At 70.4% G+C, this 48050-nt stretch carries 49 protein-coding genes; 20 read left to right on the forward strand and 29 right to left on the reverse strand.

Annotated features, from left to right (window positions below):
* Positions 1 to 399: 399 nt before the first annotated feature.
* From GPZ80_RS29810 to GPZ80_RS29830, 5 genes are read left to right on the forward strand one after another with little or no spacing between them, the layout of a single operon-like run.
* Positions 400 to 2520: a sensor histidine kinase gene (locus tag GPZ80_RS29810; RefSeq protein ID WP_187224449.1), complete on the forward strand. Its 2121-nt coding sequence runs from the start codon at positions 400 to 402 to the stop codon at positions 2518 to 2520.
* Positions 2517 to 2939, forward strand: a complete 423-nt coding sequence (locus GPZ80_RS29815; protein ID WP_187224450.1) for a roadblock/LC7 domain-containing protein — start codon at positions 2517 to 2519, stop codon at positions 2937 to 2939. The genes GPZ80_RS29810 and GPZ80_RS29815 overlap by 4 nt, the downstream gene beginning before the upstream one ends.
* Complete coding sequence (locus GPZ80_RS29820) at positions 2936 to 3280, forward strand: DUF742 domain-containing protein (RefSeq protein WP_187224451.1); 345 nt, start codon at positions 2936 to 2938, stop codon at positions 3278 to 3280. The genes GPZ80_RS29815 and GPZ80_RS29820 overlap by 4 nt, the downstream gene beginning before the upstream one ends.
* The gene (locus GPZ80_RS29825; protein WP_222720070.1) at positions 3270 to 3836 is read left to right on the forward strand and encodes a GTP-binding protein; all 567 of its coding nucleotides are present in this window, start codon (positions 3270 to 3272) and stop codon (positions 3834 to 3836) included. The genes GPZ80_RS29820 and GPZ80_RS29825 overlap by 11 nt, the downstream gene beginning before the upstream one ends.
* Before the next feature lie 27 nt (positions 3837 to 3863).
* Positions 3864 to 4652 carry an alpha/beta fold hydrolase gene (locus GPZ80_RS29830; protein ID WP_187224453.1) on the forward strand — a complete coding sequence of 263 codons (789 nt, stop codon included), beginning with the start codon at positions 3864 to 3866 and terminating at the stop codon, positions 4650 to 4652.
* Here the strand turns inward: GPZ80_RS29830 and der are convergent, their stop codons facing one another.
* The 3 genes from der to cmk are packed head-to-tail and all read right to left on the reverse strand — an operon-like array spanning position 4653 to position 7389.
* The gene (gene der, locus GPZ80_RS29835) at positions 4653 to 6056 is read right to left on the reverse strand and encodes a ribosome biogenesis GTPase Der (RefSeq protein WP_187224454.1); all 1404 of its coding nucleotides are present in this window, start codon (positions 6054 to 6056) and stop codon (positions 4653 to 4655) included.
* Positions 6053 to 6697 carry a lysophospholipid acyltransferase family protein gene (locus tag GPZ80_RS29840; protein ID WP_187224455.1) on the reverse strand — a complete coding sequence of 215 codons (645 nt, stop codon included), beginning with the start codon at positions 6695 to 6697 and terminating at the stop codon, positions 6053 to 6055. The genes der and GPZ80_RS29840 overlap by 4 nt, the downstream gene beginning before the upstream one ends.
* Positions 6694 to 7389: a (d)CMP kinase gene (gene cmk, locus GPZ80_RS29845; RefSeq protein ID WP_187224456.1), complete on the reverse strand. Its 696-nt coding sequence runs from the start codon at positions 7387 to 7389 to the stop codon at positions 6694 to 6696. Before cmk ends, GPZ80_RS29840 begins: the two co-directional genes overlap by 4 nt.
* Before the next feature lie 140 nt (positions 7390 to 7529).
* Between cmk and GPZ80_RS29850 the strand changes: the two genes are divergently transcribed.
* Positions 7530 to 7955, forward strand: a complete 426-nt coding sequence (locus GPZ80_RS29850; protein WP_187224457.1) for a nitroreductase family deazaflavin-dependent oxidoreductase — start codon at positions 7530 to 7532, stop codon at positions 7953 to 7955.
* A complete protein-coding gene (locus GPZ80_RS29855) occupies positions 7952 to 9034 on the forward strand; it encodes a winged helix DNA-binding domain-containing protein (RefSeq protein ID WP_187224458.1) in 1083 nt (360 codons plus the stop codon). The genes GPZ80_RS29850 and GPZ80_RS29855 overlap by 4 nt, the downstream gene beginning before the upstream one ends.
* A gap of 264 nt (positions 9035 to 9298) precedes the next feature.
* Here the strand turns inward: GPZ80_RS29855 and GPZ80_RS29860 are convergent, their stop codons facing one another.
* From GPZ80_RS29860 to GPZ80_RS29870, 3 genes are all read right to left on the reverse strand, one after another.
* Complete coding sequence (locus GPZ80_RS29860) at positions 9299 to 9718, reverse strand: CBS domain-containing protein (protein ID WP_091377200.1); 420 nt, start codon at positions 9716 to 9718, stop codon at positions 9299 to 9301.
* A gap of 70 nt (positions 9719 to 9788) precedes the next feature.
* A complete protein-coding gene (locus GPZ80_RS29865) occupies positions 9789 to 10946 on the reverse strand; it encodes a kynureninase (RefSeq protein WP_187224459.1) in 1158 nt (385 codons plus the stop codon).
* Positions 10943 to 11776, reverse strand: coding sequence for a tryptophan 2,3-dioxygenase (locus tag GPZ80_RS29870; protein ID WP_187224491.1), 834 nt, complete (start codon positions 11774 to 11776; stop codon positions 10943 to 10945). The genes GPZ80_RS29865 and GPZ80_RS29870 overlap by 4 nt, the downstream gene beginning before the upstream one ends.
* Before the next feature lie 56 nt (positions 11777 to 11832).
* Here GPZ80_RS29870 and GPZ80_RS29875 point away from each other — a divergent pair, with 56 nt between their 5' ends.
* Positions 11833 to 12564, forward strand: a complete 732-nt coding sequence (locus tag GPZ80_RS29875; protein ID WP_187224460.1) for a helix-turn-helix domain-containing protein — start codon at positions 11833 to 11835, stop codon at positions 12562 to 12564.
* Positions 12565 to 12604: 40 nt separating this feature from the next.
* Here the strand turns inward: GPZ80_RS29875 and GPZ80_RS29880 are convergent, their stop codons facing one another.
* Positions 12605 to 13399, reverse strand: a complete 795-nt coding sequence (locus GPZ80_RS29880; protein WP_187224461.1) for a PaaX family transcriptional regulator — start codon at positions 13397 to 13399, stop codon at positions 12605 to 12607.
* Positions 13400 to 13483: 84 nt separating this feature from the next.
* Between GPZ80_RS29880 and GPZ80_RS29885 the strand changes: the two genes are divergently transcribed.
* The 9 genes from GPZ80_RS29885 (at position 13484) to GPZ80_RS29925 (ending at position 22500) form a co-directional block, all read left to right on the forward strand.
* Complete coding sequence (locus tag GPZ80_RS29885) at positions 13484 to 14323, forward strand: LLM class flavin-dependent oxidoreductase (protein WP_187224462.1); 840 nt, start codon at positions 13484 to 13486, stop codon at positions 14321 to 14323.
* A complete protein-coding gene (locus GPZ80_RS29890; RefSeq protein ID WP_187224463.1) occupies positions 14320 to 16374 on the forward strand; it encodes an oxidoreductase in 2055 nt (684 codons plus the stop codon). The genes GPZ80_RS29885 and GPZ80_RS29890 overlap by 4 nt, the downstream gene beginning before the upstream one ends.
* A complete protein-coding gene (locus GPZ80_RS29895) occupies positions 16371 to 17129 on the forward strand; it encodes a creatininase family protein (RefSeq protein WP_187224464.1) in 759 nt (252 codons plus the stop codon). Before GPZ80_RS29890 ends, GPZ80_RS29895 begins: the two co-directional genes overlap by 4 nt.
* 30 nt (positions 17130 to 17159) lie before the next feature.
* Positions 17160 to 18686, forward strand: a complete 1527-nt coding sequence (locus tag GPZ80_RS29900) for a benzoate-CoA ligase family protein (protein ID WP_187224492.1) — start codon at positions 17160 to 17162, stop codon at positions 18684 to 18686.
* Positions 18683 to 19363: an SDR family NAD(P)-dependent oxidoreductase gene (locus tag GPZ80_RS29905; RefSeq protein WP_187224465.1), complete on the forward strand. Its 681-nt coding sequence runs from the start codon at positions 18683 to 18685 to the stop codon at positions 19361 to 19363. Before GPZ80_RS29900 ends, GPZ80_RS29905 begins: the two co-directional genes overlap by 4 nt.
* Positions 19360 to 20187, forward strand: a complete 828-nt coding sequence (locus tag GPZ80_RS29910; protein ID WP_187224466.1) for an enoyl-CoA hydratase family protein — start codon at positions 19360 to 19362, stop codon at positions 20185 to 20187. Before GPZ80_RS29905 ends, GPZ80_RS29910 begins: the two co-directional genes overlap by 4 nt.
* Positions 20184 to 20591, forward strand: a complete 408-nt coding sequence (locus GPZ80_RS29915; RefSeq protein WP_187224467.1) for a RidA family protein — start codon at positions 20184 to 20186, stop codon at positions 20589 to 20591. The genes GPZ80_RS29910 and GPZ80_RS29915 overlap by 4 nt, the downstream gene beginning before the upstream one ends.
* Before the next feature lie 205 nt (positions 20592 to 20796).
* Positions 20797 to 21909, forward strand: coding sequence for an acyl-CoA dehydrogenase family protein (locus tag GPZ80_RS29920; RefSeq protein ID WP_246477622.1), 1113 nt, complete (start codon positions 20797 to 20799; stop codon positions 21907 to 21909).
* 12 nt (positions 21910 to 21921) lie between these two features.
* Positions 21922 to 22500: a DUF4240 domain-containing protein gene (locus GPZ80_RS29925; protein WP_187224469.1), complete on the forward strand. Its 579-nt coding sequence runs from the start codon at positions 21922 to 21924 to the stop codon at positions 22498 to 22500.
* Here the strand turns inward: GPZ80_RS29925 and GPZ80_RS29930 are convergent.
* A complete protein-coding gene (locus GPZ80_RS29930) occupies positions 22493 to 23854 on the reverse strand; it encodes a TrpB-like pyridoxal phosphate-dependent enzyme (protein WP_187224470.1) in 1362 nt (453 codons plus the stop codon). The two genes, GPZ80_RS29925 and GPZ80_RS29930, sit on opposite strands and share 8 nt — an antisense overlap.
* Positions 23855 to 23942: 88 nt before the next feature.
* Here GPZ80_RS29930 and GPZ80_RS29935 point away from each other — a divergent pair, with 88 nt between their 5' ends.
* Together GPZ80_RS29935 and GPZ80_RS29940 are read left to right on the forward strand one after the other, a co-directional pair.
* The gene (locus tag GPZ80_RS29935; RefSeq protein ID WP_091377163.1) at positions 23943 to 24425 is read left to right on the forward strand and encodes a cation:proton antiporter regulatory subunit; all 483 of its coding nucleotides are present in this window, start codon (positions 23943 to 23945) and stop codon (positions 24423 to 24425) included.
* Entirely contained in the window at positions 24425 to 25594 is a 1170-nt protein-coding gene (locus GPZ80_RS29940; RefSeq protein WP_187224471.1) for a cation:proton antiporter, read from the forward strand. The genes GPZ80_RS29935 and GPZ80_RS29940 overlap by 1 nt, the downstream gene beginning before the upstream one ends.
* Here the strand turns inward: GPZ80_RS29940 and GPZ80_RS29945 are convergent.
* The 10 genes from GPZ80_RS29945 to ald all read right to left on the reverse strand — a co-directional run bounded on the left by GPZ80_RS29945 (position 25591) and on the right by ald (position 33577).
* Positions 25591 to 26046: a VOC family protein gene (locus GPZ80_RS29945; RefSeq protein ID WP_187224472.1), complete on the reverse strand. Its 456-nt coding sequence runs from the start codon at positions 26044 to 26046 to the stop codon at positions 25591 to 25593. The genes GPZ80_RS29940 and GPZ80_RS29945 overlap by 4 nt on opposite strands.
* A gap of 30 nt (positions 26047 to 26076) precedes the next feature.
* Positions 26077 to 27255 (reverse strand): DUF1015 family protein, encoded by a 1179-nt coding sequence (locus tag GPZ80_RS29950; RefSeq protein WP_187224473.1) that lies wholly within the window; start codon positions 27253 to 27255, stop codon positions 26077 to 26079.
* A 41-nt stretch (positions 27256 to 27296) separates the two neighbouring features.
* On the reverse strand, positions 27297 to 28034 hold the full coding sequence (locus GPZ80_RS29955) for a pseudouridine synthase (protein ID WP_187224474.1): 738 nt from the start codon (positions 28032 to 28034) through the stop codon (positions 27297 to 27299).
* On the reverse strand, positions 28024 to 28944 hold the full coding sequence (gene scpB / locus GPZ80_RS33895; RefSeq protein WP_187224475.1) for an SMC-Scp complex subunit ScpB: 921 nt from the start codon (positions 28942 to 28944) through the stop codon (positions 28024 to 28026). Before scpB ends, GPZ80_RS29955 begins: the two co-directional genes overlap by 11 nt.
* The gene (locus tag GPZ80_RS29965) at positions 28941 to 29774 is read right to left on the reverse strand and encodes a segregation and condensation protein A (protein ID WP_187224476.1); all 834 of its coding nucleotides are present in this window, start codon (positions 29772 to 29774) and stop codon (positions 28941 to 28943) included. The genes scpB and GPZ80_RS29965 overlap by 4 nt, the downstream gene beginning before the upstream one ends.
* Entirely contained in the window at positions 29771 to 30130 is a 360-nt protein-coding gene (locus GPZ80_RS29970) for a hypothetical protein (RefSeq protein WP_187224477.1), read from the reverse strand. The genes GPZ80_RS29965 and GPZ80_RS29970 overlap by 4 nt, the downstream gene beginning before the upstream one ends.
* On the reverse strand, positions 30127 to 31065 hold the full coding sequence (locus GPZ80_RS29975; protein WP_187224478.1) for a ParA family protein: 939 nt from the start codon (positions 31063 to 31065) through the stop codon (positions 30127 to 30129). The genes GPZ80_RS29970 and GPZ80_RS29975 overlap by 4 nt, the downstream gene beginning before the upstream one ends.
* Before the next feature lie 101 nt (positions 31066 to 31166).
* Positions 31167 to 31481: an ArsR/SmtB family transcription factor gene (locus GPZ80_RS29980; protein ID WP_187224479.1), complete on the reverse strand. Its 315-nt coding sequence runs from the start codon at positions 31479 to 31481 to the stop codon at positions 31167 to 31169.
* Positions 31482 to 31538: 57 nt separating this feature from the next.
* Positions 31539 to 32459 carry a site-specific tyrosine recombinase XerD gene (gene xerD / locus GPZ80_RS29985; RefSeq protein WP_187224493.1) on the reverse strand — a complete coding sequence of 307 codons (921 nt, stop codon included), beginning with the start codon at positions 32457 to 32459 and terminating at the stop codon, positions 31539 to 31541.
* A complete protein-coding gene (ald, locus tag GPZ80_RS29990) occupies positions 32456 to 33577 on the reverse strand; it encodes an alanine dehydrogenase (RefSeq protein WP_187224480.1) in 1122 nt (373 codons plus the stop codon). Before ald ends, xerD begins: the two co-directional genes overlap by 4 nt.
* A 93-nt stretch (positions 33578 to 33670) precedes the next feature.
* Here ald and GPZ80_RS29995 point away from each other — a divergent pair, with 93 nt between their 5' ends.
* Complete coding sequence (locus tag GPZ80_RS29995; protein ID WP_312880653.1) at positions 33671 to 34159, forward strand: DUF1707 domain-containing protein; 489 nt, start codon at positions 33671 to 33673, stop codon at positions 34157 to 34159.
* 15 nt (positions 34160 to 34174) lie between these two features.
* Here GPZ80_RS29995 and GPZ80_RS30000 read toward each other — a convergent pair whose 3' ends face one another.
* The 11 genes from GPZ80_RS30000 to GPZ80_RS32270 all read right to left on the reverse strand — a co-directional run bounded on the left by GPZ80_RS30000 (position 34175) and on the right by GPZ80_RS32270 (position 45734).
* Complete coding sequence (locus GPZ80_RS30000) at positions 34175 to 34795, reverse strand: NUDIX domain-containing protein (RefSeq protein WP_312880654.1); 621 nt, start codon at positions 34793 to 34795, stop codon at positions 34175 to 34177.
* Positions 34792 to 36501: a CTP synthase gene (gene pyrG, locus GPZ80_RS30005; protein ID WP_187224482.1), complete on the reverse strand. Its 1710-nt coding sequence runs from the start codon at positions 36499 to 36501 to the stop codon at positions 34792 to 34794. The genes GPZ80_RS30000 and pyrG overlap by 4 nt, the downstream gene beginning before the upstream one ends.
* A 263-nt stretch (positions 36502 to 36764) precedes the next feature.
* Positions 36765 to 37427 carry a hypothetical protein gene (locus GPZ80_RS30010; RefSeq protein WP_187224483.1) on the reverse strand — a complete coding sequence of 221 codons (663 nt, stop codon included), beginning with the start codon at positions 37425 to 37427 and terminating at the stop codon, positions 36765 to 36767.
* A 165-nt stretch (positions 37428 to 37592) separates the two neighbouring features.
* Positions 37593 to 38534, reverse strand: a complete 942-nt coding sequence (locus GPZ80_RS30015; RefSeq protein ID WP_187224484.1) for a copper transporter — start codon at positions 38532 to 38534, stop codon at positions 37593 to 37595.
* Entirely contained in the window at positions 38531 to 39715 is a 1185-nt protein-coding gene (steA, locus tag GPZ80_RS30020) for a putative cytokinetic ring protein SteA (RefSeq protein WP_187224485.1), read from the reverse strand. Before steA ends, GPZ80_RS30015 begins: the two co-directional genes overlap by 4 nt.
* A gap of 140 nt (positions 39716 to 39855) precedes the next feature.
* On the reverse strand, positions 39856 to 41628 hold the full coding sequence (gene recN, locus GPZ80_RS30025; protein ID WP_246477623.1) for a DNA repair protein RecN: 1773 nt from the start codon (positions 41626 to 41628) through the stop codon (positions 39856 to 39858).
* A 55-nt stretch (positions 41629 to 41683) separates the two neighbouring features.
* A complete protein-coding gene (locus GPZ80_RS30030) occupies positions 41684 to 42571 on the reverse strand; it encodes an NAD kinase (RefSeq protein ID WP_187224487.1) in 888 nt (295 codons plus the stop codon).
* Entirely contained in the window at positions 42568 to 43377 is an 810-nt protein-coding gene (locus GPZ80_RS30035) for a TlyA family RNA methyltransferase (RefSeq protein WP_187224488.1), read from the reverse strand. The genes GPZ80_RS30030 and GPZ80_RS30035 overlap by 4 nt, the downstream gene beginning before the upstream one ends.
* 4 nt (positions 43378 to 43381) lie before the next feature.
* Positions 43382 to 43540 (reverse strand): hypothetical protein, encoded by a 159-nt coding sequence (locus tag GPZ80_RS30040; protein WP_222720081.1) that lies wholly within the window; start codon positions 43538 to 43540, stop codon positions 43382 to 43384.
* A 122-nt stretch (positions 43541 to 43662) separates the two neighbouring features.
* On the reverse strand, positions 43663 to 44661 hold the full coding sequence (locus GPZ80_RS30045) for an HAD-IIA family hydrolase (protein WP_187224489.1): 999 nt from the start codon (positions 44659 to 44661) through the stop codon (positions 43663 to 43665).
* A 5-nt stretch (positions 44662 to 44666) separates the two neighbouring features.
* The gene (locus tag GPZ80_RS32270; protein ID WP_187224490.1) at positions 44667 to 45734 is read right to left on the reverse strand and encodes a tetratricopeptide repeat protein; all 1068 of its coding nucleotides are present in this window, start codon (positions 45732 to 45734) and stop codon (positions 44667 to 44669) included.
* Positions 45735 to 48050 lie beyond the last annotated feature (2316 nt).

The raw sequence follows: 48050 nt of genomic DNA on the forward strand, positions 1-48050 counted from the left end.
CAACGCATCCAGCCCAGGATGAAAAGGGCTCAGTGGATCTTGGGTCGGGCCACGGCCACCTCCGGCGCGATGAATGGGAATGGATGTAGTCGCTCTCACATTGCCCAATACGCACCGGAAACGGTATTGCGCGGCAATTCAGGGGGAATCGCACCTTGGCGGGTAGGGCGCCGTGAGATTTCGTCAACAGCAGTTAACGACCCAGCGTCGGAGCCACACGACAGGACGGGAACTCGCTGGTAGAGCACAGTTCCACGACTATTTGTTGCGTTCCGGTGAACCCCGGAACCGGCCGTGTGAACAGTTCGAGTTGGCCGCATTCAAACGTCGGTAAAAGCAATGGTCAGCCATAGACTGACGTCGCCGACTAATAGTCGTTCAGCGCATACCTGGGGACTCATGACCGAGCGTAGACGTGGTTCTGTTCGCGGCAGGCTGACCCAGATGTTGGCCGTGTCGCTGACCATCGTGCTCAGCCTGATCGGCTACGCGATGACCGTCGAGGTGCGCAACTACCGGGCGGTCACCGCGGCGGTCGAGTCGGTGTCGCTTGCGTTGGGGGCGCAAGGGGTTGTTCACCAGTTGCAGCGGGAGCGAGGGCTGACTCTCGGGTTGCTGGGGGGCGACAGCCGGTTCGCCGATGGGCTCGCTCGGCAGCGCCGCCAGACCGACAGTGCGGTGGCGGCCCTGCGCGGGGAGCTTGAGCGTGGGGTGCCGCAGGGCGGGGAGGACCTTTCCGCCGCCATGCGTGGACTCGACAAGTTGGTGACCGTTCGGGCAGGCACTGACGCACGGACCGGGAAACGGGCGGAGACCTTTGACTTCTACACCTCGGCGATCGCCGGGCTCAACGAGGTGCTGCTGACCTCTGAGGATATCGCCGATCCGGGGCTGCGCCGCGGTTTGGCCGCGTTGCGCACCTTGGGGAACGTCAAGGAGTCGGTGGGGCGCGAGCGCGGTTTCCTGAGCGGCGTGTTCGCCGTGGGCTGGTTCACCGACGACGAGTACGTCCGGTTCACCGAGATCCGCGCGACAAAACTGGCCGCCGCCGCCGAGTTCGAGCGGTTGGCGACCGATGCGCAGAAGGACGCCTTCGCCGCCGCACAGCGGACTCAGGCGGGGCAACAGGCGGCGCGGCTGGAGCAGGTTGCCTTGCTGGGGGCGGCGGGGCCGCTGCCCGAGAATGTCGACCCGATGGTGTGGTTCGAGTCGATCACGACGGTCATCGATGATCTGCGTGACGTGCAGACCTCCGTCGGTGACGACATCACCACTCAGGCCAAAGTGTTGCACCGCGACGCCGAGACCGAGGTCATCATCGCCATCCTGGTGACTTTCCTGGCCGTGGTGGTGTTGGTGTGGCTGGTGATGAGGGGCATTCGCTCGATCACCCTGCCCCTCGCGAAGCTGGCGAAGGACGCCGACACCGTCGCCTCCACTGGCCTTCCCGCCGCCATCGCCGCAGTGCAGGCCGGGCACACCGGCGCCCACGACGAACCGGTCCTGGTCGACGCCGAGGCCTGCAACGAGATCGTCGCGCTGGCGCAGTCGATCGACCGGGTCCGCACGTCGGCGATGACGTTGGCCGGTGAGCAGGCGCTGCTGCGGCACAATGCCCGTCAGTCGCTCGCGAATCTGGGTCACCGCAACCAGAATCTGCTCCGCAGGCAGATCAGCGCGATCAGCGAGTTCGAGCAGAGCGAGTTGGACCCGGACGCCCTGGGCAGGCTGTTCCTGCTCGACCATTTGGCGACCCGGATGCGGCGCAACGCCGAGAGTCTGCTGGTCCTGGTCGGTGAGACCAGCCCACGCCGGTCCGGCACGCCGCTCCCGGTCGTGGACGTCATCCGCGCCGCACTGTCCGAAGTGGAGGAGTACACCCGGGTCGAGCTGCGCGGCGTAGACCCGGTGTTCGTCTCCGGCTCCGTGGTCACCGAGGTGGCGCACCTGCTGGCCGAGCTGATCGAGAACGGCCTGTCGTTCTCGCCGCCCGAGCGTGCCGTCGAAATCCAAGGTAGGCGCACGAAAAACGGCTACCTGCTGGTTGTCACCGACTACGGCATCGGCATGTCCGCCGAGCAGCTCGACGCGGCGAACGCCAAGTTCCGCGGCGTCGACCCGTTCCTGGTGGCGCCCACGAAGTTCCTTGGCCACTATGTGATCGGCATGCTCGCTGCCACTTTGGACATCGGCGTCCGGCTCGTCGAGTCGCCCACTTCCGGGGTGAGCGCACGAGTCCTGCTCCCAGCGAAGCTGCTGGCCGAGGCGCCCGCCGAGCCGCGGCCCGTGATCGTGCGCCCCCGCCCGTCCAAGGCGCTCGACGAGGTGCCGCCCAGCGGCGGACGCACCCGCAACGGGCTGGCCAAGCGGACCCGCAGGCCCGCCCCCGAACCCGTCCGCCCCCACGCTTTCGAGACCTCGAACGGTCGCTCCCCCGACGATGTCCGCTCGATGCTCTCGTCGTTCCGCAGCGGCCACCAGCGCGGCACCAGCCGCCCAAGCGAACAGGACACCGCATGACTGTCGCCACGACGAATCCGCAGACATTCGGCTGGCTGCTGGCCACCTTCGTCCGCAACACCCACGGCGTGCTCGACGCCGTCGCCGTGTCCTCCGACGGCCTGCTGCTGGCCCTGTCCCCAGGCCTGGACCGCGCCGACGGGGATCACCTCGCCGCCGTCGTCTCCGGGCTCACGAGCCTGAGCCGCAGTGCGTCACACCGCTACGACCTCGGCGGCCCGAAGCTGATGATGATCGAGATGAACCGCGGCTTCCTGCTCGTCTCGGCCATCTCCGGCGGTTGCTGCCTCGGTGTGTTCGCGGGCGACGACGCCGACATCGGGGTCGTCGGCTACGAGATCGCCCTGTTGGCCGAGCGGTTCGGCGCCACGCTCAGCCCGGCGCTGATCAGCGAACTGCGGGAGGTGCTTCCCCGTTGACCAGACACGCACTGCCCGACGACGGCCCGTTCATCCGGCCGTTCCTGGTCACCGCGGGCCGCACCCGGCCGGTCCAGCCGACCCTGCGGGTCGACGCGCTGATCAGCACCCTGCCCGCCGCCGCTTCCGCCCGGCTCGCCTTCGAGGCCAAGCGGGTCGCCGACCTGTGCCGCAGCCCCAAGTCGGTCGCCGAGGTCGCGACCGCGATCGACGTGCCGCTCGGCGTTGCCCGGGTCCTGATCGCGGACCTCGTGGCGGCCGGTCTGGTGGCCTGCGGTCCGGCGCCGGAGCTGGATTTGCCCGCACTGGAAAGGATTCGCGAGCTTGTCCATGCGCTCTGACCGCGGCCCGGCGTCGGTGAAGATCGTCATCGGTGGCGGCTTCGGCGTCGGCAAGACGACCCTCATCGGCGCGATCTCCGAGATCGAGCCGCTCGCCACCGACGCGGTGATGACCCAGGCGTCCCTGGGGGTGGACGACTCCGCCGGGCTGCCGGACAAGACGACCACCACCGTGGCGTTCGACTTCGGCCGGGTCACCCTCGACCCGTGGCTGGTGCTCTACCTGTTCGGCACGCCCGGCCAGGAGCGGTTCTCGTTCCTGTGGGACGACCTGTCCGAGGGCGCGCTCGGGGCCGTGGTGCTCGCCGACACCCGCCGGATCGAGGACTGTTTCCCGGCCCTGGACTACTTCGAGTCCCGCGGGACCCCACTCGTGCTGGCCGTCAACCGGTTCGACGACGGCACGCGCTTCGACCTCGGCGAGGTCCGCGAGGCACTCGACCTCACCGACGACGTCCCGATCGTGTCGTGCGACGCCCGGTCGCGCGCGTCGGTCAAGCAGGTGCTCGGCGCGGTCGTCGAGGTGGCCATCGGGCAGCGGGCGCGCGCTATCTAAGGTGGGTGCGACGACAGGAGACTCGCCGTGCCGATCGCTGACCTGGGTGACCGCAAGCTGCACTACATCCGCCGTGGCGAGGGCGCGCCGCTGTTGCTGATTCAGGGCATGGCCGGTCACCACGCCATCTGGGGTGAGCCGTTCCTGTCGCTGCTCGAACAGGATTACGACGTCGTCGCGTTCGACCACCGCGGCATCGGCGAGAGCGACCGGGCCGACGAGCCGTTCACCGTGGCCGAGATGGCCGACGACGCCGCGAAGCTGATGGCCGCCGTGGGCTGGGACGACGCGCACGCGTTGGGCATCTCGATGGGCGGCATGGTCGCCCAGGAACTCGCCGTGCGCCACCCCGACCGAATCCGCACGCTCACCTTGGGCTGCACCTACGCCGGGCCGGGCGGCTCGCTGGAGGCACCGGGCCCACTGCGCATGGTCGAGGCGATGAACACCGGGGATGTCGCCAAAATCCTGCGTGCGGGGTATGAGGCGAACCTGTCCCCCGCGTTCCGGGCCGACGAGTCCCGGTTCAAGCAGTTCACCGACGTGTCGCTGTCGGTGCGCGTCCCATCGCCGGTCATCCTGATGCAGCTACAGGCGATCCTGCGGCACGACGCCGTGGCGGGCTTGCGAAATCTCGACGTACCCACCCTCGTCGTACATGGCACGGAGGACGAGATGATCGTGGCGGCGAATGGGCGGCACCTGGCGAGCCTGGTGCCCGACGCCCGCCTCGAGACGATGGACGGGGTCGGGCACCTGTTCTGGTGGGAACAGCCCGAGCGCAGCGCGGCATTGGTCCGCGCGCACGCGCGATAGCTACTTGCGGGCCTTCTTCTCCCGGACGCGGACCGAGATGCGGACCGGGCTGCCGGTGAAGCCGAACGTCTCGCGGAACTTGCGCTCGACGAAGCGGCGGTAGCCCGCCTCGAGGAAGCCGCTAGTGAACAGCACGATTGTCGGCGGCCGGGTCGAGGCCTGGGTTGCGAACAGAATCTTGGGCTGCTTGCCCCCGCGCACGGGCGGCGGGGTGGCGGCGACGAGGTCGGACAGCCACGAGTTGAGCTGCCCGGTCGAGACGCGCTGGTCCCAGGAGTTCAACGCCGTCCGCAGCGCCGGGGCGAGCTTGCGCACCGAGCGGCCGGTCAGCGCCGAGACGTTGACCTTCTCCGCCCACGGCACGCGCACCAGGCCACGCTCGAGCTCTCGGACCATGGCGTGGCGGCGGTCCTCATCGACCAAGTCCCACTTGTTGAACGCGAGCACGCACGCGCGACCCGAGTCGACGACCATCGTCAGTACCCGCAGGTCCTGCTCGGCGATCGGATCGCTGGCGTCGAGGAGCACGATGACAACCTCGGCGGACTCGATTGCCGCCTTGGTGCGCAGCGACGCGTAGTACTCGGTGCCGCTGGCGAAGTTGACCCGCTTGCGCAGGCCCGCGGTGTCGACGAAGCGCCACAGCTGGCCGTCGAGTTCGACGATGGAGTCGACCGGGTCGACGGTGGTGCCCGCGACCGAGTCGACGACCGCGCGGTTCTCGCCGGTGAGCCGGTTGAGCAGGCTGGACTTGCCCACGTTCGGCTTGCCGACCAGCGCGACGCGGCGGGGGCCGCCCTGCACGCCGAAGGTGTCCTTGGGCGACTCGGGCAGCGCGGCGAGGATGGCGTCGAGCAGGTCGCCGGAGTTGCGCCCGTGCAGGGCGCTGACCGGGAACGGCTCGCCCAGGCCGAGCGACCACAGCGACGCCGTGTCGGCGATCAGCCGGTCGTCGTCGACCTTGTTCGCGACCAGGATGACCGGCACCTTCGAGCGACGCAGGACCTTGGAGACGGCCTCGTCGGTCGCGGTGGCGCCGACGGTGGCGTCGACGACCACGACGACGGCGTCGGAGTGGGTCATCGCGTATTCGGCCTGCGCGGCGACAGCGCCCGCGAGACCGTCGGCGCTGGGCTCCCAGCCGCCGGTGTCGAGCACGGTGAACTTGCGGCCGTTCCACAGCGCGTCGTAGGCGACGCGGTCGCGGGTGACGCCAGGGGTGTCCTGCACGACCGCCTCACGGCGGCCGAGGATGCGGTTGACCAGCGTGGACTTGCCCACGTTCGGGCGTCCGACGACGGCGAGCACCGGCTTCGGTGTGGCCTCGCCGTCGTCGTCGGCGAACTCGTCGCCGATCGAGTCCCATTCGGACTCGTCGGACCAGGTGCCATCGAGCTCTGTCATTGATTCCGCTTCCGCTGTTCGTCAAGTTCGTCAACCAGGCCGGCGAGCCGGACCCGGATCTGTTCGGTGGCCTCGATGAGGCCGGTGCGCCCGCGTCCGACCACGAGGTCGAACGGCTCGCCCACCATCATGTCGACCGTGGGGCGAAACCGCCGCCGGGCGCCTTCGGGCCTGCGCGTGCCGCGCGTAGCCACCGGCAGCACGGTCGCGCCGGTCGAGCGGACCAGCCAGGCCGCGCCCTGCTCGGCCACGGCGACGTTTCCCTCGCCGCGGGTGCCTTCGGGGAAGACGCCGACCAGGCCGCCGCCCTTGAGGACGTCGACCGCGGTCAGGAGCGGGGTCCGGTCGGGTTCGCCGCGCTTGACCGGGACCTGCCCGATCGCGCGAAGACCCCGTCCCGCGATGCCGCGGAACATCTCCTGCTTAACCAGGAACACCGAACGGCGCGGCAGCATTCCATAGATGAGCTGCGGTTCGAGCATGGAGCTGTGGTTCGCGACCAGCACCACGGGTCCCGTGCGCGGGACCCGCTCGATTCCGTGCACGCGGATACGGAACGCGGGGCGGAAACCCCAGCGTCCGATCATCCGGCCGACGTCGTGCAGCCAGGGCAGCGCCCCCGCGGGCAGATCCGTGGTCATCGACCCGCCGGTTGCACGGACGTGCCGCTCAGGCCGCGGTCACGAACCAGGTCGAGCAGGTGCGCGACCACGCCGTCGATGTCGAGTTCGGTGGTGTCGACCTCGACCGCGTCGTCGGCCTGCTTGAGCGGTGAGGCCGCCCGGGTCGAGTCGAGCCGGTCGCGGCGCTCCACGTCGGCCTTGACCGCGTCGACGGTGGCCGTGCGGCCCTCGGCGCTGTCCTGGCGGGTGCGCCGTGCGGCGCGCGCGTCGGCCGAGGCGGTCAGGTAGACCTTGAGCCCGGCGTCGGGCGAGACCACGGTGCCGATGTCACGGCCCTCGACGACGATCCCGCCAGTGGTGGCCCGGACCTCGCTGATGATCTGCCGCTGCCGGGCGACCAGCATTTCGCGCACCTTCGGCACCGCGGAGACAGCGGAGACGGCCAGGGTGACCTGCTGGCCGCGGATCTCGGTGGCGACGTCCTCGGAGCCCAGGTGGACGACGGCGCGGTTCGGGTCGGTGCCGACGTGCAGGTCGGTGGCCTCGGCGACGCGGCGGACCGCGGTCACGTCGGCCGGGTCGACGCCCGCGCGCAGCACGGCCAGCGTCACCGCCCGGTACATCGCGCCCGTGTCGAGGTAACCCGCGCCGAGCGAGGCCGCGAGCCGACGCGCTACGGTGGATTTGCCGGTGCCCGAGGGTCCGTCCATCGCGACGACTCCACGAAGCTGACCCTGTCCCACCGCGGCATCCTCCTGCTGACTTGTCCCAGACCAGTGCTCTATTCTGCCTGGCCCCTCCCGCGGGCCGACGCCCGGGCGATGTCGGTGGGCCGCGATACCGTCATGGCATGACCGAGATCACGGACAGCTCGACCGGGTGGGTGGCCAAGCACATCCAGCGCTACGTCGAGACCGACGGCGCCGACGGGTACCTGTTCAACGGCTATCCGACGCTGCTGTTGACCACGCGCGGGCGTAAATCGGGTCACTTGCGGCGCACCGCGCTGATCTTCGGCGAGTCCGACGGCCGGTATCTGCTGGTCGCGTCCGACGGCGGCGCCGAGAAGCACCCGGCCTGGTATCTGAACCTCACGGCCGACCCGGAGGTCACCGTGCAGATCCGCGGGGACGTCTTCGCCGCCCGCGCGCGGACCGCGACGCCGGAGGAGAAACCGCAGCTCTGGGCGGCGATGGTGGACGTGTTCCCCACGTACGACTCGTACCAGCGCAAGTCCTCACGTGATATCCCTGTGGTCGTGTTGGAGCGCATGTGATCAGCAAGCGCGCGCTGAACCGGGCGACGCTGGCCCGGCAGCTGCTCCTGGAACGTTCGGACCTCGGTGTCGTCGACGCGGTCGAGCACCTGGCCGGGCTGCAGGCTCAGACACCGCACACCTGGTACGTCGGTCTGTGGACGCGGCTGCGCGACCTCACCCCTTCGCAGGTGTCGGACGCCCTGGAGTCTCGCGACCTGGTGCGGATCGCGCTGATGCGCTCGACCATCCACCTGGTCAGCGCCGCCGACTGCCTGCGGCTGCGGCCCCCGCTTGCCGCGATGCTGACCAGTGGCACGAACGCGATCTTCGGCAAACGCCTCGTCGGCGTCGATCGCGACGAGTTGGTGGCCGCGGGCCGCTCCATCCTGGAGGAGCAGGCCATGACGTTCGGCGAGTTGGGCAAGGTGCTCGCCCTGAAGTGGCCCGACCGCGACCCGTTGGCGCTCGCGCAGGCGGTGCGGGGAGACACACCGCTGGTCCAGGTCACCCCGCGCGGGCTGTGGGGACGGTCGGGAAAGGCCGCGCACACGACGGCCTCGCACTGGCTGGGAGATCTCGAGGTCCCGGAGCTGACACTGCCCGAGATGATCCGGCGGTACCTGGGCGCCTTCGGCCCGGCTTCGGTGAAGGACGTGCAGACGTGGTCGGGGCTGACCAGGCTGTCGGAGGTGGTCGAGGGGATGTCGGATCTGGTCGGTTTCAGGGACGAGCACGGTCGCGAACTCTTCGACATACCCGACGCGCCACGCCCCGACGAGGACACGCCGGCGCCGGTGCGGTTCCTCTACGACTTCGACAACCTGCTGCTGTCGCACGCCGACCGGTCGCGGGTGGTCACGCCGCGGGTCAAGGAGCAGAACTTCGACCCGCATGGGCCGATCCCCCGGTTGGTGCTTGTCGACGGCGTCACAGCCGGCGCGTGGACCACGGAGATCGGCAAGGAGCGAGCGGTGTTGCGGGTGCGGCCGTTCGATCCGTGGCCTGCTGCGGCGCTGGATGAGGCTGCCGAGGAAGGGGCGCGGTTGTTGGCGTTCCTGGCTGGGGACGTCGGGGACCAGCGGGTGGAGATCGGCTGAGAGCCCTGGTTGCCGAGTTGGCGCGATCATCCTGGTCCGCTTCGCGCCGGGTTCCCCGGACTTGGGGTGGTGGGTGCTACTTCGGGTGGTTGGGGTCGGATGTCTCGTTGAGGTGTTGGCGGGTGCGTGTTCGCGAAGTCCGACCGCGCGAACGCGACGGGGTGTGGGGATCACCGATTCGTCGTTGCCGGGGCGTCACGCGGGGGGCACTTGGAGATCGACTGAGCTGCCCTCGGCGTCCCGAAGGCGGCTCAGTCGTGGGGTTTACCTGGCTGCGTAGACGCTTTCGACGAACTGGGCGATCTGGTCTTCCGACAGGTGCCTGCCCACGTCGGCCTCGCTGATCATCCCGACGAGGCGCTTGCCCTCAAGCACCGGGACGCGGCGGATTTGGTGGGACTGCATGGTGCGCAGCACCTGGTTGATGTCGGCGTCGGCCATGACGCAGTGTGGGGCGCCGTTGGCGAGGTCGGAGGCCTTCATGTCGGCTGGGTTCTTCCCCTCGGCGCAACACTTCAGCACGATGTCGCGGTCGGTGATGATCCCGTGCAGCCGGTCGTCGTTGCCGCAGATCGGCAGCGAGCCGACGTCGAGGTCGCGCATCATCCGTGAGGCGACGAGCAGGCTTTCGTCCTCGTTGATGCACTCGGCACCGGCATGCATGATGTCGCGAGCGGTAGTCATTCGCGGCTCCTTCCGCTGGGTGGTCACGACCCTCCCAGGGTGCCCCCACCACCGCCGCACGGCGACTCGATCACGCGCTGACCTCGCCGAACGCCGCCATGGCTGCCCGCAGCTGGTCGTCGCGCAGGTACGGCGCCGGGCCGAAGCGCAGGTGTTCGCCGCGACTGTCGGTGAGCACGCCGCGTTCGGCGAGGGCCCGTTGGTACTCGGCCGCGCGCGGTGTCCGGATGGCCAGGAAGCCGCCGAAGAGTGTGCGCGGGGAGCGGTCGCGGGTGGCCACCGACTCCGGCAGGCCGAGGTCGTCGAACTCGGTCGCGAGCAGCGTCGTCTGGCGCAGTGAGATCTCGCGCAGCACCGGTGCCGTCAGCCCCTGGTCGGCGAAGAAGTCGATCACCGCGGCGGCCCGGTAGTGGCTGGTCGGGTCATACGTGGAGCCGGCGAACCTCGTGCCGCCGGGTGCGTAGGTGACCCGGTCGGGGTCCTTCTCGTCGGCCAGCGCGTCGAACTCGGCGAACCAGCCGGTGACGACCGGGCGCAGCCGCTGGGCGTGCGGGGGCAGCCGCAGGAAACAGTTGCCCTCCCCCAGTTGCAGGTACTTGTAGCCGCCGCCGACCACCCACACGTCGGTCAGCCCGGCGTCGGACAGCGACATCGGGACGACGCCGAGCGCGTGGTAGGCGTCCACGAGCAGTTCGACGCCGTGCCCGGCGCAGGTGAACGCCAGACCGCCGAGGTCGGGGACGATGCGGGAGGTCTCGAACAGGACCGAGGACACGAGCACGGCCGCCGTCGAGGAGTTGACCTCGGCCGCCAGCCGCTCGGAGAGGGTGTCGGCGGGCAGCGCGGGCACGTGCACGACCTCGATCCGCTCCTCGGCGAGTCGGGCGAGTTGGCGGCGCAGGGTGTGGAACTCGCCGTCGGTGGTGACCAGCCGCGGCCGGGAACGCAGGTCCAGCGCGGAAAGGAAACGCACGACGAGTTCGTGGGTGTTCGACCCGAGCGCGATGTCACAGATCGGGTCGTCGAGCAGGACGCGGTACCAGTCGCGCAGCTTGTCGGCCTTCGCGAACGCGAGCGCCCACTTGTCGTCCACAGTGGACGCAGCGTCGTCGAACGCCTCGATCTGGCCCTCCAGAGCCACATCCGGCCACGCCTGGTGCGAGTGCCCGGTGAGCAGCAGCCGGTCGGCGACCCGGAACCGGCTGTAGTGCGAGGCCAGATCGCTCACAGCTCGCTCCGCACGGCCCACAGGTCCGGGAACACCGGCTGGAACAGGGTTTTGCGCAGGTACGCCGCACCCGGCGAGCCACCGGTTCCCGGCTTGTCGCCGATGGTGCGCTCGACCATCTTCACGTGCCGGTAGCGCCACTCCTGCAGACCCTCGTCGAGGTCGACGAGATGTTCGGCCACTGTGGACGGACCGGAGTCGTCCGCGTAGACCTCAAGCAACACCTTTTGCAGCCCCGGCGACGGCTCCACCGGCTTGCGCACGTCGCGTTCCAGCACGTCGGCTGGGACGGCGTAGCCGTGGGAGTGCAGGTAGGACAGGAATGAGTCGAAGACCGACGGCCGCGACATCGCGCCCTCGATCTGGGCCCGCTGCGCACCGCCCCGCGGGTAATGGGCGAACGCGCGCTCGTCGCGCCTGCCCAGAACCGCCTCCAACTCGCGGAACTGCGCGGACTGGAACCCGCTGGACTCGTCGAGGCGGGCCCGGAAGCTGGTGAACTGGCGTGGCGTCATCGTCTCCAGGACGTCGATCTGCGCGACGATGACCTTGAAGATGGTCAGCACGCGACGAAGAACTCGCACGGCGTGCGGCGTGTGCCCGGATTCCAGCACCCGTTGCAACTCGGCGAGTTCGTGCAGCAACTGTTTGAACCACAGCTCGTAGACCTGGTGGATGACGATGAACAGCATCTCGTCGTGCTCGTCGGAGCGCGGCCGCTGCGCCCCCAGCACCTCGTCCAGGGCGAGGTACGAGGTGTAGGTCAGAGATGCGGCAGTGTCTGCCGCCTGGGTCTCGACTGTCTTGCCCGGCTCCGCATGCCTCGTGATGTCTGGTTTCAACTCTGGCTCCTGGTTTGTCGGTACTGGTCGCTAGCTTGATCGGCATGTCCCGGTTCCGCCTTCAACCGACATCCGCCCAGGAGCGCGCGTTGCTGGAGCACTGTGGGCACGCACGGTTCGTGTGGAACCCCGCCGTGGAGCAACACGCCCACTGGCAGCTGGGTCGCAAGTCGGCTCCTGGGTTCGTCGAGCAGTGCCGCCAACTGACCGAGGCTCGGGCGGTGCACCCATGGCTGGCGGCCGGGTCGGTGATCGTGCAGCAGCAGGCGCTGAAGGACTTCGGCCAGGCGATGGCGAACTTCTTCGGTCGATTCCACCGGCGACCGTCCTGGCGCCGTCGCGAGCGTGGCGAGGGTTTCCGGATCGTGGCGGTCAAACTGGGCGACGTGCGCCGGATATCCCGCAAGGTCGGTGAGGTGCGGGGGCCGAAGGTCGGTTGGGTGCGGTTCCGCTGGTCGCGCGCGGTGGTCGACGGTGTGAAGTCCTACCGGGTCACTCGTGACCAGACTGGGCGCTGGCACATGGCTTTCGCGGTGGTGCCCGAACCGATCGCCGGGCCAGGCTCGGGTGCCGTGGTGGGTGTGGATCGCGGGGCGCGCGAGAGCCAAGCCGCCTTCCGCTGCCGATCCTTCGGTCTTGCCCGCAACGCCGATGTGAACGCGGCACTCAATATTCGACTCGCGGCAGGGCATGCCGTGACCGCACGGGGAGGCCCGCCATTGGGTGAGCCTGCGAACCGTGAACCTCAACACGACGACCACCTCCTCGTACGGTAGTTGGCTGTTGGAATCCCCCGCCTTCAGGCGGGAGAGGAAGTCAAGGCGTCATCTCTGCGTCGAAGTGGCGCTGCGCTTGTGGCGCGAGCGCCGGGTAGGCGTGGTGGAACAGCGTCACAGCCGCGGCCCGGCAGGGCGGCGGGGCGACGAGATCGGCGGGCAGCTCGGGGTCGAGCAGCGCGAACTGGCGGTAGGTGTGCATGAGGCGGACCCGCAGCTCGAACGCCGAGCGCGGGTCGTCCGCTTTCGCATCACCGAACTCGGCGACGAACGACTCGTAGCGGGCCGCGAGGGCGTCGAGGTCCCAGACCCGGGGCACGAAGGCCGCGAAGTCAGGCACCTGGGCGGGCTCGCCGACCATGACCCCAGCATGCGCGCTCACGCCGAGTTGGTCGAGCAGGGCGGCGACCTCGGCGGTTCGGTCGCGCGGCGCGAGCCAGGTGCCGTCCTGCACGGAGCCGAAGCCGAGGAACCGCAGCCGGGCGACCAGGCGGGCACGGGAGACGCGCTGCGACTCGGGGATCGTGTGCCACAGGATCGTCCACGGGCCCGGGGGTGCCTCCCGTCCGAGGCTGAAGATGCGCCGGTCGCCCTCGGCGAGCACAGCCGCGGCGCGCGGGGTGACGGTATAGAAGACCATCCGGCCGTCTTTGACCCGTTCGAGCAGGTCACGGCGGACGAGCCTGGTCAGTGCCACCCGGGCCGCGCCCTCGGTGAAGCCGAATTCACCCAGCAGGGCGACGAGCCCGCCGGACCACACGGCGGTGCCCTCGCGGGGGCCGACGTGCGCTCCGAGAATGGTCAGGACGAGGTCCTGCGGCGCGGGTTCGAACACGGTCGGAGCATAGTTGACACCTCAGCTGGGTCAACCGTAGGGTTTTTCGTAGGACGTGACCGCGGCCACAAGGATGTGACGCTGGTGAAGGTCGGTATCGGGCTCCCCAACACAGTTCCGGGATGTGACGGCGCGACGCTCGTCGAGTGGGCCCGACGGGCCGACGGCGGGCCGTTCTCCACGCTCGCCGTGCTCGACCGGGTGCGCTACGACAGCGTTGAGCCGTTCGCCGCGCTGTCCGCGGCCGCGGCGGTGACCAGCCGAATCGGGCTGGCGACGATGATTGCGATCGGGCCGCTGCGCGGTGCCGCGATGCTCGCCAAGCAGGCGGTGTCGGTCGACGCGCTGTCCGGCGGGCGGTTCACCCTCGGCCTGGCGGTCGGCGCGCGGCTCGACGACTACGACGCGGCCGGGGTCGACCACCGCACTCGCGGCGCCGCCCTGTCGACTCAGCTGGCGTACTTGCGCGGCGAGTTCGACTCGGCGGGTATCGGGCCGGTCGTTCCATTCGGGGCCAAGGGAATCGGGTTGCTCGTCGGCGGCACGAGCGGCGCGGCGCTGGCCCGGATGGCCCGCTACGGCGACGGCTACGCCCACGGCGGCGGGCCGCCGCGCGCGTTCGGCTCCGCGGCGACGAAGGCTCTGGCCGCTTGGCGCGACCTCGGCCGTCCCGGCGCCCCCGCGCTGTGGGGCCAGGGATACATCGCGCTGGGCGACGCCGAGCGCGGCCGCGACTACCTGCGCGACTACTACGCCTTCACCGGGCCGTTCGCCGAGAAGATCGCCGCGGGCGCGCTGACGAGCGTCCGCGAGGTCAAGGACTTCGTGCGCGGGTACGCCGACGAGGGCTGCGACGAGCTGATCCTGTTTCCCACCGTGGCCGATCTCGACGACCTCGACCGCTTGGCTGAGGCGCTGTCATGAAGGTCGCCATCATCGGCGCCGGACCGGCGGGCCTGTACCTGGCGATCCTGCTGCGTAAGGCCGGGCACGAGGTGTCGGTGCTGGAGCGCAACGCGCCGGACGCGACCTTCGGCTGGGGCGTGGTGTTCTCCGAGGAGACGCTCGGCGCGCTGCGCGACGCGGACCCCGCGACCCACCTGGAGATCACCGACTCGTTCGCCCGATGGTCCAGTGTGGACATCCGGTACCAGGGCAAGCTGCTGCGGTCGCGCGGGCACTCGTTCTCCGCGATCGCCCGCAAGCACCTGCTGTCGATCCTGCAGCGCCGGGCCGCCGAACTCGGCGCGGACCTGCGGTTCGGCGTCGAGGTGGACGAGTTGCCCGAGGCGGATCTCGTGGTGGCCGCGGATGGCGCGAACAGCCGGGTCCGCACCCGGGACTTCCGCGCGTCGGTGAAGCCGCAGGGCTGCAAGTACGTCTGGTTCGGCACCGACCTGGTGCTCGACTCGTTCACGTTCTCCTTCAAGGAGACGGAGTTCGGCCTGTTCCAGGCGCACGCGTACCCGTTCGACGAGAACACGAGCACATGGATCGTGGAGTGCGCGGAGCCGGTGTGGCGCCGCGCCGGGCTGGACACGATGAGCGAGACGGAGAGCATCGCCTTCTGCGAGAAGCTCTTCGCCGACGACCTCGGCGGGCACCGGCTGATGTCGAACCGGTCGCTGTGGCTGGACTTCCCGCTGGTCCGCTGCGCGAGTTGGCACCGGGGCAACGTCGTGCTCCTCGGCGACGCGGCGCACACCGCGCACTTCTCCATCGGCTCGGGCACGAAACTGGCGATGGAGGACGCGATCGCGCTGGCCACCGCGCTGGCGCGGCACAGCGACCTCGGCGCGGCGCTGACCGAGTACGAGCTTGACCGCCAGCCGATGGTGGAGCGGTTCCAGCAGGCGGCGGGCGAGAGCGCGGCCTACTTCGGCCGGACCGCCACCTACACGGGGTTCGAGCCGGTCCAGTTCGCGTTCAACCTGCTGACCCGCAGCGGCCGCGTCTCCCACACGAACCTGGCCCAGCGCGACCCGGACCTGATCCGGGTGCTCGACGCCTGGTTCGCGGCCGGGACGTCGATGGTGCCGGGCGCGGTCGCCCCTGCCCCGCTGTTCGCCCCGCTGCGCCTGGGTTCGACGACGCTGACCAACCGACTGGTCGCCGAGGACGCGGGCGATCCGGTCCGGGCGGCTCAGGCGGGCGCGGGGTTGGTGATGACGGGCCCCGTGGCGGTGTCCCCCGAGGGGCGGATCTGCCCCGACACCCCGCTGACGGCGGAGGTGAGCGTCGACGACGTACACCAGGCCGGTGCCTTGGTGGGCCTGCGCCTGACGCACGCGGGTGCCCGCGGCGCCACGCGGCCACCGGCCGATGGGCTCGACATCCCGTTGCCTCCCACGCAGGCGTGGCCGCTGCTGGCGGCGTCCTCGGTGTCGTTCGGGCCGTTCGCGCAGACGCCGAAAGCCATGGACGCCGGCGATCTCGCCGCGGCCCGGCAGGCGTTTGCCGACGCGGCGACCACAGCGGCCGATGCCGGGGTCGACGTGCTGGAGCTGGACCTGGCCGACGGTCATCTGCTGGCGGGTTTCCTGTCGCCGCTGACCAACCGGCGCGACGACGAGTGGGGCGGTGAGCACCGGTGGGCGTACCCGTTGTCGGTGCTCGACGCGGTGCGTGAGGTGTGGCCGCGGCTGCTCTCGGTGCGGTTGACCGTGACCGACTGGGTCCCGAAGGGACTCGGGCTACCGGAGGGAATCCGGCTGGCCAAAGCGGTGCGCGAGCACGGCGCGGACCTGGTCCACGTGCGGGCCGGGCAGAGCGTGGCCGAGGCGCGGCCGGAGTTCCGCCGCGGCTACCTGACGACACTGTCGGACCAGGTGCGCAACCAGGCGGGCGTGCCGACGCTGGTGGGCGGATACTTGACCACACCGGACGAGGTGAACACGATCGTCGCCGCCGGGCGGGCCGATTTGTGCGTGCTCACGCCGCAACCGTCACCGATCGAGGCGGTGGTGTTGTCATGACCCAGTTCGCCGATCTGACCTCACCGCAGGTCGCCGAGGTTCTCGCAGGCGAGCGGACACCGGTGTTGCTGCTGCCGGTGGGCGCGATCGAGCCGCATGGCCCGCACGCTCCCTTGTCGACAGACCCGATCATCTCGGCAGGCATGTGCGCGCGGGCCGCCGAGCGACTGGCGGGCGATCCCGCCGTGCGGGTGCTGATCCTGCCCGCCCTGCCGTACGGGGTGACGCATTACGGCGAGGCGTTCCCCGGTGCGGTCGGCATCAGTGCGGAGACGCTGCACGCGATCGTCGTCGAGGTCTGTGCTTCCCTTGCGACGCAGGGATTCACCAAAGTTGTGATCGTCAACAACCACTTCGAGCCCGAGCATGTGACGGCGCTGACGTGGGCGGTCGACTCGCTGGCCGAGCGCGGTATCCGGACCGGGTATCTCCACCTGCTGCGCAGGCGCAACGTCGAGCGGCTCACCGAGGAGTTCCGGTCCGGCTCCTGCCACGCGGGCCGCTACGAGACGTCACTGGTGCTCGCCGACCACCCCGCGCTGGTGGACACCTCGGTGATGCGTGGGCTGCCCCCGCTGATCGTGGACATGCCCATGGCCATGCGCGAGGGCCGGACCGACTTCGTGGCGATGGGGATGGACCAGGCGTACTGCGGATCGCCCGCCGAGGCGACCGCCGAGGAAGGACAGTCCACTTTCGACACCCTGACCGAGCTGCTGATCGACGTCATCCGCGACCTGGCCGATCAGGAATGAGAGGACACTGAGGTGTTGCGCTACGAGGATCTGCCCGACCGGCTCAACCTGGCGACGTACTTTCTCGACCGCAACCTGGCCGAGGGGCGGGGTGAGCGCACCGCCCTGCTCGGCCCCATGGGTCCCACGACCTACGCGGAGCTGGCGGAGCTGACCAACCGCGTCGGCCACGTCCTGCACGACCTCGGGGTCCGGGTCGGGCAGCGGGTGCTGCTGGCGCTCGGCGACGGGGTCGAGTTCGTCGCGACCTGGTATGCCGCACAGAAGATCGGGGCGATCACCGCCGAGGTCTACACGTTCCTGCCCGCCAAGGACTACGAATACTTCCTGGACTACACCGACGCCACCGTGGTGGTCGTCGACCTCACGACGCTCGACCGGGTCCGCGAGGCCGGGACCGCAGGCCGCAAGGTGCTGGTCATCGGCGAAACCTCATTGCGGGACAACGAATACTCGTTTGCCTCCCTGGTCTCCGCCGCGTCGCCTCGTCTGGATTCCGCGCCCACGCACCGCGACGACGTGGCGCTGTGGAAGTTCACCACCGGCAGCACGGGAGCGCCCAAGGCGTGCGTGCACACCAATCGCTCACCCGTCCTGAGCCACGACTGGTACGCGCGTGGGGTACTCGACCTGGGGCCGGACGACATCGTGCTGCCGGTGCCGAAGCTGTTCTTCGGGTATGCCCGCGATCTCGCCGCGCTCTACCCATTCGGCGTTGGTGGTGCTGGAGTCGTGTTCGGCGAACGCACGACGCCGCAACGGATCTTCGAGCTGATCGCGAGGTACCGGCCGACCATCCTGGTCAACGTGCCCACGATGATGAGCGCGATGGTCGCGCACCCGGACGCCGCTTCGCAGGACCTGAGCTGCCTGCGGCTGTGCACGTCGGCGGGCGAGGCGCTGCCACCGGAGCTGCACCGCAAGTGGGACAAGGCGTTCGGTGTCGAGGTGGTCGACGGGATCGGGTCGTCGGAGGCGTATCACATCTATATCTCCAACCTGCCGGGCGCGGCGCGGACGGGCAGCGTGGGCACGCTGGTCCCCGGCTACCGCGCGCGGATCGTCGACCAGGACGGCACGGACGTGCCCGACGGCGAGACCGGCACTCTGGAGATCATCGGCGCGACCGCGGCGGTCGGCTACTACGGCGATCCGGACAAGTCCGCGCAAACGTTTCCGGGCGACGACACCGTCCACACGGGAGACTTGTTCAGCCGCGACGCCGACGGCGCGTTCCACTATCAGGGGCGCGCGGACGACCTGCTGAAGGTCAGCGGCATCTGGGTGGCGCCGAGCGAGATCGAGCACTGCCTGATCGGCCACCCGGACGTCATCGAGTGCGCTGTGGCGGGCCACGAGACCGACGGGCTGGTCCGGCCGCACGCGTTCGTCGTGGCCCGGGTGGAGATCGACGCCGAGGATTTGCGGGCTTATGTGCGGGAGCGTTTGTCCCCACACAAGACGCCGGAGCGGGTCGTGTTCGTCGACGCGCTTCCCCGGACTACCAACGGGAAGCTCGACCGGCGGGCGCTGCGTGGGCTGGATGTGGCGCGGTGAGCAGGCTGGTGGTGGTGACCGGCGGGACCCGCGGCATCGGCGCGGCCGTGGCGGCACGCTTCCGGGCCGCGGGTGACGAGGTGGTCGCGGTGGGGCGCGCCGAGTGCGATGTCACCGACGAGGATGCCGTGGCGGCGTTCTTCGCGGGTCTGGGTCCGGTCGATGTGCTCGTCAACAACGCAGGCATCTCGACCAGCGCACCGCTGGCGCGGACCCGACTGGCCGACTGGGAGGCTCAGCTGGCCGTCAACGCCACTGGCGCTTTCCTGTGCACGCGGGCAGTGCTGCCGGGAATGTCCTCACGCGACAGTGGGCGGATAGTGACCGTCGCCTCGGTCGCCGGCCGGGTGGGGTTCCGTTACACGTCGGGGTATACGGCTTCGAAGCATGCGGCGGTCGGGTTGACGCGGGCGGTCGCGGCGGAGGTCGCCGGGACCGGGGTGACGTCGAACGCCGTGTGCCCTGGGTATGTGCGTACGGATATGACCGACCAGACCGTGCGGCGGATCGAGGAGCGAACCGGGCGGGACGGCGAGGCCGCGTTGGCGGCGATGTCGCCGCTGGGCCGGTTGTTGGAGCCGGACGAGGTCGCCTTCGCCGTGGCGTTCTTGGCCGCTCCCGAGGCCGGGGCGGTCAATGGGCAAACGCTTGTACTTGATGGAGGAGGAGTTCAGTGAGTCCTTTCAGGGCTTCCCCTGGTTTCACCGAGAAGTGGGAGCACTTCGGGTTCGATGTCGCCGACGGCGTGGCCACGGTGACCCTGAACCGTCCGGAGAAGCTCAACGCGCTGACCTTCGACGTCTACGCCGACCTACGGGATCTCTTGGCCGAGCTTCCCCACCGCGGCGACGCCCGCGTGCTGGTCCTGCGCGGCGAGGGCCGCGGGTTCTGCTCGGGTGGCGATGTCGAGGAGATCATCGGCGAGCTGCAGCGGATGGAACCGGGGCAGCTGCTGGAGTTCACCCGTATGACCGGCGCGGTGGTGAAGGCGCTGCGGGAGTGTCCGCTGCCGGTGATCGCCGCGATCAACGGGATCGCCGCGGGCGCGGGTTCGGTGATCGCCCTGGCCTGCGACTTCCGCGTGATGGCCCGCTCGGCGTCGTTCGCGTTCCTGTTCACCAAGGTCGGACTGGCCGGCGCGGACATGGGTTCGGCCTACCTGCTCCCCCGCCTGGTGGGCCTCGGCCGGGCGACGGAACTGCTGATCCTCGGCGACAAGGTCGACGCCGACCGCGCCGACCGCATCGGGCTGGCCACCCAGGTCGTCGATGACGCTGACCTGGCGGCCACCGCCACCGCCCTTGCCCGCAGGCTCGCCGACGGGCCTGCCCTGGCGTACTCCACGACCAAGGTGCTGCTCACCCGGGAGCTGGACATGGACCTGGGCAGCGCCATCGAGTTGGAAGCGATCACCCAGGCCCTGCTCATGAAGAGCGCCGACCACGCCGAGTTCTACGCCGCCTGGTCAGCGGGCCGCCGACCCGTCTGGACCGGCCGATGACCCCACACGAGATCGTGACCGCACCCGGGCTGGCCGCCCCCGTGGGCTTCGCCCACGCCGTCATCGCCGCCCCGGGCCGTTCGGTGTACCTGGGCGGCCAAACCGCCCAGGACGCGGACGGTTCCATCGTCGGCAGCACCATGGCGGAGCAGTTTGATGTCGCCGCGGGAAATGTCGTGGCGGCCCTCGCTGCGGCGGGAGGCTCCACCGGCGACCTGGTGTCGCTGGTGATCTACGTGACCGACGTGTCCGCCTATAAGGCGGCGTTGCCAGAGCTGGGCCCGTTGTGGCGCAAGCACTTCGGCCGCCACTACCCGGCCGTAGCCCTCTTGGGCGTCGCCGAACTCTTCGACGCCGAAGCCATGATCGAGCTAATCGCCACCGCGGTGGTCCCCCATGAATGACCCTCAAGGTTATCCACAGCCCCCCGCAAACCAAGATCCTTTGTCACCCCCCACCGATAGACTGGCCAAGGGCCGTCCCCCCGGGGAAGGGCGGGGGCTGCCTGGTGGGCCGCGCGACGACGAAGAACGAGAAAAGCAACCCGGCGCGCAGGTGCCCGGTGGGGCGCGCGACGAACGGCGAAACGAGCGGGTTGGTGGGGCGGAGTTGGCCGCGTCCACCGAGAAGGTGGCGGCGGGGCCCCTCCTGGAGATCGCCAAGCGTGGGGTTCCCGGGCTGATCAATCGGCCGCTTCTCGCCGCGTTGGCGGAGCATGGGTTGCTCGGGCGGATCTTCCAGCGCGGCGACAGCGGGTATGTGCCGACCTCCGCGATGGATCTGTGCGTCATCCGCGAAGCGCTCGCACGGCACTGCACGGAGGCTGAGACGGCGTTCGCGCTGCAGGGGCTTGGCGCGTATCCGATTCTGCTCGCCGGGAGCCCCGACATGGTCGAGGCGTGGATTCCGCGGATCGCCGCGGGCGCGGCCGCCGTGGGGTTCGCGCTGACCGAGCCGGACGCCGGCTCTGACGCAGCCTCTTTGGCATTGCGGGCCACTGTGGACGGTGACGACTTCGTGCTCGACGGCGAGAAGACCTACATCTCCCACGCGCCCGAGGCTGAGGTGTACTCGGTGTTCGCCCGAACCACCGATGGCGCGGGCGCGCGCGGCATCACCGCGTTCGCGGTGGAGCGGGACACGCCTGGGCTGACCGGTGAGCACATCCACCTGTTGGCGCCGCACCCGATCGGGCGGTTGCGGTTCGACGGTGTGCGTGTTCCCCGCTCCCACGTCCTCGGCGACGTCGACGGTGGCTGGGGTGTCGCCATGCGCACCCTCGACATGTTCCGGCCCAGTGTCGGCGCGTTCGCGGTCGGCATGGCGCAGGCCGCGCTGGACGCGGCGGTGGCGCACGCGGCGCAGCGGCAGGCGTTCGGGCGGTCGCTGTCCTCGTTCCAAGGGGTGTCACACCAACTCGCCGATGTGGCGACCCGGCTGCGGGCCGCGCGGTTGCTGGTCCACGAAGCGGCCGCGGCCTACGACGCCGAGCCGGGGAGGACCGGTCACCTGTCCGCCATGGCCAAGCTGTTCGCCACCGAGACCGCGCAGGTGGCCGTCGACCTGGCCATCCAGGTGCACGGAGCGCGCGCGCTCGAACGTGGGCATCTGCTCGAACACCTCTACCGGGAGGTGCGGGCGCCACGCATCTACGAGGGTTCGTCGGAGATCCAGCGGGAGATCATCGCCCGCAGCTTGTTCAAGAATGTCGGTGCCCGCTGAGACCATGCGGGCATGACCGATGAGGCGTTCTGGCTGCTGATCGAGCGGGCCGCGGAACAGGCGGGCGACCGCGACGAGCAAGCGGAGTGGCTCGCCGAGGAACTCACGCGGCTGCCGGTCGAGCAGATCGTCGGCTTCCAGGTCCAACTGTCGGCCCACCGCTTGCGCGCCGACACCTGGCAGATGTGGGCCGCGGCGCGCGTCATCATGGACGGGTACTGCGGCGACGACAGCTTCTGGTACTTCCAGCTCTGGCTGCTCTCCCTCGGCCGTCACACCTTCGACCGGGTCGTCACCGAACCGGATCTCCTTGCCGAGATGGAGTCCGTGCGCGCCCTGGCCGCGAAGCCGATCCAGACGTGGTCGCCAAGCGACTGGCCGGACTGGGAAAGCCTGGACTACGCCGCCGCGACCGCCCACCAGGACGCCACCGGACGCGAACTCGGACTGGAGAGAACGCTCCTGGACGCCGGGATCGAGCTGCCCGTGAACCCGGACCCCGCCGACGTCGATTGGGCCCCGGGAGACCCGGCCGAGGTCGCCGCCCGACTCCCCCGGCTGACCCTCCTGTTCAACGCGCGGGTCAGGTAGACGCGGGCAACGCCGCGAGCGCGCGCTCGATCTCCTCCTCCGACAACTCGTGGTCGACCATCTCGCCACCGAGATAGGCGCCGTAGGCGGGGAGGTCGAGGTGGGCGTGCCCACACAACGCCGTCAGGATCACCTTCTCCTCGCCGGTCTCCTTGCACCGCAACGCTTCGCGGACGCATTCGGCCAAAGCGTGGGTGGGCTCCGGGGCCGGGATGATGCCCTCGGCGCGGGCGAAGCGGACGCCGGCGGCGAAGCACTCCTGCTGCGGCAGGGCGACGGCGTCGATCAGGCCCAGTTCGTAGATGTGCGACAGCAGCGGCGACATGCCGTGGTAGCGCAGGCCGCCCGCGTGGATCGGGTCGGGGATGAATCCGTGGCCAAGGGTGTGCATCTTCAGCAGCGGCGTCAGACCGGCCGTGTCGCCAAAGTCGTAGGCGTAGTCACCCCGGGTCAGCGAAGGGCACGCGGCGGGCTCGACCGCGCGGATGGCCGGTGACATGCGGCCCGCGAGCTTCTCCCGCAGGAACGGGAACGCCAGGCCGCCGAAGTTGGAGCCGCCGCCGGTGCAGCCGACGATGACGTCCGGGGTGTCGCCCGCCAGCTCGAACTGCTTCAGCGCCTCCTCCCCGATCACCGTCTGGTGCAGCAGCACATGGTTGAGCACGCTGCCCAACGCGTAGCGGGTGTCGGGGTCGGCCGCGGCCATCTCGACCGCCTCGCTGATCGCGATGCCGAGGCTGCCGGTCGAGTCCGGGTGCTCGGCGAGCACCGCCCGGCCGGACGCGGTCAGGTCCGACGGGCTGGGGTGCACGGTCGCGCCGAAGGTCTCCATCATGAGCTTGCGGTACGGCTTCTGGTCGAAGGACGCCCGCACCTGCCAGACCTCGCACTCCAAGCCGAACACCGCGCAGGCGAACGCGAGAGCGCTGCCCCACTGGCCCGCACCGGTCTCCGTCGTCAGCTTCGTGACACCCTCACGCGCGTTGTAGAACGCCTGCGGGACGGCGGTGTTCGGCTTGTGCGAGCCGACCGGGCTGACACCCTCGTACTTATAGTAGATCCGCGCGGGCGTGCCGAGCGCGCGTTCGAGCCGGTGTGCACGGTACAGCGGCGACGGCCGCCACAGCCGGTAGACGTCCTGGACCTCGTCGGGGATGTCGATGTAGCTCTCCCCCGACACCTCCTGCGCGATCAGCGCCTGCGGGAACAGCGGCGCCAGGTCGTCCGGCCCGACCGGCTGCTTCGTACCCGGGTGCAGCGGCGGAGGCGGCGGCTCCGGCAGGTCGGGGATGATGTTGTACCACTGGGTCGGCATCTCCGACTCGTCGAGCAGGAACTTCGTGCGTCCGGACATGCCGCCTCCCGTGGCTCGGTCGATCCGTCCAACGCTAGAACTGTCGCGCCGGCACGGCCATCGGAAGCTGGGTTGTTACGGTGGTGGGGTGAACGTCGAGGTGACACCCCTGCCGGGAATCGGCACGCGCCAGGACTTCGTCTCCCGCTCCGGCCGACGCATCGGGGTGATCACCTACCGCGACGGCCACGCCGAGCTCATCGTCTCCAAGCAGGACGACCCAGACTCGTGCGTCGCGTCGATCCCGATGACCATCGAGGAGTCGAGCACGCTGGCCAACCTCCTGGGCGCCCCGCACCTGGTCGCGCAGCTGGAGGACCAGCACCGCGAGGTCACCGGGGTGACCACCCGTCAGCTGCCGCTGGCGCCGGGCTCGCCGTTCGACGGCAAGACCCTCGGCGACACGGAGCTGCGCACCCGCACGGCGGTCTCTGTCGTCGCGGTCGTGCGCACGGGCACCGTGCACCCGTCGCCGCGGCCGGACTTCCGGTTCGCGGGTGGCGACATGCTGGTCACTGTCGGCACCGCGGAAGGGCTCGCCCGCGCCGCCGATGTCATCGAACACGGCTGATGCCGGAGACCGCTGTCCCCCTGATCGAACTGGGCGCCGTCTTCTTCGGCCTCGGCCTGCTCGGACGGCTCGCCTGGCGCATCGGCATTTCCCCGATCCCGCTCTACCTGATCGGCGGGCTCGCGTTCGGCGCGGGTGGGATCGTCCCGCTGCACGGCATCGAGGACTTCACCCACATCGCGGGCGAGATCGGTGTGATCCTGCTGCTGCTCCTGTTGGGGCTGGAGTACTCGGCGGCCGAACTCGTCACCGGGCTGCGCCGGTCCTGGATGGCGGGCCTGCTCGACCTGGTGCTGAACTCCGCGCCGGGTGCGGCGGTGGCCCTGATGCTCGGGTGGGGGCCGATCGGCGCGCTCGCGATGGCGGGCGTCACCTACATCTCCTCGTCCGGGATCATCGCGAAGGTGCTGGGCGACCTCGGTCGACTCGGCAACCGGGAAACGCCGGTGGTGCTGTCGATCCTGGTGTTCGAAGACCTCGCCATGGCCGTCTACCTGCCGATCCTCACCGCGCTGCTGGCGGGCGCGAGCCTGCTCGGCGGCCTGACCGCCGTCGGGATCTCGCTTGTCGCCGTGACCGTGGTGCTCGTGATCGCGCTGCGCTTCGGCCGGTTCGTGTCGATGATCGTCGACAGCCCGCAGCCCGAGGTCTTCCTGCTGCGCGTGCTCGGCGCGGCCCTGCTCGTCGCCGGAATCGCCTCCCAGTTGCAGGTGTCGGCGGCGGTCGGCGCGTTCCTGCTCGGCATCGCGATTTCCGGGGCGACCGCGGAGAACGCGACCAAGCTGCTCGAACCACTGCGCGACCTGTTCGCCGCGGTGTTCTTCGTCGTGTTCGGCCTGAACACCGACCCGTCGACGATCCCCCCGGTGCTCGGCTACGCGGTGGCGTTGGCTTTCATCACCACGCTCACGAAGGTCGCGACCGGCTGGTGGGCGGCACGCCGCCAGGGCATCGGCCGGTTGGGCCGGGCCCGGGCGGGCGCCGCCCTCGTCGCGCGCGGCGAGTTCTCCATCGTCATCGCCGGGCTCGCGGTGAGCGCGGGCGCCGTGGACAGCCAACTGGCCGCGCTGGCGACCGCGTACGTGCTGCTCATGGCCATCTTCGGGCCAGTCGCGGCGCGCGTGGTCGAACCCGTGGCCGAATTGTTCCGGCGCAAGGCCCCGGCCTAGACGACGCAGAACTCGTTGCCCTCGGGGTCTTGGAGGACGACGGCGTAGTGATCGATATCGGGGTTGTCCAGCTTCCGCACCACGGTCGCGCCTGCCTTGAGCACACGGTCGACGACCGTGGTCACCCGCTCTCGACGTTCGGCCATCGGCACCGAGCGCCCGCCGCCGACTTTGAGGTCGAGGTGCACCCGGTTCTTCGCGACCTTGGGCTCCGGAACCCGTTGAAACCAGAAGCGTGGCCCTTTCCCCGACGGATCGACGATGGACTCCGATTCCTCGCCGACCCCTTCGGGCAGCTCATCCTCGGGCACACCCATCTCGGCCCAGTAGTCGCGCCAGGTGGCGTGCCCGCCCGGTGGTGGCTCCGGGATGTAGCCGAGCGCCTCGGCCCAGAAAGCCACCTGCCGCGCGGGGTCGGCGCAGTCGATGGTGACCTGCAGTGTCAGTTCCATGGCGCGAGCCTGCCATGGGGGTACGACTGTTCAGCCCAAGTCGGCGAGCAGCAGGCCGCTGCGGGGCTTCGGGGTGAAGTAGGTGCTCTTGCGCGGCATCCGGCCACCCGCGGCGTGCACGGTGAGGACGTCGGCGAGCGGCACCGGCGCGATCTGGAGGATGGCCTCGACATCGGGCCCGGGGTCGCGGCCCGCGGGCAGGGTGCGCACGTTCGGCCCCTCCGGGTCGAGGGCGAGCGCCTTGCGGATCAGGAGTTCCTCGACGACCTCGTGGTCGATGCGCGGCTGCGGGTCGGTGGCCGCGGGCGGTGGAAGGTCGACCACCAGGGTGCGGTGGCCATGCCGGACGACGACGGCGCCGGGGACGGTCGGCGGCAGCGCGTCCGGGTCTTCACGAACGGTCAGACCACACGCGCGCCAGGCGGCGGCCAGTTCGTCGGCGGTGCGGCCGGTGCCGACGATGACCCGGTGGAACGCGCCGATGCGCAGCCCGGGGCCTGCGCTGATCAGGGCGAGGATGCCGTCGAGCTTCGCTTCCGCCGCGGCGGCGACCCGGTGGTTTCCGTCGGCGACGAGCAGCGGGCGCGCGGCGGCGACAGCCATGATCGCGTCGCGGATCGGGCCGGGGCCGAGCAGCCAGACCCGGTGGCGCCTGCCCGCGGAGTCCACGGTCGACACCGCGGGTGCGCCCGCGGCGGCGATGGCGTCCTTGACGGCCGCCGTGAGCGTGTCGCCATGGGTGACCGGGACCAGCAGGGCGGCGCTGGTGGCGCAGCCCAACCCGGAGAGGACCGCCGCGCGTTCGGTGACGACGTCGGGGTAGACCTGCTCGGTGTGTCGGACCTGACTCAGGCCGTCGAGGTCGACCGCGGCCGGGTCGACCATGCAGAGCAGGCCGGTCGCCGAGCCGTCGGGGCCGTCGACCTCGTAGGGCGCGACGACATCGGTGACCGGGCGGTAGCCGACCCGAACGAGGTCGGCGAGCGCCCGGCGGGCCTGCGGCAGCGCTTCGAGGAGGGTCAGTCCCTCGGCGAGCGCCGCCGGGGTGCGGTGCGGGTGCTGCACGGCGAGCAGCGTGCCCCGCGCGGCGCCTGGCTGGGCCAGTGCCGCGCGGACACGGTGCTTCTCGGCGAACTCGTCGACATCCGGCCCCGGCACTTCGGACCTAACGACCCAACCGCGCCTGATCGGACGCACCCAGCCAGTCATTCGACCATCCTGCCCGGAGTGCGTCTCATTGCGAGAGTCGGTTAGAGCCCGACGGACTTGTACAGCGCGCCGACCTCGGGCCGGTTGAGCGAACGGATCGAGCCTGGACGCTGGTTGCCCAGGTAGACGTCGCCGATCTGGGTGCGCACGAGCTTGAGGACGGGGTGGCCGACCTCTTCGAGCATCCGGCGCACGATGTGCTTGCGGCCTTCGTGCAGCACGACCTCGACGAGGGCCTTGCCCGCGAAGTTGTCGACCATGCGGAACGAGTCGACCCGCGCGAGGCCGTCCTCGAGCATCACGCCGTCCCGCAGGCGCTTGCCGACATCGCGGCCGACGGGGCCGGGCACCTCGGCCATGTAGGTCTTGAGCACCTCGAACGACGGGTGCATCAGCCGGTGCGCCAGGTCGCCGTCGTTGGTGAGCAGCAGCAGACCCTCGGTGTCGGCGTCGAGCCTGCCGACGTGGAAGAGTTTGTCGGCGCGGTCCCGCACGTAGTCGCCGACGCACGGGCGGTTGCGCTCGTCGTCCATCGTGCTGAGCACGCCCTTGGGCTTGTTCAGGGCCAGGTACACCCGGTCGTCCCGGACGATGACGCGCGCGCCATCGACATGGATGACCGCGGTCTGCGGGTCGACCCGCATGCCTTGCTCGCGCACGACCTTGCCGTCGACACTCACCCGGCCCTGATCGATCAGATCCTCGGCCGCACGCCGCGAGGCCACTCCCGCACTGGAGAGCACCTTCTGCAGGCGAATGCCTTCCGGGCTATTCGACATCGTCAATCGCATCCACTTCTGGCAACAGCGGAGCGATCGGGGGCAGGTCCTCCAGGGAGGCCAAACCCAATCGCTCCAGGAACAGCTCGGTTGTCCGGTACAGGAGCCCGCCGGTCTCGGTGTCGGTGCCGGTCTCCTCGATCAGACCGCGCACGACCAGGGTGCGGATCACGCCGTCGACGTTCACACCGCGCACCGCCGCCACCCGCGACCGGGTCACCGGCTGCCGATAGGCGATGACCGCGAGGGTCTCCAGCGCCGCCCGGGTGAGCTTCGCCCGCTGCCCGTCGAGCAAAAGCTTCTCGACGACCGGCGCGTACCTGTCACGAGTGTAGAACCGCCACCCCTGACCCACTCGGCGCAGGTCTATGCCGCTGCCCTGTTCGGTGTAGCGGGCGGCCATCCGACGGAGCGCCTCACGCACCCTGGCGACGCTCTGGTCGACCGCGCCCGCGAGGAGTTCGTCCTCGGCGGGGGCGTCGACGACCAGGAGCAACGCTTCCAGGGCGGCGTCGAGATCGGCGTCTTCGGTGAGATCGGGGAACTGGGAGCCGATGGTGACGAGGTCGTCTTCGGTGAGCACGTCGGCGGGGTCGGGTTCGCCTGCTTCACCGGTGTTCGGGCTCTCGCCCGCCAGGGCAGCGGGGGTTTCGTCGGGGGCGGAGCGGTGCTCACCGTTGTGAGCAGTGCTCTCGCCCGCCGCTCGAGCGGGAATGTCGTCCTCGGCAGAGCGGCGCTCACTTGCGAGAGCAGTGCTCTCGCCCGCCGCCGAGGCGGGAACGCCATCCCCTGCAGAGCGGCGCTCACCTACGAGAGCAGCGCTCTCCCCACCAGAGCGGTGCTCACCGTTGTGAGCAGTGCTCTCTTCGGTGGTGGCTTCAGTGGGCGCTGTGTCGTCGACGGGACTCACCCGTATTCCTCCTCTTCGGTGCCCGTCGTCGGCGGCGACGCCGCTTGGGCGTCGGCTACCGTGCCGCCGGTCCATTCCACGTGTAGTTCACCGAGTGGGTCGGCCTGCTCGAAGAGCACCGTCGCCTCCCGGTACAGCTCCAGCAGCGCCAGGAACCGCGCCACCACCTCGATGGTGTGCTCGCAGTCCGCCGTCAGCTCGGCGAAGCTCGCCCGGCCCATCTCCGCCAGCCGCACCCGCAGCAGCGCCGCCGTCTCGCGGACCGACACCTTCCCCATGTGCAGGTGGTCCAGCGACAGTGTCGGCGGCGGCTTCGGCCGGAACACCGCTGCCGCGATCGCGGCGAACCGCTCCGGGTCGACGCCCAGCATGACCTCGGGCAACAGTTCCGCGAACCGGTCCTCCAGCGCCACCGACCGCGGGTAGCGCCGCAGCGCGCCCTTCTCCAGTTCCGAGAACAGGGCAGCCACCTGCTTGTACGCCCGGTACTGCAGCAACCTGGCGAACAACAGGTCCTTTGCCTCCAGCAGCGCCAGGTCGTCCTCGTCCTCGACATCGCCCGCGGGCAGCAAGCGGGCCGCCTTCAAATCCAGCAGCGTCGCCGCGACGACCAGGAATTCCGTGGTCTCGTCGAGGTTCCAGTCCTCACCCAGGGCCCTGAGGTGGGCGATGAAGTCGTCGGTGACGCGGTGCAGCGCCACTTCCGTGACGTCCATCTGGTGCTGCGAGATCAGCTGCAGCAGCAGGTCGAACGGGCCTTCGAAGTTCGACAGCCGAACCGTGAACCGGCCACTCGGCACCGCCTCGGGCGCATCTGCCACCGCGGTCACTGCCCGGTGTCCTGGCGCAGCCTGCGCACCAGCACCGAGTCCTCGCCGTAGGCCTCGAGGTCGGCGAGGATGACCGAGATCGCCTCGCGCACGACGCGGCCGCGGTCGACGGCGAGGCCGTGGGCGCCGCGCAGGGTCAGGCGGGCGTGTTCGAGGGCGAGCAATTCCTCATCCGAGACGTAGACGGTGATCTTCGAGTTGTGCTTCTGCCGAGGCGTGCTGCGGGCGACCGGCGGGGGCGAGGGAGCGTCCCGTGCGGGTGCATCAAACCAGTCGGCCTCGCGTTCCGCCTCCGGGGCGGGTCCGGTAGGTCGGAAGAACTCCGCCGCGCCCGGCAGGGAACTGCGACGGGTCACCTGGCGATCACCTCACGTGCGAGCTGGCGGTAGGCCTTCGCGCCCGCCGAGCGCGGGGCCCAAGTCGTGATCGGCTCGCCGGCGACCGTCGTCTCCGGGAAGCGCACCGTACGGTTTATCACCGTGTCGAACACCGTCTCGCCGAACGCCTCGACCACGCGGGCCATGACTTCGCGGGAGTGCAGTGTGCGCGGGTCGAACATGGTGGCGAGGATGCCGGTGATGTCCAGCTTCGGGTTCAGCCGGTCCTTGACCTTCTCGATCGTGTCGATGAGGAGCGCGACGCCGCGCAGGCTGAAGAACTCGCATTCCAGCGGGATGAGCACACCGTCGGCGGCCGTCAGCGCGTTGACGGTCAGCAGGCCGAGGGAGGGCTGGCAGTCGACGAGGATGTAGTCGTACTCGTCGACGATCGGGCGCAGGGTGCGCACCAGGGTGTGTTCGCGGCCGACCTCGGTGACGAGTTGCACCTCGGCGGCGGAAAGGTCGATGTTGCTCGGCAGCAGGTCCATGTCCTCGACGCAGGTGCGGATCACCACGTCGTGGATGCCTACGGATCGCTCGATGAGCACGTTGTAGATGGTGCGGTCGAGCTGGTGGGCCGGGATGCCCAGCCCGACCGACAGCGCGCCCTGCGGGTCGAAGTCGACGAGCAGCACCCGGCGGCCGAACTCGGTGAGGGCGGCGCCCAGGTTGATCGTCGACGTGGTCTTGCCGACCCCGCCCTTCTGGTTGCAGACGGCCAAGATCTTCGCCGGACCATGGCCGTTGAGTAACGACGGCTCAGGGATGTGTCGCCACGCCCGGCCGGTCGGACCGACGCCGCTCCCGGTGCCGCTGGAGTCGGCGAAGGGCTGCTCGTCGTCGTCGGACGCGGCGCGCGGCGCGATACTCAGCTCCACCGTGCCACGTCCCGACTGCGGAAGTGTCGACATGGCGATCTAGCTCCTTGTCGCCTGCGATCCTTGTCAAGCGCAGCGTAAGGGGGTATTGGTCGCCCACCAACGCGGCTCGCCGCGTGGAGGCGTAGGTCAGCTCAGGTATCGGTGGGGCTCATGGCCCCTAGGACGGAGTCGAGCAGCCCGGGAAATGCCTGGTCCAGGTCGTCGCGACGGATCGAGAGCCACCGCTGGTTGCCATCCGGGCGGGTGTGGGTGACGCCTGACTCACGCAGCACGCGCAGATGCTGGGACAGGGTCGACTTGGCCACGGCGACCTCGAGGTGACCGCACGACATCTCGTTCGTCGAGGCGAGCTGCGCGACGACAGCCAGGCGGGTGGGGTCGCTCAGGGCGTGCAGCACCCCCGGAAGCGTGACGTGGTCCACCGTCGGTTCGTCCAGCTCACCCATCTCGCACCTCCAGGGCGCACAGGGTATTGGAGACCAATAGGTGAGCGGAACTCAGGACTACCCGAGGGCGCGTGGGTGCGCGGTGGCGTAGACCTCGCGCAGGGTGTTGACCGTGACGAGCGTGTAGATCTGGGTCGTGGTGACCGACGCGTGGCCGAGCAGTTCCTGGACAACCCGCACGTCAGCGCCACCTTCGAGCAGGTGCGTGGCGAACGAGTGCCGCAGGGTGTGCGGGGAGACCGGGACCCGGATGCCCGCCTGTTCGGCCGCGACCTTCAGCGCGTTCCACGCGCTCTGCCGGGTGAGCCGCCCGCCGCGGACGTTGAGGAACACCGCGGGTGTGCCCCGCCCGCGCGCGGCCAGCCCCGGCCGGGCCCGCACCAGGTAGGCGTCGAGCGCGTCGAGCGCGGGCCTGCCGATCGGGACCAGCCGCTGCTTGCCACCTTTGCCATCGAGCAGGACCGTGCGTTCCACTGTGTCGATGTCGTCGAGGTCGAGCCCGACCGCCTCGGAGATGCGCGCGCCGGTCGAATAGAGCACCTCGAGCAGTGCGCGGTCGCGCAGCACGCCCGGGCCTTCGCCGACCGGAGTGTCGAGCAGGCGCAGGACGTCGTCGACCGGTAGCGCCTTGGGCAGCCTGCGCGGCGGGGTCGGCGGCTTCACCTCGCGCGCCGGGTCGTGTTCGGTGATGCCCTCGCGGACGGCGAACCGGTGCAGCCCCCGCACGGCGACCAGCGCGCGGGCGGCGGACGACGCGGCCAGCGGCGGGTGGTCGGCGTCGCCTTCGCGCAGCTTGGCCAGGAACGCCGACACGTGCCGCTCCCCCACGTCGGCGACGTCGCGGATGCCGTCGGCGGCGAGGTGGTCGAGGTAGCGGCGCAGGTCGCGGGTGTAGCCATCGAGGGTGTTCGGCGACGTGCCGCGTTCGACGGCGAGATGGTCGAGGTAGGTGCGGAGGACGACTTCGGGCGCGGTCAGCGGAGCCCTCCGATCACGTCGACCAGCGGCACGTGCTCAAGCCCGTGCGCCTGGGCGACCTCGGGCAACACGACCGACCCATCGGCCACGTTGACGCCCTTGGCCAGCGCCGGGTCGGCCGTCACCGCGGTCCGCACCCCGCCCGCGAGGGCCAGGACATAGGGCAGCGTGACGTTGGCGAGCGCGCGGGTCGAGGTGTTCGGCACCGCTCCGGGCATGTTGGCGACGCAGTAGAAGACGGAGTCGTGGACCCGGAACGTGGGCTCGGCGTGCGTGGTGGGCCGCGAGTCGGCGAAGCAGCCGCCCTGGTCGATGGCGATGTCGACGAGCACCGACCCCGGGCGCATCCGCGCGACGAGTTCGTTCGACACCAGCGTGGGGGCCTTCGCGCCGGGCACGAGGACGGCGCCGATCACCAGGTCCGCCCACCGGCACGCCTTCTCGATCTCGTAGGCGTTGCTCGCGATGGTCTGCAGATGTCCGCGGTAGGTGAAGTCGATCTGCCGCAGCCGGTTGACGTTGGTGTCGAGAACGACGACCTCGGCCTGGAAGCCCAGCGCGATGCTCGCGGCGTTCATCCCGGACACCCCGGCGCCGATGACGGCCACCTTGCCCGCCGCCACCCCGGACACCCCGCCGAGCAGGACACCGCGGCCGCCCTGGGCTCGTTCGAGACAGTGCGCGCCGACCTGGGGAGCCATCCGCCCGGCGACCTCGCTCATCGGGGCGAGCAGTGGCAGCGACCGGTCCGGCAGCTGGACGGTCTCGTACGCGATCGCGGTCGTGCCCGCGTCGACCAGCGCGCGGGTGCACTCGGCACCGGCAGCGAGGTGCAGGTAGGTGAAGAGGGTCTGCCCGCGCCGCAGCCTCGGGTACTCCTCGGCCACCGGTTCCTTGACCTTGAGCACGAGTTCGGCGGCGCCCCACACGTCGTCGGCGGTGGGGACGATCTCGGCGCCCGCCGCGACGTACTCCTCGTCGGAAAAAGCCGAACCGTCTCCCGCGCCCGCCTCGATCAGCACGCGGTGCCCGCGGTCGACCAACTCGAGCACCCCGGCAGGCGTGATGGCCACCCGGTACTCGTGGTTCTTGACCTCCCGCGGAACGCCGACCAGCACGCAGTCGAGCGTAGTGCCGGACGCCGCCGGAGACCCGTTGACGCGCGGCGAAACCGGTCATCGACCGCACGCGTCTGAACTATTGTGACGACCGTGAACGACCCTGACGCGATCCGCATCGGCACCGCGGAGCGCGACGACGTGGTGCGGATCCTCGGCGCGCACTTCACCGAGGGCAGGCTGCCCGTCGACGAGTACGACGAGCGCGTCAACGTGGCGGTCAACGCGGTCACCCGCCATGACGTGCGCGCGCTGTTCGTCGACCTGCCGCCGCCCTACCCGGCGTTCATGGTCCCGCCCACGATGGCCGCGCCCCGGCTGCCGAGCTACCCGCCCCCGGCTCCGGCGCACGTGTACTACCCGCCGCCGGACTACCACTACTCGACCAAGTCCAAAGTCGTGGCCGGGATCCTGCAGATCTTCCTGCCGTTCGGCGTGGGCCGGTTCTACACCGGCCACTACGGCATCGCCGTCGCCCAGTTGCTCACCTGCGGCGGCTTCGGCATCTGGACGCTGATCGACGGCATCCTGCTGCTGGTCAACGGCGGCACCGACGGCGAGGGCCGCCGTCTTCTCGACTGACCCTCGCCACCGACGTCAGGACCGCTGGGCGAACCTCGTCGGCTCGTCGGTCCACGGCGCGTCCGGGACGCGTGGCGCGGCGGCGCCGGAGTCCACGGCGAAGGCCGCCAGCACACCGCTGATCGCCGCGGCGTTCACGATCTCACCGGCCAGGGCCATCCGGACCGCCTGGTCCAGCGGCACCCGGTGCGCGACCAGGTCGGCCTCCTCGTCCCCAAGCACCTCACGGTCCACAGTGGACAACCCGGTGGCCAGGTAGATCCGGATGACCTCGTCGGTGAACCCGGGCGAGACGGCCACGTCCACCAGAACCGACCAGTCGGAGGCGACCACGCCGACCTCTTCGACCAGCTCGCGCTTGGCCGCGACGAGCGGGTCCTCGCCCGCGTCGATCAGACCGGCGGGCAGCTCCCACAGCCTGCGCCCCAACGGATGCCGGTACTGATCGATCATGACCAGCGTCCCGTCGTCGTCGAGCGCGACCACCGCCACCGCGCCGAGGTGTTCGACCACCTCGCGCGATGCGGTGTTGCCGCCGGGCATCCGGACCTCGTCGATGCGCAGCGCCAGGATGCGTCCGATGTGGATGTCGCGAGTGGACACCACGGAGAACTCGTGCCGAGCGGACTCCGTCACGCCTTCGCCCCCGCCGCCACCGGCTCCTCGTCCAGTTCCACCGGCAGGCGCTCGGCCAACAGGTAGGTCATGGCGGCCTTGATGAAACCGGCGAACAGCGGGTGCGGGCGGGTCGGCCTGCTCTTGAGCTCCGGGTGCGCCTGGGTGCCGACGAAGAACGGGTGGGTCTTCGCGGGCAGCTCGACGAACTCGACGAGGTGACCGTCCGGCGAGGTGCCGGAGAACACCAGACCGGCCTTGGCCAGGCGGTCGCGGTAGGAGTTGTTGACCTCGTAGCGGTGACGGTGCCGCTCGGTGATCTCACGGCTGCCGTAGACCCCGGCGACGACCGAGCCCGCGGTCAGCGCGGCCGGGTAGGAGCCCAGGCGCATCGTGCCGCCCATGTCCCGCTCGCCCGCGACGACGTCCTCCTGGTCGGCCATGGTGCTGATGACCGGGTGCTTGGTCGTCTCGTCGAACTCCGCGGAGTTCGCCCCGGCGATGCCCGCGAGGTTGCGCGCCGCCTCGATCACCATGCACTGCAGGCCCAGGCACAGGCCGAGGGTGGGGATGCGGTTGGTGCGCGCGTAGGTGATCGCGCCGAGCTTGCCCTCGATGCCGCGAACCCCGAAGCCGCCCGGGATCAGCACACCGTCCACACCGGACAGAGCGGCGGCCGCCCCCGCCGGGGTCTCGCACTCGTCGGAGGGGACCCACAGGATCTCGACCTTCGCGCGGTGGGCGAAACCGCCCGCACGCAGCGCCTCGGTGACCGACAGGTACGCGTCGGGCAGGTCGACGTACTTGCCGACGAGCGCGATCCGCACCGTCTCCTTCGGCTTGTGGACCCGGTCGAGCAGGTCGCCCCACACGGTCCAGTCGACGTCGCGGAACGGCAGGCCGAGGCGGCGCACGACATAGGCGTCGAGCCCCTCGCCGTGCAGCACGCGCGGGATGTCGTAGATGGAGGGCGCGTCGGGCGCGGCCACGACGGCCTCGGTGTCCACGTCGCACATGAGCGCGATCTTGCGCTTGAGCGCGTCCGGGATCTCCCGGTCGGCGCGGCAGACGATCGCGTCCGGCTGGATGCCGATGTTGCGCAGCGCGGCGACGGAGTGCTGCGTCGGTTTGGTCTTCAGCTCACCGGAGGGCGCGAGGTACGGCACCAGCGACACGTGCAGGAAGAAGACGTTGTCACGGCCGACGTCGTGGCGGACCTGGCGCGCGGCCTCCAGGAACGGCAGCGACTCGATGTCGCCCACGGTGCCGCCGACCTCGGTGATGACCACATCGGGCGCCACACCGTTCTCGTCGGGCAGGGCCATGGCTCTGATCCGGGACTTGATCTCGTCGGTGATGTGCGGGATGACCTGCACCGTGTCACCGAGGTACTCGCCGCGTCGCTCCTTGGCGATGACCGCCGAATAGACCTGGCCGGTGGTGACGTTCGCCGAACCGGAGAGCGAGCGGTCGAGGAAGCGCTCGTAGTGGCCGATGTCGAGGTCGGTCTCGGCGCCGTCCTCGGTGATGAAGACCTCGCCGTGCTGGAACGGGTTCATCGTTCCGGGGTCGACGTTGAGGTACGGGTCCAGCTTCTGCATGGTGACGCGCAGGCCACGCGAAGTGAGTAGCTGGCCGAGGCTGGACGCGGTGAGCCCCTTGCCCAGCGAGGAGGCGACGCCTCCGGTCACGAAGACGTGCTTGGTCGTCCGAGCTTGCTGAGGCAACGATGCTCCCGTGGTCGATCTTTGCGTCGGCGGCTGGAAATTACCGCCCGTTCCACGGGACTTCACACTAACACTCTGTTGGATGGCGCACCCCTTCGGGCGCGCGGCTCGGACTGTGACATGGCGCCGCCTCGGCGGCGCGGCTCGGCCGCTTTGATGGTGACGTTTCGGGGGCCGAGCACGAACACTGCCAACTTCCATGGCGTGTTCGTGAGGGGCCCCGAAACGTCACCGCGGCCGAGCGTGGTGGTTCCGTTTACTGATTACGGGGTCGGGGAGCAGGCGGTGCGGCCGACTACGACCTCACCGGTGATGCCGGAGGCCGGGAGGAAGGTGATGCGCATCATCGTGAGGGCGATGCTGCCGTCGTTGGGGTCGGGCAGGGTGATCTCGTTGAACGTCGCCGTCGCCAGCACGGTGCCGCCGGTCTTGGTGATGTTCTTGACGTGGCCGCGCGGCATCGGGTTCGGCAGGCCGGTGATGCCCGTCATCCCCGCGAACGACCAGCTCGCGCTGGTGCCGCCCTGCGTGGCGTTGCAGGTGACGCGGTAGCTGGTCAGCTTCACCCGGGGGCCGCCCGCCGAGACCAGTGCCGAGAGTTCGAACGTGCCCCCCAGCGCCTCGGACTTGGTCGTGGTGACGTCGTTGTCCGGGTCGACCACGGTCGTCGTGCACGTGGAGGTCGCCGTGCCCCAGCGCACACCCGAGGCGGTGACGCCCGGGGTCGTCACGGTGGTCTGGCCGTCGACGGCGCACTGGGCCAGCGTCGGCACGCTGGTCGTCACGCCCGCCTTGACGAACTGGGCCGATCCGAGTGCCGCGACCCCCGCCGGGTTGGAGGCCAGCGCGGGCGTGGCGCCCGCGACCAAGCCGACCGCCGCCACGGCCGCGCAGAAACCCAGCCGCGTTGCCCTGATGTGTCCCATTGCCGCTCACTTCCCTTGTTCCTGGCGCAGATATCGATGCCTTCATGGGGACATCGGTCCAGGGACAGGGGAAATGAGCAGGATCACCGACAGCCCACCCGTCCGTGCGCGGCAGACCATCCGAACGGGTTTCGCGGGTCCTTGTCGCTCGCTGTGTGTGGAGTTCTACTCGGCGGGCGCACCCGGTGCGGGGGCCTGCGCGTTCCCGGCGTTTCCGTACCGGCCCGCCTTGCCTTCGAGCTGCTCGCCGAGCGCCAGGATCGTGACGATCCGACCCGCCGGCGTGTCGGCGTTGTCCACCGTCGAGAGGATCGACGACGCAGCCGTGTCCGCGCGGATCACGCCCACCGCGCCGGTCCCGTTGGCCGAGCCCGCCGACCCGGCGAGCACCGCACCGGCGCCGGAGCGGTCCACCTGGGCGGCGAAGCGCGCGAGGGTGGCCGCGCGGTCGCCCGCGCCGTCACCGGACGCGGCGCCACCGGTCAGGATGATCGCGAGCTGCGCGGGCTTGAGCTCCGGGGACGCCTTGACGAACCCGCCGTCGGTCAGCCCGGCCAGCACCGCCGCCGACTCCTCGGGGGTGACCTGCGGCTTGTTGTCGACCTTGCTGATGAGCATCAGTGGGCCCAGCAGACCACCCGCGAGCGATCCCGGGTCACTGACGGTCGGCAGCTGCACACCGGCGGGGAGCAGGCGGGTGACAATGTCCTTCAGCTCGTCCGCGCGGGACTGGTCGGCGAAGGCGTCGGTCAGCTGCACCTCCCCGGTGACGACCGCGCCGGCGTTGGCGATCAGGCCCTTGAGGGAGTCGCGGTCGGACGGGCGCGCGTCGGCGGTCGTCACCAACACGACCGTGCGCTGCGCGAGTGAGCCCTTGACCGCGGCCGGGCCGATGGTCGCGGCGAACGAGTCGGCGTCGCCGAGGCGGGCGTTGAGAGCGTTGCGCTGGTCTTCGAGTTCGGCGACCTGGGTGCCCAGTTCGCTGTTCTCGTTGTTGAGCCCGGACAGCAGGGTGCGGCTCAGCGTCGTCGAGCCCAGCACCACGCCGACAGCGAGCGCGAGGAACACCGCGGCGATCGAGATGACGTGGTAGCGCAGCGAGATCACGAGAACAGCCCCTTGAACCAGTCGACGAACGAGTTCCACGTGCCGATGATCGAGTCGGTGTACGCCGCGCCGACGCCGGACACCGCGATGGCGGCGGCGATCGCGACCATCGCGGCCATCACCAGAAGCACGATGGCGGCGACGGACACCCGGCTGCGGTGCAGCGCGGCGACGGCCTTGCCGTCGACGAGCTTGCTGCCGAGCTTGAGCCGGGTCAGGAAGGTGGACGGGTTGGAGCCGGAGCGGCCCCGGTCGAGGAATTCCCGCAGGGTGGCCTGGAAACCGACCGTGACCACCAGGGTCGCGTCGTGGGAGTCGGCGAGCAGCAGCGCCAGGTCCTCGGCGTTGCCGGACGCGGGGAACGTCACCGCGCCGATGCCCAGGTCCTGGATGCGGACGAGACCGGGCGCGTGTCCGTCGGTCTGCGCGGGCACGACGACCTCGGCGCCGGACCGCAGGGTCTCGGTGCTGATGCCGCGCGGGTCGCCCACGATGACGTCCGGCTTGTAGCCTGCGACGCGCAGGGCGTCGGCGCCGGAGTCGACGCCGATCAGGACCGGGCGGTGCTCGGAGATGTAGCGCTTGAGCAGCCTGAGGTCCGCGACGTGCTCGTGGCCGCCCGCGACGACGACGACCTGCTTGCCCTTGAGCGGGGTTCGCAACTCGGGGACGCCGACACCGTCGAGGATCATCGTGCGTTCGCGGCGCAGGAACTCCATCGTGTTCGCGGAGAACGCCTCGAGCTGGGCGGACATGCCCGCCTTGGCCTCGATCATCTGGTCGGCAACGGACTCCGGCGTCTGCTGGACGCCTTGGGCGACCTCACGCTCACCGATGTAGACCGTGCCCTCGTGCAGGCGGAGCTTGGTGCCTTCCTTGATCGCCCGCAGCGCGTCCTGGCCGACGCCGTCGATCAGCGGGATACCCGCTCCGACAAGGACTTCGGGCCCGAGATTGGGGAAGCGGCCGGAGATGGAGGGGGACGCGTTGACGACGGCGCCGACCTCGGCGCGGACCAGCGCGTCGGCGGTGGCCCGGTCGAGATCGAGCTGGTCGAGGACGACGATGTCCCCTTGAGACACTCGTCGCAGGAGGTCACCGGTACGCCTGTCGACCCGTGCGACGCCGGTCACCCCAGGTAGGGCGTGCTGTGATCGATGGAGGACGCCGGGAAGCTTCATGGCCCGATGGTGACAAACCGATCCGGGTTGGTCCGTTTGCCACGCCGTCGCGAGTCCTCATTTCCCGACAACGAGTGCTCATCTCAGGCGCGCTGAAATGAGCACTCGGTGTCGGGAAGTGGGGACTCGCGGGTGGTTGGTCAGCGGCGCTTGGGGCGGGGTTTGCCGCTGAGTTCCCAGTCGTGTTTTTCGCCGTCGGCCAAGGCCAGCAGCTCCTCCGCGTGGGCGCGTCCCGTCTCGGTGGACTCCATGCCCGCCAGCATGCGGGCCAGTTCGATCACCCGTGTCGGCTCATCCAGTGTTCGCACATCGCTTCGGGTGACGCCGCCGGTGGCGCTCTTGTCGACGATCAGGTGGCGGTCGGCGAACGCGGCGACCTGGGCCAGGTGGGTGACCACGATGACCTGGTGGCTGCGCGCGAGCCGGGCCAGCCTGCGGCCGATCTCGACCGCCGCCCGACCGCCCACACCGGCGTCCACCTCGTCGAACACCAGGGTCGGCACCGGGTCGGAGTGGGCGAGAACCACCTCGATCGCGAGCATCACCCGCGACAGCTCACCACCGGAGGCGCCCTTGTGCACCGGCAGCGGAAGCGCTCCGTCGTGGGCGACCAGCAGCAGTTCGACGTCGTCGACACCGTCGGCGCCCGCGTGCAGCGATTGCCCCGCCACGTCGAGGGCCACCGGGTCGCCTTCGTCGGCGGCGCGGGGGCGGACGGTGATCTGGATGCTGGACTGGCCCATCGCGAGCCCGCCCAGCTCGTCGGTGACGGCCTTCGCCAGTTCCTCGGCGGCCTTCTCGCGGGCGGCGGTCAGCGCGACCGCGATGCCCGCCAGCTGCTGGGCCAGCGCGATCTTGCGGGCGGCGAGCTCGCCCAGGGCGCCCTCGGACGTGTCGAGGGTCGCGAGCTTCTCGTTCGCGTCGCGGGCCCAGGCGATGACGCCGTCGATGTCGGCGGCGTACTTGCGGGTGATGGCCTTGAGCTCGGCCTGGCGTGCGAGGACCTGTTCCAGCACGGCCGGGTCGGCGTCGAGGGAGTCGAGGTAGGCGGTCAGCTCGGAGCCGACGTCGGTGAGCAGCACGGCGGCCTCGGCCAGGCGCGGCTCCAACTCGCGCAGGCGGGGGTCGTCGGCGCCTGCGATGCGGCGCTGGGCTTCGCCGATGGCGCCGAGGGCGCCGGGCAGGTCCGGGTCGCCGTCGGGTGACCCCGACACGGCGAGGCTGGCGCCGGTGGCGGCTTCACGCAGCTGGTCGGCGTCGGCGAGCCTGCGGGCGCGCTCGACAAGCTCGACGTCCTCGCCGGGCTTCGGATCGACCGCGGCGATCTCCTCCAGGCCCAGCCGCAGGATGTCGGCCTCGCGGGCCATCTCCTTGGCGCGGCGGGTGCGGTCGGTGAGTTCGGTGCTGACGGCGATCCACTCGTCGCGGACGCGGCGGTAGTCGGCCAGCACGGAGCTGACGGCCTCACCGGCGTAGCGGTCGATGACCGCGCGCTGCTCGGCCGGGCGCAGCAGGCGGAGCTGGTCGTTCTGGCCGTGCACCGCGATCAGCTGCTCGGCCAGGTCGGACAGCACACCGACGGGCACAGAGCGGCCGCCGAGGTGCGCGCGGGAACGGCCGTCGCTGTTGACGCTGCGCAGCGCGATCAAGCTGCCGTCGTCGTCGGGTTCGGCGCCCGCCTCGGTGGCGACCGCCGCGGCCGGGGAGCCGGTCAGGCCCTCGAACCGGCCCTCGACGACGGCCTTGGACTTCCCGCTGCGCACACGGGACGCCTCGGCACGGCCGCCGGAGAGCAAGTGCAGGCCGGTGACGACCATCGTCTTGCCCGCACCGGTCTCGCCGGTGACGACGGTGAATCCGGGGTGGAGCTCAAGCGTGGCCTCATCGATCACGCCGAGGTCCTGGATACGCATCTCGGCTAGCACAGGGCGCACCCTAGCGGCTCGGGGTGACATCCGGGTGCGGGTGTCACCGGGATCGCCACCCCTGCACCGGCAGATCGAACTTGTCGACCAGCCGGTCGGTGAACGGCTCGTCGCGCAGCCGGACCAGCTTGATCGGCAGTTTCCCGCCCGCGATCTCGATCCGGGAGCCCGGCGGGATGTCGAAGGTGCGGCGGCCGTCGCAGCACAGCACAGCCGGGTGTCCGGCCGGGTCGACCTCGACGGCGACCACGGAGTGCGGGGAGACGGCCATGGGCCGGGAGAACATCGCGTGCGCGTTGCTGGGCACCACGAGCATGGCCTGCACATCAGGCCACACGATCGGCCCGCCCGCGGAGTACGCGTAAGCCGTGGACCCGGTCGGTGTCGCGCACAGGACGCCGTCGCAGCCGAAGGACGACACCGGGCGGCCGTCGACCTCGATGCGCACGTCGAGGATGCGTTCGCGGCTGCTCTTCTCGACGCTGGCCTCGTTGAGCGCCCACGTGTCGGCGATGACCTGGCCGTCGAGCCGGGCGACGACGTCCACGGTCATCCGCTCTTCGACCCGGTACCCCTGGGTGACGACGAGGCTGACGGCCTCCTCCAATGCGTCCGACTCGGCTTCGGCGAGGAAGCCGACCCGGCCGAGGTTCACGCCCAGCACCGGCACACCCGCGGGCCGCGCCAGTTCGGCGGCGCGCAACAGGGTGCCGTCGCCGCCGAGGACGAAGACCAGTTCGGTGCCGACCGCCGCCTCCGGGCCCAGCGGGACCACCCGGCCGTAGCAGGACGGGTCGAGGTCGGGGGCCTCGTCGTCGAGGACGCGCAGCCGCACGCCCGCGGCGGCGAACGCGCCCGCGACCTTCTCCGCGGTGCGCCGGTTCTCGACGCGGCCGGTGTGCACGACCAGCAAAATCTCGCGGTCCGTCATTGCGGCCCTTCCTCGACGGCCTTCTCCACCAACGCGCGCGCCTCCGCCTCGGGCAGCGGTTCGCCGCGGCGCAGCCAGACGAAGTATTCGACGTTCCCGGACGGGCCGGGCAGCGGGCTGGCCACCACACCGTGCGCGCGCAGGCCCTTGCGCGCGGCGGTCTCGATGACACTGAGCACGGCTTCGGCGCGCAGTTCGGGGCTGCGGACGACTCCGCCCGCGCCGAGCCGCTCCTTGCCGACCTCGAACTGGGGTTTGACCATCGGCAGCAGGTCGGCGTCCGGGTTCGCGCAGGCCAGCAGCGCGGGCAGGACCAGGCCGAGGGAGATGAACGACAGGTCGGCGACGATCAGGTCGACCGGGCCGTCGGTGTCCTCGGCGGTCAGCGCGCGCACGTTGGTCTTGTCGCGGACGAGGACCCGGTCGTCGGTCTGCAGGCGCCAGACCAGCAGGCCGCGACCGACGTCGGCGGCGACGACCTGGGTGGCGCCCCGGCGCAGCAGCACGTCGGTGAACCCGCCGGTGGACGCGCCCGCGTCGAGGCAGCGCTTGCCGTCAACGGCGATGCCGAACGCGTCGAGCGCGCCGATGAGTTTGTGGGCGCCGCGGGAAGCCCAGTTAGGGTCTTCGACGTCGTCGCGGAGCACGATGGGGGCGTCGTTCTCGACGCCGGTGGCGGCTTTGGTCGCGACGGTGCCGCGGATGGTGACCCGGCCGTCGGAGATGAGCTGGGAAGCGTGTTCCCGCGAGCGGGCGAGGCCTCGACGCACCAGTTCCGCGTCGAGCCGCGCCCTCTTGGGCGGCACCGGGTCAGACCTTGTCGATGCCGGCGAGGGCCGCGGTCAGCGCGACGTGCACGGTGTCGTAGCGCTCGACGTGGTCGGCGACCGGGAGCGCGTCGAGGCCGTTGAGGCCCGCGACAGCGTCGTTGATGGCCTCGTCATCGATGGCTGAGTCTCGATCGGTCACAGAATCGGTCGCTGTGTCGATTACAGAGCCGCTGGGCGGCGGCCCGGGAATGGGCCGTGGCCTGGTTTCGTCGAAATCCACCTGCACCCCTCCACGCTATCCGATCGACGGGGATGACCGCGTCAGCGCTGCCCGGAGAGTCCCAACGCGCTCAGTGCGGCCGCCGCACCCCTATCCGCCGACCGCACCGCCACCGGACCGCCGTCCCCGGCCCAGTGCGCGGCGCAGAGGGCACGCAGGAGGTCGAGGTGGTCGCCGTCGCCACTCGCCATGAGCTGCCCATCGGTCTTCTCGACCGTCCAGCCGGGTTTGGCGGTGAACTCGGGGGCCGGTTCGGTGAGCACGGCGAGGTCTTCGGCGACGTAGGTGGGGCGCTCGTGCGCGCCCGCTTCCAGCAGGTCACGTGGGGTGGCGACGCCGGTGAGGACGAGCAGGGAGTCGAGCTTGGCCGTCACCGCGCCTTCGATGTCGGTGTCGAGGCGGTCGCCGACGACCAGTGGGCGGTCGGCGTCGGCGGAGCGAACGGACTCGGCCATCAGCGGCTTCGCCGGCTTGCCCGCCACGAGGGGCTCGCGGTCGGTCGCCACGCGCAGGGCATGGACGAGGGAACCGTTGCCGGGCAGCAGGCCGCGTTCGGTGGGGAGAGTGCGGTCGACGTTGCAGGCGACCCACAGCGCCCCGGCGCGGATGGCGACGCACGCTTCGGCGAGGTCAGGCCAGGCGGTCTTCGGGGAGAGGCCTTGCACTACGGCCTTGGTGTCCGGGCCGGCGACGCGGACGACGCGAAACCCGGCTTCGACGACCTCGTCAGCGAGCGCGTCGGAGCCGACGACGAGGACTTCGTCGTCGGGGTCGAGGTGCTCGCCGAGCACGGCGGCGCCTGCTTGGGCGCTGGTGCTCACCTCACCGGGGTCGGCGGTGATGCCGATCCCGGTGAGGTGCGCCGCGACTTCTTCTGGTGCCCGTGAGGCGTTGTTCGTGACGAACCGCACCGCGACGCCGTGGTCGCGGGCGGTCAGGACGGCCGGGGCCGCGCCTGGGATGGCTTCGCCACCGCGGTAGACGGTGCCGTCGAGGTCGAGCAGCAGAGCGTCGTAGCGGTGCAGGAGCCAGTCGGTCATTGCTGTCAGCCTCGGTCGGTGGAGTCCTTGTCGGCGGCGGTGTCGGCGCGGGGCACCGAATCCACTGCCTCATCGGACTCGTCGGCCACTGCTTCGCCGTCGGATGCCTTGTCCGCCAACGGTTCCGCGTCGACCTCAGCGTCGGTGTCGGTTTCGTCGGCGGGCAGGGGCTCGACCTCGATTTCGAGGGTCTCGCCCGGGAGCACCGCGGCCACTTCGGCTTCGTCGGCGCCGAGGGCGAACGCACGCTCAGCGGCGTCGGTGTCCTCGTCGTCGTCGACCTGCGCGGCGTTGAGGAACCAGCGGATCGCGTCGTCAGTGCGGCCCGCGGCTTCCAGATTGTCGGCGTAGGCATAGAACAGGCGGGCGCTCCACGGGTCGTGGCGCTTCGGGTCGAGGTCCGGGCCCTGCAGCGCGACGACGGCGGCTTCGAGCTGCCCCATGTCGCGCCGGGCGCCGGCACTGACGATCCGCAGTTCCACGGCGACGTCCGCGGGAAGGTCGGAACCGGCTTCCTTCGCCAACTCCAGCGCCTTCTCGGGCCTGCCCATGGCGCGCTCGCAGTCGGCCATGACCGCGACGTGGGCGTTGCCACCACTCATGCGACGCACCGCCCGCAGCTCGGACAGGGCCTCAGCCCACTCCCCCGCGTGGTACGCGGTCAGACCGGCTGCCTCACGGACCACGGCCACGCGAGCGGCGCGCTCACGGGCGTAGCGGGCGTGGACGAGTGCCCGCTGCGGGTCCTCGTCGATGAGCATGCCCGCGGCGACCAGGTGCTTGCCGATCATCTCGGCCAGCGACTTGGGCAGGCTGCGCAGCCCGGCCCGGGCCTCGACGTCGAGCTTGGCGTAGTCGGCGCCTTCCGGCACCGCCGGACCGCTGTCGAACGGCGCGTCGCCCTCACGGCGGGGGCGCTCCTCCCGGGGACGGTCTTCCCGACGCGGACGCCGGTCACCCTCGTCGCGGCGCGGACGGCGCTCTTCGTCGCGGTCGAACTTACGCTCGACCGGAGCCTCGGTGTCGGGGCTGTCGGAGACGACCTCGGTCGAGGCTGCTTCCGTTGCCTGCACAGTGGATTCGCTGGATTCGCCTGCTTCGCCGACAACGGCCTGGTCCGTCGACGCGTCGACGTTCTCGGGGCGCTGGTAGGGCGGGCGGTCGTCGCGGTGGCCGGGGCGGAAACCGGGACGGTCGGCGGGCTTGTAGGCACCGCGCTCGCTCTTGCCGGTGGGGCGGGTGCTGCGGCCGTCGCGGGCGCCACCGCGGTCATCACGCGAACCGGTGCTCGACGAGCCGCGGTAACCACCGCGGTCGTCCCTGTCGGACGGGCGGTAGCTGGGGCGGTCACCGGTGCTCGACGAGCCCTTGTAACCGCCACGGTCGTCCTTGCTCGACGGGCGGTAGCTCGGGCGGTCACCGCGGTCGCTGGAACCACGGCTGTCCCTGTCGGACGGGCGGTAGCCGCCGCGGTCGCTGGTGCCCTTGTAGCCGCCACGGTCGTCGCGGGAGTCCGAGCGCGGGGCCCGGTCGTCGCGGTCGTTGGAGCGGTAGCTGGGGCGGTCGCCCTGGCCGCGGCTGTCGCGGTCGGCGGGCTTGTAGCCGCCACGGCTGTCCTTGTCGGCCGGGCGGTAGCCGCCCCGGTCGCTGGTGCTGGACGAGCCCTTGTAACCGCCGCGGTCGTCTTTACCCGCCGCGCGGTATGTGGGGCGGTCGCCGGAGGTGCCGCGCTCGTAGCCACCGCGGTTCGGGCGGTCGCCACGGTCGCTGGAGCCGCCACGGCTGTCCCTGTCCGACGGGCGGTAGCTGGGGCGGTCACCGGTGCTCGACGAGCCCTTGTAGCCACCGCGGTCGTCCTTGCCGGACGGACGGTAGGCGGGGCGATCGCCGCGGTCGCCGGAGCCGCCGCGGGTGTCCCGGTCACCGGACTTGTAGCCGCCGCGGTCGTCACGGTCGTTGGAGCGGTAGCTGGGGCGGTCACCCTGGCCGCGGCTGTCGCGGTCACCGGACTTGTAGGCGGGGCGGGAGTCGCGGTCGCCGGAGCGGAAACCGCCACGCGAGTCGCTGGAGCCGCCGCGGTAACCACCGGTCGAACCACCACGGGAGTCACTCGACCCACCGCGGTAACCACCCGAAGAACCGCCACGCGAGTCACTGGAACCACCGCGGTAACCACCGGTCGAACCACCACGGGAGTCACTCGACCCACCGCGGTAACCACCCGAAGAACCGCCACGCGAGTCACTGGAACCACCGCGGTAACCACCGGTCGAACCACCACGNCCACGCGAATCGCTAGATCCACCCCGGTAACCACCAGTTGAACCACCACGCGAATCGCTAGATCCACCCCGGTAACCACCAGTTGAACCACCACGCGAATCGCTAGATCCACCCCGGTAACCACCAGTTGAACCACCACGCGAATCGCTAGATCCACCCCGGTAACCACCAGTTGAACCACCACGCGAATCGCTAGATCCACCCCGGTAACCACCAGTTGAACCACCACGCGAATCGCTAGATCCACCCCGGTAACCACCAGTTGAACCACCACGCGAATCGCTAGATCCACCCCGGTAACCACCAGTTGAACCACCACGCGAATCGCTAGATCCACCCCGGTAACCACCAGTTGAACCACCACGCGAATCGCTAGATCCACCCCGGTAACCACCAGTTGAACCACCACGCGAATCGCTAGATCCACCCCGGTATCCACCGGACGAACCACCGCGAGAGTCACTCGCCCCACCGCGGTAACCGCCGGAGGAACCACGGGAGTCGCTGGATCCGCCGCGTGAGTCGCGGTCGCCGCCGCGGTAACCGCCGCGGTCGTCACGGTCGGTGGAGCGGGGCCCGCCGCGGTCGTCGCGCGGGCGGAAGCTGGAGCCACGGGAGTCGCTGCCCGGGCGCGAGTCGCTGGAGCTGCCTCGGTAGCCGCCTCGGCTTTCGCCGCCTGCCGGGTTCGGACGGTAGCCGCCGCGGTCCTGGGAATTGCCCCGGTGCGGGCGGCCGGCGTCGCCGGAACGCGAGTCGTCACGGCGCCACACGGAACCGGTGGCACGGTCACCACCGCGGGAGCTGTCGTCGCGGCGAGGCTTGAAGTCGCGGCTTGGTGAGGTATCGCGGCGGGGGGCGCCACGGCTGCCACTGTTCGCGCGGCCCGTTCCTGATCCGCGGTCGCTGCCCCGGCGGTCGTTGCCGCCCGAATCGTCCCGTCGCCCGAACTCCGACACTTCGTCCTCCCGCGTGCGGGTCCTGCCCCGCAACAATTTCTCTACAATGACGCCAAAGGGGCCTGTGGACAGTGCACGCTTAAACGTGCTCCTCCACAAGCCCCTTTGGGAATGATTGTCCGGCGGCGTCCTACTCTCCCACACCCTCAC

This window comes from Actinokineospora xionganensis (assembly GCF_014323725.1).
Taxonomy (GTDB): Bacteria; Actinomycetota; Actinomycetes; order Mycobacteriales; family Pseudonocardiaceae; genus Actinokineospora; species Actinokineospora xionganensis.

Excerpts from the sequence above, each read along its gene's own strand:
- steA (WP_187224485.1), bottom strand. The coding sequence starts at position 39,715 with ATGAAGCTTCCCGGCGTCCTCCATCGATCACAGCACGCCCTACCTGGG.
- GPZ80_RS29945 (WP_187224472.1), bottom strand. The coding sequence starts at position 26,046 with ATGGAACTGACACTGCAGGTCACCATCGACTGCGCCGACCCCGCGCGG.
- GPZ80_RS29875 (WP_187224460.1), top strand. The coding sequence starts at position 11,833 with ATGTCCCGGTTCCGCCTTCAACCGACATCCGCCCAGGAGCGCGCGTTG.
- GPZ80_RS29975 (WP_187224478.1), bottom strand. The coding sequence starts at position 31,065 with ATGTCGACACTTCCGCAGTCGGGACGTGGCACGGTGGAGCTGAGTATC.
- GPZ80_RS29895 (WP_187224464.1), top strand. The coding sequence starts at position 16,371 with ATGACCCAGTTCGCCGATCTGACCTCACCGCAGGTCGCCGAGGTTCTC.
- GPZ80_RS30045 (WP_187224489.1), bottom strand. The coding sequence starts at position 44,661 with ATGACCGACTGGCTCCTGCACCGCTACGACGCTCTGCTGCTCGACCTC.
- GPZ80_RS29860 (WP_091377200.1), bottom strand. The coding sequence starts at position 9,718 with ATGACTACCGCTCGCGACATCATGCATGCCGGTGCCGAGTGCATCAAC.
- cmk (WP_187224456.1), bottom strand. The coding sequence starts at position 7,389 with ATGGACGGACCCTCGGGCACCGGCAAATCCACCGTAGCGCGTCGGCTC.
- der (WP_187224454.1), bottom strand. The coding sequence starts at position 6,056 with ATGACAGAGCTCGATGGCACCTGGTCCGACGAGTCCGAATGGGACTCG.
- GPZ80_RS29840 (WP_187224455.1), bottom strand. The coding sequence starts at position 6,697 with ATGACCACGGATCTGCCCGCGGGGGCGCTGCCCTGGCTGCACGACGTC.
- GPZ80_RS29980 (WP_187224479.1), bottom strand. The coding sequence starts at position 31,481 with ATGGGTGAGCTGGACGAACCGACGGTGGACCACGTCACGCTTCCGGGG.
- GPZ80_RS29815 (WP_187224450.1), top strand. The coding sequence starts at position 2,517 with ATGACTGTCGCCACGACGAATCCGCAGACATTCGGCTGGCTGCTGGCC.
- GPZ80_RS29890 (WP_187224463.1), top strand. The coding sequence starts at position 14,320 with ATGAAGGTCGCCATCATCGGCGCCGGACCGGCGGGCCTGTACCTGGCG.
- GPZ80_RS29810 (WP_187224449.1), top strand. The coding sequence starts at position 400 with ATGACCGAGCGTAGACGTGGTTCTGTTCGCGGCAGGCTGACCCAGATG.
- GPZ80_RS29950 (WP_187224473.1), bottom strand. The coding sequence starts at position 27,255 with ATGACTGGCTGGGTGCGTCCGATCAGGCGCGGTTGGGTCGTTAGGTCC.
- GPZ80_RS30030 (WP_187224487.1), bottom strand. The coding sequence starts at position 42,571 with ATGACGGACCGCGAGATTTTGCTGGTCGTGCACACCGGCCGCGTCGAG.
- GPZ80_RS29930 (WP_187224470.1), bottom strand. The coding sequence starts at position 23,854 with ATGTCCGGACGCACGAAGTTCCTGCTCGACGAGTCGGAGATGCCGACC.
- GPZ80_RS30010 (WP_187224483.1), bottom strand. The coding sequence starts at position 37,427 with ATGGGACACATCAGGGCAACGCGGCTGGGTTTCTGCGCGGCCGTGGCG.
- GPZ80_RS29825 (WP_222720070.1), top strand. The coding sequence starts at position 3,270 with ATGCGCTCTGACCGCGGCCCGGCGTCGGTGAAGATCGTCATCGGTGGC.
- GPZ80_RS29940 (WP_187224471.1), top strand. The coding sequence starts at position 24,425 with ATGCCGGAGACCGCTGTCCCCCTGATCGAACTGGGCGCCGTCTTCTTC.
- GPZ80_RS29915 (WP_187224467.1), top strand. The coding sequence starts at position 20,184 with ATGACCCCACACGAGATCGTGACCGCACCCGGGCTGGCCGCCCCCGTG.
- recN (WP_246477623.1), bottom strand. The coding sequence starts at position 41,628 with ATGCGTATCCAGGACCTCGGCGTGATCGATGAGGCCACGCTTGAGCTC.
- GPZ80_RS29850 (WP_187224457.1), top strand. The coding sequence starts at position 7,530 with ATGACCGAGATCACGGACAGCTCGACCGGGTGGGTGGCCAAGCACATC.
- GPZ80_RS29925 (WP_187224469.1), top strand. The coding sequence starts at position 21,922 with ATGACCGATGAGGCGTTCTGGCTGCTGATCGAGCGGGCCGCGGAACAG.
- GPZ80_RS29955 (WP_187224474.1), bottom strand. The coding sequence starts at position 28,034 with ATGTCGAATAGCCCGGAAGGCATTCGCCTGCAGAAGGTGCTCTCCAGT.